The following is a 49,481-nucleotide window of genomic DNA, read 5'->3' as shown; positions in this document are numbered from 1 at the left end:
GGGGGAGGTACGGGGGGGGAGGTACGGGGGGGGAGGTACGGGGGGGGAGGTACGGGGGGGAGGTACGGGGGGGGAGGTACGGGGGGGGAGGTACGGGCGGGTGCTCCGGGGGCGGGGTCTCAGCCACCCGCGAACGGGGGCAGTACTTCGACCGTGCCCCCTCGGGCCAGCGGTACGGCGGAGTGATCCCGGCCGCCGACCGGGTGACCGTCCACCAGAAACGCGCAGTGGCCGAGGAGCCGGGCGAAGTGCGGCCGGTCGGTGCGGCGGGCGCGGGCCTGTGCCAGCGCCTCGGCGAGGGTCCTGGCGCGATAGGGCTCCTCCGCCGTACCTGCCTCGGCCTTCGCCGCCGCCCAGTAGCGGATGGTTCCGGCGGGTGTCGTCGACGACGTCACCGGCGTGTCTCCTCGGGTGGGTTCGTCATGGGTGCCGGTCAGCGTGCGGGGCACGGCCCGGGGACGGGGACGGGGAGGACCTCGACGTCGCCCCCGGCGGCCACGCCGCCTGGAGGCACCACCGCGAGCCCGTCGGCGACGGCGAGGCCGCGCAGCATGGCCGGCCCGTCGAAGGGCAGCGGCGCCACCTCGCCCGCGATGCGGCGTACCGGCAGCAGCCGGGTGTCCTTGGGGTGCCCTGGCAGGGCGGCGGCGCAGGTCGTACGGAGCGGCTCGGCGTCCGCGTGTCCGCCGAGCCGGCGCAGCAGCGGTACGGCGAGGGTCACCGCGCCGGCGACGGCGGCCAGCGGATTGCCGGGCAGGCCCACCAGCCGGCGGGGCCCGCCGTCGGCGCGCGGGGGCAGTTCGGCGAGCAGCATCGGGTGGCCGGGCCGTACGGCGACGGAGTCGACGAGGAGTCGGGCGCCCAGCTCCGCGAGGGCGTCGTGGAGGAAGTCCACGGGCCCGGCGGCGGTGCTTCCGGTGGTCACGACGACATCGGCGGTGGAGTCGCGCAGAGCCTCGTACAGCGGCCGGAATTCGTCGGAGACCAGGCGGCGACCGGTGACGTCCGCGCCGCCCTGCCCGCTCAGCCAGTGCGGCAGGAGGGGGCCGAGCGCGTCGCGCACGCGGCTGTCGCGGGGCAGCCCGGACTCCAGCAACTCGTCTCCGAGGACGAGGAGTTCGACGACGGGCCGGCGGTGCACGGCGAGCCGGTCGTACCCGGCCGCCGCGGCGAGGCCGAGGACGGCGGGGGTCACGGTCGTACCGGCGGGGAGAAGGATGTCGCCCGCACGGCACTCCTGGCCCCGGGGGCGGATGTCGCGTCCGGGCGCCGGGGAGCCGGGGCCGGCGGTTCGGTCGAGCAGCATCCCGTTCCGGGAGTCGACCTCCCCGTGCTCACGGCGGAGCACGGCGCCGGCCCCCGAGGGCAGCCTGGCCCCCGTGGCGATGGGGACGGCGGTGCCCTGGCCCAGCGGTGGCGACTGCGCACCGGCCGGCACGCCCCGTCCCCGCAGCCGCCACGGCCCGGCTCCTGCCACGGCCCACCCGTCCATCGCGGAGCTGTCGAACGGCGGCAGGTCGGTGAGCGCGGCCAACGGCCGGGCGATCACCTGCCCGAGCGCTTCGCCGAGCGGGCTGCCGACGACGGCCAGGGGCGAGACCTCACGGGCGAGACACCGAGCCCGCCCCCAGTCGACGGCGTGCGCCCGCGACGCGGGCCGGCCGGAGGAGGGGACTGCGGGGTTGTCCCGCTGCACGCCCGCCCGGAAGGTCCCGACCCCCGTGCCGCCGCTCATGGGTGCCGCAGTCATGCGTCGTTTCCTCGCTTCGTCTCGTACGCCGTCCATGGCCTCGCGTCCGCCGCCCCGGGCGGCGCCCGCCTCACCCCCCGATCGCCGACATCGGCCGCTCCGGGCGCCGGAACTCCGGGCTGTCGATCGCGTGGCCCGGGCCCTTGCCGCCGATCGAGGTGCGCCAGGCCGCCTCGATCGCCGTGTCGTCCGCGCCGCCCCTCAGCAGGGCCCGCAGGTCCGACTCCTGCGTCGCGAAGAGGCAGTTGCGCAGCTGTCCGTCGGCCGTGAGCCGCACCCGGTCGCAGCTGCCGCAGAACGGGCGGGTCACGCTCGCGATGACGCCCACCAGCGTGTCCGTGCCGGCGATCCGCCACTCCTCGGCCGGTGCGTTGTCCCGTCGTCCGACCGGTATCAGCTCGAAGCGCTCGCCGAGGCGGTCCAGGATCTCCTCGGCGGTGACCATCCGGTCCCGGTCCCAGGCGCCCTGCGCGTCCAGGGGCATGGACTCGATGAACCGCGCCCGGTAGCCGTGCTCGACGGCGAACGAGGCGAGGTCGGCGATCTCGTCGTCGTTGACCCCGCGCACCGGAACGGTGTTGATCTTGACCGGGGCGAGGCCCGCGTCCCGGGCGGCCCGCAGGCCGGCCAGGACGTCGGGGAGCCGGTCGCGCCGGGTGATCGCGGCGAACCGCTCGGGGCGCAGGGTGTCCAGGCTGACGTTGACGCGGCCGAGACCGGCCGCCCGCAGGGCCTCGGCGCCGCGCGCCAGGCCGATGCCGTTGGTGGTGAGGGACAGCGCGGGGGCGTCGGGCAGGGCGTGCAGCCGGGCGACGAGGCCGGGCAGGCCGCGGCGCAGCAACGGTTCGCCGCCGGTCAGCCGTACCTCGGTGATGCCGAGTCGCCGCGCCGCGACCCGGACGAGCCGGACGACCTCGTCGTCGGTGAGCAGCTCGGGCCGGGGCAGCCAGTCGAGGCCCTCGGCGGGCATGCAGTACGTGCAGCGCAGATTGCAGCGGTCGGTGAGCGACACCCGGAGGTCCGTGTGGACCCGGCCGAAGCGGTCCGTCAGCGGAGCCGGGGCGGTCCTGTCGAGGAGCGGTCGGGACACGGGGCTGCCTTCTTCCTCTGCCCGGGGGCAGTCGCGCGTTTTTCACCCGCCGACCACTTTCGAGGGATACCGGGATGAAGTCAAAGAGGGTTTCTCTATTACGTGATCGGTGGCGCCGATCCGATCGAATACAACCCCTCTGACCTGCGACATTGAAGTAATAGGCCACACTTGTCAGCTCATCGAATTCACCTCTTTGACTTCGCGCGGAGAATAGGCGGATATTCGGCGCACGATCCCCCTGAACGCAGGGCCCGAAACGAAGGCCCCGATACAGAAGAAGACGAGGCGCAACCGGCATGAGCAGCCGCATCGAGGACGATCCGAGCGACGACCTGAAGGTCACCCCGCCGAAGACCTGGGCGACGGGTCTGCCCGCGGTGACGCACGCGCTGGAGTACTCCCTGAGCCAGACGTCCCCGCGCCGTACCGCGCTGACGCTGCTGAACATCAACCAGCCCAAGGGCATCGACTGCCCGGGCTGCGCCTGGCCCGAGCCCGCGCCGGGCAAGCGGCACATGAACGAGTACTGCGAGAACGGGGCCAAGCACATCAACGACGAGGCGACCTCGCGCCGCGTCACCCGGGAGTTCTTCCGCGAGCACTCGATCGCCGAGCTCGACGGCATGTCCGACTACTGGCTGAACCAGCAGGGCCGGCTGACCGAGCCGATGGTGAAGCGCCCCGGCGGGACGCACTACGAGCCGATCGGCTGGGACGAGGCGCTCGGGCTGCTCGCCGATGAGCTGCGGGGCCTTGACTCCCCCGACGAGGCCCTCTTCTACGTGTCGGGCCGGCTGAACAACGAGGCCGCCTTCCTGCTGCAGCTCTTCGCCCGCGCGTACGGCACGAACAACCTCCCCGACTGCTCCAACATGTGTCACGAGTCCAGCGGATCCGCCATGTCGGAGACGCTCGGCATCGGCAAGGGCAGTGTCTCCCTGGACGACATCCACCACGCGGACCTGATCTTCGTCGTGGGGCAGAACCCCGGCACCAACCACCCCCGGATGCTGTCGGCGCTCGAGGAGACCAAGCGCAACGGCGGCCGGGTCGTGGCGGTCAACACGCTGCCCGAGGCCGGTCTGATGCGCTTCAAGCACCCGCAGAAGGCACGCGGCGTCATCGGCCGCGGCACACCGCTCGCCGACCAGTTCCTGCACATCCGCGCCGGCGGCGACCTCGCCCTGTTCCAGGCCCTGAACCGGCTGCTCCTGGAGGCCGAGGACGCCGCGCCCGGGACCGTACTCGACCACGAGTTCATCCGTACGTACACGACCGGCTTCGAGGAGTTCGCCGAGCACGCGCGGAAGATCGCCTGGGAGGACGTCCTGGCCGCAACGGGACTGTCCCGCGAGGAGATCCAGGAGGTGTTCGAGCGGGTCCTGAGCAGCGAGAGGATCATCGTGTGCTGGGCGATGGGGCTGACCCAGCACAAGCACGGGGTGCCGACCATCCGTGAGGTGGTGAACTTCCTCCTCGCCCGGGGCAACATCGGCAGGCCCGGCGCGGGCGTGTGCCCGGTGCGCGGCCACAGCAACGTCCAGGGCGACCGCACCATGGGCGTGTGGGAGCGGATGCCGCAGGAGTTCCTCGACGCCCTGGAGACCGAGTTCGGCTTCACCCCGCCGGCCCACCACGGTCTGGACGCGGTGAACAGCATCCGGGCCATGGACGAGGGCCGTGCCAAGGTCTTCCTGGGGGTCGCGGGGAACTTCGTCCGGGCCACGCCCGACAGCGAGGTCACCGAGGGCGCGATGCGGAAGTGCCGGCTCACCGCGCACGTCTCCACCAAGCTCAACCGCTCCCACACGGTCTGCGGCGACACCGCCCTCATCCTGCCCACGCTCGGCCGCAGCGACCGGGACGTGCAGGCGACCGGCGAACAGTTCGTCACCGTGGAGGACTCGATGAGCGACGTCCACGCCTCCCGGGGGAAGCTGCCGCCGGCCTCCCCGCACCTGCTCAGCGAGGTCGCGATCATCGCCCGGCTGGCCCGCCGGACGCTGGTCGACGAGCCGGCCGTCCCCTGGGAGCTGTTCGAGGCGGACTACGGCACCATCCGCGACCGGATCTCCCGCGTCGTCCCCGGCTTCGAGGACTTCAACGCCCGGGTGGCCGTGCCGGGCGGCTTCACGCTGCCCAACCCGGTGAACCGGGGGGTCTTCCCGACCCGGAGCGGCAAGGCCGTCTTCACCCGCAACGACTTCACGATGCCGCACATACCCGAGGGCCATCTGCTGCTGCAGACCCTGCGCTCGCACGACCAGTGGAACACCGTCTGGTACGCGCCGAACGACCGCTACCGGGGGATCCACGACGCCCGCCGGGTCGTCCTCGTGAACCCCGCCGACCTGGCGGACCTCGGCCTCGCCGACCGTGACACCGTGGACCTGGTGAGTGTCTGGCACGACGGGCGGGAGCGCCGGGCGGCGGACTTCCGGGTCGTGGCGTACCCGGCGAGCCGTGGCTCGGCGGCGGCGTACTACCCGGAGACCAACGTCCTGGTGCCGCTGGACAGCGTCGCCGACATCAGCAACTGCCCGACCTCGAAGGGAGTCGTCGTGCGCCTCGAACGGTCGCCCGGGGAGATGCCGGCGCCGGCCCCGTGACAGAGTCGTAGACAGCCCCCGAACAGGCACGACCGGACGACCGGACGACCGGGCCACACATCGAGCAGCGTCGGAGCGGCGCTCCGAGGAGAGGAACGAACCATGGGACGAGTGACCGTGCGGCGGCGCGTCCTGCGCGTGCGCGAGGGGGACTCCTCCTACCGCCCGGACACCCTGGCCGCCGAGGAGCCGATGGAGATCAGGGTCGGCGGGCGCCCGCTGACGGTGACCATGCGGACCCCGGGCGACGACTTCGACCTCGCGGTCGGCTTCCTGGTCAGCGAGGGCGTGGTGCACTCCGCCGAGGACGTGGCCGGTATCCGCTACTGCGCGGGGGCCACGGCGGACGGCGGCAACACGTACAACGTGGTCGACGTGGGTCTGGCGCCCGGCGTCGCCGCCCCCGACGCGTCCCTGGAGCGGAACTTCTACACGACCTCCTCGTGCGGTCTGTGCGGCAAGGCCAGCCTGGACGCGGTGCGCACGACGGCCGCCTGGTCGGTCGCCGAGGATCCGCTGCGCATCGGCACGGACGTCCTCGCGGCCCTGCCGGACCGGCTGCGGGCGGCCCAGCGGGTCTTCGACACCACGGGCGGGCTGCACGCCGCCGGGCTCTTCACCGCCGAGGGCGAGCTGGTGTGCCTGCGGGAGGACGTCGGCCGGCACAACGCCGTCGACAAGGTCGTGGGCCACGCGCTGCGCGAGGGACTCCTGCCGCTGCGCGAGTCGGTCCTGATGGTGAGCGGCCGTGCCTCGTTCGAGCTGGTGCAGAAGGCGGTCATGGCCGGGATCCCGCTGCTCGCGGCGGTCTCGGCGCCTTCCTCGCTCGCGGTGGACCTCGCGGCGGAGAGCGGGCTGACCCTGGTCGGCTTCCTGCGCGGGTCCTCGATGAACGTGTACACGGGCGACGAGCGGCTGAGCTCCGTGCCCGTGGCCTGATCCTTACGCGCCGGGAGCCGGCGGGCCACGGTGGGGCGATTGGTGTTGCGCCGACCCGTCGGGTACACCCATGGGGTGCTGTTCCGTCAACTCGAGTACCTGGTGGCCCTCTCCCGCGAGCGCCATTTCGCCCGCGCCGCCCAGGCCTGCCACGTCTCCCAGCCCGCGCTCTCGGAGGCGATCCGCAAGCTGGAGGAGGAGCTCGACGTCCCGCTGGTGCTGCGCGGCCGCAAGTACGAGGGCCTCACGCCCGAGGGCGAGCGCATCGTGGTGTGGGCGCAGCGGATCCTGGCCGACCGTGACGCCCTCAAGAGCGAGGTCGGCCATCTCCGTACCGGACTGAGCGGCCGGATGCGGATCGGCTCGGTGCCGACGGCGTCCGGCGCCGTCGCCCTGCTGACCGCGCCGTTCTGTCTGGCGCATCCGCTGGTCACGGTGGAGGTGATAGGGGACCTCCAGTCGGAGGACGTGCTCCGGCAGCTGCGGAACTTCGAGATCGACGCCGGGATCACGTACCTCCACGAGGGCGTCGGGGAGCAGTTCCGGACGGTTCCGCTGTACGAGGAGCGGTACGTGCTCCTCACCGGGGCCGCCGACACCCCCGTCCATCGGGCGACGGCGACCTGGGCGGAGGCCGCGCGGCTGCCGCTGTGTCTGCTGACGGAGGCGATGCAGGGGCGCCGGGTCCTGGACCAGCTGTTCGCGGAGGCCGGTGTGCGGCCGTCGCCCCGGGTCGAGACGGACTCGGTGGCCGTGCTCTTCGCCCATGTCAGGACCGGCCGATGGGCCGGTGTCGTGCCGCACACGTGGCTGCATGTGTTCGGCGTACCGCACGGCATGCGGGCGGTGCCGCTGGTCGAGCCGGCCCGGTCGGTGCCGATGGGCCTGGTGACGATCGCACGGGAGCCGGGGTCGGTGATGGCCCGCGCCCTCCGTGAGATCGCGGGCCACACCGATGTGGCCGCCGCCCTGGAGCGGCTGCCTGCGGACTAGGGCCTGTCCGGCGGCCGGACCCGACAGTGGGACCGGGGACCGCTGCCGCGGTGAGCCTGTCCCACAGCAGCAGTCCCTGGCCCGGTTCACGGGTGGTCATGTCCCTCACCATCCGGTCGGCAGGCTGCTGAGGAACGGGGCAAGCCGGTCGGCGATCACCCGGTCGTCGTGAGCCGAGGTGTGCCGGTCACATCCGAGGAAGTCCAGGCCCGACTGGTCGAGGAACCAGTAGTGGACCCCGCTGTCGCCGGCGTCGTTGCACGCCTCGACCACCTGCCGCACATGCTCGGCGTTTCCGTCGAAGCCGACGGCCACGAGGGTGGTGCCGGCACCGTAGCGCGTCCGCAGTTTGCGGAGGAACTCGCCGTAGGCGGTGCGGTAGGCGGCCGCGAGGCTGTCGGGCGTCCACGGTTCACCGGGGGTGAGATCGGAGAAGTCGTTGGCGCCGAGGTTGACCACCACGATCTGGGGGCGCCACGTCCCCGGGTTCTGCCAGACGTCGCCGTCCACGTTCAGCAGGGCGCGGTCGTAGTAGGTCCGGTACGTGACGTCCGGGGAGATGCCGGCGACGTTGCGCACCATGCCGAGGCCGGAGAAGCCGTTGATCTGGTAATCGGCGTCCAGCTGCTGGGCGGTGAGGGCGCCGTGGCTCACGTCGGTGTTGGTGTTCCGCTTGAGCTGCTCCGGATTGCAGTCGCGGGTGCCCGAGACATTGCCGTAGCCCACCGTGAGGGAGTCCCCGATGAACTCGATCTGGCGGTCCCGGGGCGCCGGCTTGCTCAGTACGGCGCCCCCGGGCGCGGCGACGAAGCCTCCGAACGTGCTGGTGTCCCCCGGGGTGTCGTTGCGTTTGACGACCCGGACCGTGTGCTCGCCGTTCCGGAGGCCGTTGATCCAGTGCGTGGTGTCACCGGGTGTGACCAGGGTGGCGACGGTGGCCCCGTCGACCTGGACGTCGTAGTCGGCGGCCGCGCAGTCGAGCACCACCCCGAGGCCGGTCCCGCGGAAGCGGCCCTCGAAGTACACCCCGGGCCAGCTGAACTGCACCGTTTCCCCCAGGTCCTTGACCCGCCCTACGGTGTGCACCTGCTCCGAGACGCTCTTCACGGGGACCGGTTGCCACTGCTGGTTGGCGCCGCCCCGGTCGGTGAACCGCACAACCTCGGCACCGTCCGTGGTGGCGGCGTTCCGGACCTCGACAGCCTTGCCGCTGTACCACGAGCCCGCGTCCACCGCGGCAAGCGCCGCCGGGCGACTCCCGCGCCCCAGCTTCGGGTTCCTGTCTCTGAAAGTCATCTGCGTGCCCATCTCTCCGGCCCTGTGGTGCATCGGTGGGTCACGGCCGAACCTCCGACATTCCACTCCCGAATGTCAACCGATTTGAACGGAGGAAAGAGAGCAACAGGCACCCGATTTGCGCGACTTGATAGATCATGCACTCATCGGCACACGTCAAACATCGCATGTCTCACGCAGTTTGAAGCCTGGGCAGGCGCCCAACGGCGCAGCGATGAACTTCCCCTCACCAGCACGCACCACCGACCGACGGATGTCATCGAGCCGCGACATCGGGCCGTGCCGCCCCCACCCTCAGTGATCGACGTGCATCGTGAAGTTGCAGGTCCTGGGCCGGGGGTGTCCTGCTCGACCGGCAGGACACCCCATCCAGACCGGACTAGTCGGCCTGCCGCTCGCCGGCCGGGGGAAGGCCGGCCTCCTCGCGGTCCTCCTCCAGGCGCGCTTCGAGTTCGTCCTCGTCCGGGCGGCGGGGCATGCCGCGGCTGTGCCCGGTGCCGGGGTCGCCCTCGACCTGTTCGTTCGACTTGTGGTGCGGGGCCATCGGTCTCACTCCTTGCCGTCGGTGGCGGCGGCCGTCGCGGAGGCCTCGGGGGTCGTCCCGGCTCCGGCGCCGTCGCCCTTCTGGATCGTGCAGTGGAGGGAGTCGTCGATCACGTCGGCGACGATCGTGTCCCCCGGCTCCGCCTCTCCGCCGAGCAGCAGGGAGGCGATGCGGTTGTCGAGTTCCGTCTGGATCGTCCGGCGCAGCGGGCGGGCGCCGAACTCCGGCTGGTAGCCGTGGGCCACGAGCAGCTTCTTCGCCGACTCGGTGACCTCGAGGGTCATGCCCTGGGCGTGCACCCGGTGCTTGCTGCGGTCCAGGAGGTGGTCGACGATCTCCGACAGGTCCTTCTCGGTGAGGCTGTGGAAGACGATGATGTCGTCGATGCGGTTGAGGAACTCGGGCAGGAACCGGCCCCGCAGATCCTCCATCAGCTCGCCCTTGAGCTCGGCCGCGTCGCCCTCGTGGGCGAGGATCCGGTGGGCGCCGATGTTGGACGTCATGATGATGACGCAGTGCCGGAAGTCGACCGTGCGGCCCTGTCCGTCGGTGAGCCGCCCGTCGTCGAGGATCTGGAGCAGCGTGTTGAAGACGTCGGGGTGCGCCTTCTCCACCTCGTCGAAGAGGACCACGCTGTACGGGTTGCGGCGCACCTTCTCGGTGAGCTGGCCGGCCTCCTCGTAACCGACGTATCCGGGAGGCGCTCCGACGAGCCGGGCGACGGTGTGCTTCTCCTGGAACTCGCTCATGTCGAACCGGATCATGCGGTCGTCCTCGCCGAAGAGCAGTTCGGCGAGGGTCTTGGCGAGTTCGGTCTTGCCGACGCCCGTGGGGCCGAGGAAGAGGAACGAGCCGACGGGGCGGTTCGGGTCGCCCATGCCGGCGCGGTTGCGGCGTACGGCCTCGGAGACCGCGGTGACCGCCTCGTCCTGGCCGACGATCCGGGCGTGCATCTCCTCCTCCAGCTTGAGGAGCTTCTCCTTCTCGCTGGCGGTGAGCTGGGAGACGGGGATGCCGGTGCGGCGCGAGACGATGTCGGCGATGTCGGCGGCCGTGACCGAGACGACACCCTCGCGGCGCTCCTCGATGCCCGCGAGTTCGCCCTCCACGTCGGCCATCTGCCGCTTCAGGTCCGAGGCCTTCTCGAACTGCTCGGAGGCCACGGCCTGGTCCTTCTCCCGCTGGAGCTTGGCGAGCCGGTCCTCCCGGCTGACGACCTCGGTGGAGCGGCCGGCGCTGCGCAGCCGTACGCGCGCGCCCGCCTGGTCCATCAGGTCGATGGCCTTGTCGGGCAGGAAGCGGTCGCTGATGTACCGGTCGGAGAGCTCCGCCGCCGCCGCGAGGGCGCCGTCGGCGAACCGGACCTGGTGGTGGGCCTCGTACGCGTCCCGCAGGCCTTCGAGGATCTGCACGGTCTCCTCGACCGTCGGTTCCGGAATGAGGACGGGCTGGAAGCGCCGTTCGAGTGCGGCGTCCTTCTCGATGTGCTTGCGGTACTCGTCGATCGTCGTCGCGCCGACGACGTGCAGCTCACCGCGCGCGAGGGCGGGCTTGAGCATGTTGCCCGCGTCCATCGCTCCCTCGCCCGACGCGCCCGCGCCGACGACCGTGTGGAGTTCGTCGATGAAGAGGATGATGTCGCCGCCGGCCTGCTGGACGTCCTCGATGACCTTCTTGAGGCGCTCCTCGAACTGGCCGCGGTACTGCGCTCCGGCCACCAGGCCGGACAGGTCCAGGGAGACGACCCGCTTGCCCTTCAGGGTGTCGGGCACCTCGCCCGCCACGATCCGCTGGGCGAGGCCCTCGACGATGGCGGTCTTGCCGACGCCGGGCTCGCCGATGAGCACGGGGTTGTTCTTGGAGCGCCGCGAGAGGATCTCGATGGTCTGCTCGATCTCCTCGGCGCGGCCGACCACCGGGTCGAGCCTGCCCGCCTTCGCCTCGTCCGTGAGGTCCCTGCCGAACTCGTCCAGGGTGGTGGCGGGCTGCCTCTGCTGCTTTCCGGCGGCCGGGGCACCGCCGTCGGAGCGGGCCGCCTGGTCCGTGAGGCCGCGCAGCTTCTTCACGTCGTGGTCGTCCGCGCCCAGGAGCCGGGTCGCCCCCGAGTCGGAGTCGTCGAGGAGCGCCGCGAGGATGTGCTCGGGGCCGATGTACGACACGCCCGCCTCCTGCGAGCGGCCGTAGGCGGCGGCGAGCGTGCGCTTGGCCGCCGGGGTGAGTCCGGGCTCCGACGAGGGCTCGCCGGACTCCCGGGGCAGTACCCGGTCGAGCTGGGCGGCGAGCGCCTCGGGGTCGACGCCGACCTGGGACAGCAGCCTGCGCGAGGGGTCGACCTGGGTCGCCGCCCACAGCAGGTGTTCCGTGTCGAGGTCGGACGTGCCGTCCTCGACGGCCTTCCGGGCGGCCAGATTGAGGAGTTCGTGCGAGGACTCGGTCAGGAGACGGCCGATCGGTACGCGCTGCACGGCCGGGGGCGACGACCCCGGCGACATTCCGAAGAACCGGTTCAGCATGTCGCTGAACGGATCGGACGAACCGAAGGGTGAACCGAACGCCATCGACATGTCAGCTCCAGAGACGCATGAGGGGTCATTCCCACTCAAACGTGGTGTATAGGGCGACGCAACCGGAATGAGGCCCTGCGGAAAGCACGCGCCGAAGCCAGTACGCCAACGGGCCGAAGCCGGTGCGCGAACGCGCCGGTACGCCCGCCGAAGCCGGTACGCGAACGCGCCGGTACGCCCGCCGGGGCCGACACGCCCGCCCCACCCGTACGGGCCGCAATCCCCGCCACGACGGCGCGCGCGTCGACGATGACACCATGACGTCCGCGATCCCCCCGCACACCCCCGGCCCGCAGGTCCGCGCCCGGACCCTCGTCCGGAACCCCAAACTGTGGCTCGTACCGACCGTCCTGAGCGCACTGGTCGCCGTGGGCCTCTCGCTCCTCTACATGGGCGGCATCCTCAACCCGAACGAGAACCTGCACCAGCTGCCCGTCGCCCTCGTCGACGAGGACCGGGGCACCCCGCTGCCCGGACAGCGGGAGACCTTGGGGAAGCAGATCACCGACGGGATCGTCGCCGCCGGTTCCTCGAAGACCAGCGTCGACTGGCGGCGGCTCGACCGCGCACAGGCGCAGGACGCGCTGGCGTCCGGCGAGATCTTCGGCGCCCTCGTCGTCCCGGAGAACTTCACCGCGTCCGTCGCCGCCCTGACCACGAACCGGGCGACGGTACGGCCGACGATCACCGTGCTCACCAATCCCGGCCTCGGCAGTCTGGGTTCGTCGATCACGGCCCAGATCAACCAGAACGCCGCCCATCAGGCCTCGCTGACCATCGGCAAGCAGCTCACCGCCTCCACCGACGTCCCGACGACCCGGCTGCTCCTGACCGACCCGGTCGCCGTCTCCACCCAGGTCGGCCATCCGATCGGCCGGCACAGCGGTCTGGGCCTCACCGCCTTCTACTTCACCCTGCTGCTCGTCCTCGGCGGCTTCATCGGCGGCAACCTCGTCAACAGCGGCGTCGACACCGCGCTCGGCTACGCCGACAGCGAGATCGGCCCCTGGCACTCCCGGCACCCGACGGTCCCGATCGACCGCACGCAGACGCTGGTCCTGAAGATGCTGATGACGGCGGGCATCTCGGTCCTCACCACGACGCTCGTCATGGTGGCCACGATCACGGTCCTGGGCATGGACGCCTCGCACCTGCCGATGCTGTGGCTGTTCTCCTACTGCGCGACGGTCGCCGTCGGTCTGGGCGTGCAGGCCATCAACGCCGCGTTCGGCGGCATCGGCCAGCTCGTCTCCATGTTCGTCTTCATCGCCCTCGCCCTCCCCTCATCCGGCGCGACCGTCCCCCTGGAGGCCACCCCGGGCTTCTTCCGCTTCCTGGGCATCTTCGAGCCTATGCACCAGCTCAGCGCGGGTGTCCGCTCCATCCTGTACTTCGACGCCCGCGCCGACGCGGGTCTGGCCCGCGGGTGGATCATGATCGCCGTCGGCACGGTTCTGGCCCTGGCGTTCGGCTTCGCCATGACCCTGTACTACGACCGCCGGGGCCTGCGCCGCCTCACCCCGCAGCCCGCCTGAGGGATACGGAGGCGAGGGGTACGGGGTGAGGAGTACGGGGGCGAGGTCGGTGGGGGCGGGGTCCGTGGGCGGGGGGCCGTCGCCGGTCGCCTACCGCCAGTCGTCGTAGGGCGGAGGCGGCTCCTCCATCCCGTCCATGTCGAAGGGCGGCTCCTCGTCGAACGGAGCCTCGTGCTCCGGCGCGGAAGGCGCGGAAGGAGCAGAAGGAGCGGCAGGCACCGACCGCGCGGACCGCGCGACGGGGACGGCCGGGGCAGCAGCCACCCCGACGGGCGCGGCAGCGGAAGCCGCACCAGGAGCGGTTCCCGACCCGGCGGCCGCGGCGTCGGCGCCGCTCTCCGCCAGCGCCTCCAGCACACCCTCGGCGTACTTCGCCAGCTTGGCCTCGCCGACACCGCCGATGGTGCCGAGCTCCTCGACCGTCACGGGGAGCCGCGTCGCGATCTCCCGCAGCGTGGCGTCGTGGAAGACGACGTACGCCGGGACGCCCTGCTCACGTGCCGTCGCGGCCCGCCAGGCGCGCAGCGCCTCGAAGACCGGGACCGCGGCCGCCGGCAGGTCGACGGGCACACGGGCGCCCTTCCCGGACCGCCCACCGGACTCCTTGCGGGAGGCGGCGGCCGGGGCCTTCTCCTTGCGCATGGTGACGGTGCGGCGCCCACCGAGCACCTCACCGCTCTCCTCCGTGAGCACGAGCGTGCCGTAGTCGCCCTCCACCGCGATGAGCCCCAGCGCGAGGAGCTGCCGCACGACCCCGCGCCACTCGGCGGTGCCCAGGTCGGAGCCGACGCCGAACACCGAGAGGCCGTCGTGGTCGAACTGGATGACCTTGGCCGTCTTCTTGCCCTGGAGGATGTCGATGATCTGTCCGGCGCCGAACTTCTGGCGCCGCTCCTTGGACAGCCGCCACACGGTGGACAGCAGCTTCTGCGCGGCTACGGTGCCGTCCCAGGACTCGGCCGGGGTCAGGCAGGTGTCGCAGTTGCCGCAGGGCTGACCGGCCTGGCCGAAGTAGGCGAGGAGACGCACGCGGCGGCAGTCGACCGTCTCGCAGAGCGCGAGCATGGCCTCCAGGTGCATGGCGAGGGCGCGCCGGTGCTGCTCGTCGCCCTCGGAGCCGTCGATCATCTTGCGCTGCTGGACGACGTCCTGGAGGCCGTACGCCAGCCAGGCGGTGGCGGGCTCGCCGTCGCGGCCTGCGCGGCCGGTCTCCTGGTAGTAGCCCTCGACGGACTTGGGCAGGTCGAGGTGGGCCACGAAGCGCACGTCGGGCTTGTCGATGCCCATGCCGAAGGCGATGGTCGCCACCACGACGACCCCGTCCTCCCGGAGGAAGCGGGCCTGGTTCGCCGCACGCGCACGGGCGTCCATGCCGGCGTGGTACGGGACGGCGTCGATGCCGTTCTCCACGAGGAGGGCCGCGGTCTTCTCCACCGAGGCGCGGGAGAGGCAGTAGACGACTCCGGCGTCCCCGTCGTGCTCGGCCCTGATCAGTTCGAGCAGCTGCTTGTGCGGGCTGTTCTTCGGGACGATGCGGTACTGGATGTTCGGCCGGTCGAAGCCGGCGACGAAGTGCCGGGCCTCCTCCAGACCGAGCCGCGCGGCGATCTCCTTGTGGGTGGCCTCGGTGGCCGTGGCGGTCAGCGCGATCCGCGGCACCTTGGGCCAGCGCTCGTGGAGCATGGACAGCGCGAGGTAGTCGGGCCGGAAGTCGTGGCCCCACTGGGCGACACAGTGTGCCTCGTCGATGGCGAAGAGCGACACCTTGCCCCGGTCGAGGAGCCGCTGGGTGCCCTCGGTGCGGAGACGCTCGGGAGCCAGATAGAGCAGATCGAGCTCGTCGGCGAGGAAGGCCTGCTCGACGGCCTGCCGCTCGTACGGATCCTGGGTCGAGTTCAGGAAGCCGGCCCGCACCCCGAGGGCCCGGAGCGCGTCCACCTGGTCCTGCATGAGGGCGATCAGCGGCGAGATCACGACGCCGGTGCCGTCTCTGACCAGGGCGGGGATCTGGTAGCAGAGGGACTTTCCGCCGCCGGTCGGCATCAGTACGAGGGCGTCGCCGCCGTCGACGACCTGCTCGATGATCTCCTGCTGCTCGCCTCGGAAGGAGCTGTAACCGAAGACGCGGTGGAGCACCTGCGCTGCCTCGGAGATCACGGCGGAACCGTCGGAAAGGACCATTCACCCACCCTATCGGCCGTCACGGACACCCCGGCCGCACCGCCGAAACCTGTGGACAACCTCTCGCCCGGTCTTTCGCACACCGGCCCGCGCCACGCGAGACCGAAACCCCGAGCCCGGCACGACCGGCAAGACACCTTCTAGGCTCGATGACGAGCCCCGAGGCAACGCGGGGGGCGAACCCTGCGTCCTTCTGCACAGGGACGCATCGGCCGATGCACCAGCCACGGCCAGGGAAGCAGGACACATCATGAGCGACAAGGCCCGTACTCTCTTCGACGCGCTCGACCTCGACCATGACGGCAGCCTGACGCGCATCGAGGTCATCAACGCGCTGCGGGCCAAGGGCCCGACCCTGGCCGCGCAGGGCGTGATCCCCGCGTGGGGCGTGGGGACCGACGACGACGCCTCGGCCCTGTTCGACCAGGCCGACCAGAACGGCGACCGCGTCCTGTCGTTCGAGGAGTTCGCCGCGCTGGTCGACCGCCGCTTCGGCTGGTGACACCGGACCGCACCCGCGCAACAGAGAACCGGCACCGCGCTCTCCGCGCGATGCCGGTTCTTCCGTCCGGAGGACCGGTCAGGAGACCTCGGGCAGCAGCCCGGTGGCCGGCGCGGCCAGGTCGGTGAGCTGGTGGAGCTGGTTCACCTGGTGCACCTGGCTGAGCCCGCCGAGCTGACCCGCGATGCCGGGGAACTGCGCCTTGGACTCCTCGGGAATCCCGGTCGTGGCGAGCGCGTCGAGCTCGCTGACCGGGTTGATCGGCGGGCCGAGCGGGCTGGTGGTGGCGACGGCCTGCGCCGCGGACGCGCCGAGGCACGAGAAGGCGGCGGCGACGGCGAGAACTGAGGAAATGCGTCGGGTAGAGATCACACCCTCACAACGCCCCGCCCCCGCCGACGGACACGGCCGCACCCCTCCCACACCGCCCGACGGCACCACCGACGGGATGCGGGCCGCGACACGGTGCGCGGACCGCTCCGGCGTGGCGACGCACGCGATCGGGAGTGAATCGGTGTACGTCACAGGAGGGCTTCGGAACCTGGCCGCGGACCCCGTCGCGGAAGGAGTGTCCGAGGGATGCGCAAGCTGCTGGTCGACGTCGCTCACACGCTGGTGCCGCCCAAGGGGGACCGGCACGGGCCGCTGCCGCCGCTCATGCTGACGCTGACCATGGTCACCGGACTCGTGGACGCGGTGAGCTTTCTGGGGCTCGGGCAGGTCTTCGTGGCCAACATGACCGGCAACGTGGCGCTCCTGGGCTTCGCCCTCGCGGGCGCCGAGGGCCTGTCCGCGCCCGCCTCCCTCGTGTCCCTGGCCTCGTTCCTCGTCGGCGCGGTGGCGGGTGGCCGGTTCGGCACCCGGTTCGCCGCACACCGCGGGCGGCTGCTCGCCTCGGCGCTCGCCCTGCAGGCGGTGCTCGTCGCGGCGGCGCTCGTCATCGCCCTCGTGGCGCACGACAGCGTGGGCGCGCCGGGCCGGTACGCCCTGATCGTCGCCCTCGGCCTCGCCATGGGGATGCAGACGGCGGTGGCCCGCCGCATCGGCGTGCCGGACCTGACCACGACCGTGCTGACCCAGACGCTGACCGGACTGGCATCGGACTCCGCCCCGGCCGGTGGCGACGACCCCCGGCCCGGTCGGCGGATCCTGTCCGTCCTGGCGATGGTTCTCGGCGCCCTCTTCGGTGCCCTGCTCCTCGACGCCGGGCTCGCGGTGGTCCTGGGGGTGGCCCTCGCCCTGCTGGTGGTGGCCGCCGCCGTCACGAGACGTCTGGCGGCCACCGACGCGCCGTGGGTCAGGCCGTAGCGTCCACCGAGAGCGGGGCGGAGACGGGGACGGGGGCGGCGTCGCGTACGGGATGACGGCTCAGGATCGACACGCGGTTGAACGCGTTGATGGTGATCGCCACCCAGATCACCGCCGAGATCTCCTCGTCGTCCAGGACCGCGCGCGCCGCGCCGTACGCCCGGTCCTGCGCGAGGCCGTCCGCCGGGTCGGTCGTGGCCTCCGCCAGGGCGAGGGCCGCGCGTTCCCGTGCGGTGAAGAGCTCGGTGTCCCGCCAGGCGGGGAGCACGCCGAGGCGGCGGGTCGTCTCGCCGGCCCGGAGCGCGGCCCTGGTGTGGACGTCGAGGCAGTAGGCGCAGCCGTTGATCTGCGACACGCGGAGGTTGACCAGCTCGACCAGAATCCGGTCGAGCCCCGCCTCGGCGGCGGTCGCGCGGACGGCGTCGGCGGTGTGGACCAGCGCCCGGTAGGCCGCGGGACTCTGCTTGTCGAGGTAGACCCGTCGACCGTCCGTCATGCCGTTCACGTCGGTCACGTCGTTGTTCGCGTCGTTCACCATGCGCTCCTTCGAGGAATCCGTGCGCGTCACGGGTTCTGGGGCTATGATCATCCATAGTTGTTGAAAGTAAAACTATATCGCTGGACGAGAACGGATGGAGAGGGGTCGGGCATGAGCGACACGGAGGTCGAGATCCTCTCCGCGCGGGACGTCCCGCTGGGCGGGCCGCGCGCCATGACCGTACGGCGCACCCTGCCCCAGCGGTCCCGGACACTGATCGGCGCCTGGTGCTTCGCCGACCACTACGGCCCCGACCGGGTCGCCGAGTCCGGCGGCATGGACGTCGCCCCCCACCCGCACACCGGTCTGCAGACCGTGAGCTGGCTCTTCAGCGGGGAGATCGAGCACCGCGACAGCCTGGGCAGCCACGCGTTCGTGCGGCCCGGGGAACTGAACCTCATGACCGGCGGTCACGGCATCAGCCACACCGAGGTCTCCACCCCCGGGACCACCGTCCTGCACGGGGTGCAGCTGTGGGTGGCGCTGCCCGGCGAACACCGCCACGCCGACCGCGACTTCCAGCACCACGCCCCGAAGCCGGTGCGGCTCGACGGCGCGGAACTCCGGGTGTTCCTCGGCTCGCTCGCCGGCGAGACCTCCCCCGTGCGCACCTTCACCCCGCTCCTCGGCGCCGAGCTCCTCATCGACCCCGGCGCCACGGTCGCCCTCCCCGTCGACCCGGCCCACGAGCACGGTCTGCTCGTCGACGAAGGAGACGTCCGGCTCGCCGGGACCCTCCTCCGCCCGGCCGAACTCGGCTACGCCGGCACCGGACACGACACCCTGACCCTGACGAACGAGTCCGACCGCCGCGCGCGGGCGGTCCTCATCGGCGGTACGCCGTTCGGCGAGGAGATCGTCATGTGGTGGAACTTCATCGGCCGCAGCAACCAGGACATCGTCGAGGCCAGGGAGGAGTGGGAGCGCGCCTCCGACCGCTTCGGACACGTCGACGGCTACCCCGGCGACCGCCTCCCGGCACCGGTCCTGCCGAACGCCGCCCTCACTCCCCGCGGAAACCCGCCCCGCGCCTGAGCCACGCACCACAGCACCTCACAGACCCCACGGACCCCACGGACCCCATGGACCCCATGGACCCCATGGACCCCACGGACCCCACGGACCCCACGGACCCCACGGACCGTACGCACCCTTCGCACCCTTCGCACCCGAAAGGCACGTCATGACCGACCAGGCAGCAACCACCCCCGTCGTCCGCCGCGTCGACCCCCGCCACCGCTACGAGATCCTGGTCGACGACCAGCGCGCCGGCCTCACGTCGTATCGCGACCGCGACGACCGGCGCGTCTTCTTCCACACCGAGATCGACGACGCCTACGCGGGCCAGGGCCTCGCCGCGATCCTGGTCGAGCAGGCCCTGACCGACGTGCGCGCCTCCGGGATGCGGATCGTGCCGGTCTGCCCGTACGTGGCCAAGTTCCTGAAGAAGCACGAGGAGTTCGCGGACATCACCGACCCGGTGACGCCGGAGGTCCTGCAGTGGCTGGAAGGCCGGTTGGCCCGCTGACCCTGCGGCCCCGGCCCCACCGGCCCCCGGCCCCGGCCCCGGCCCCCGCCGTTCAGCCGGCGGGCGGGGCCAGGACGACGAAGTCGGCCTTCGACGGGTCGAGGCAGACGGCGAGCCGTCCGACGCCCTCCGCGTCGTCCGGCCCCATCTGCACGTTGCCGCCGTTCCCGGTGACCCTGGCGACCGCGGCGTCGCAGTCGGCGACGGCGAAGACGGGGTGCCAGTACGGCCGCCCGTGCGCGAGGGCGAGGTCCGCCTCGCTCACCTGCATGAGGCCGCCGTGCATGCGCTCCTCGGGCAGTCCGGCGGGGGTGATGATCGTGTACGTGCCCTCCCCGCCGGGCATCGGCATGTCGCTGTACTGCCAGCCGAAGACGCCGGCGTAGAACTGCTTCGCCGCCGCGGCGTCGCTCGTGTACAGCTCGACCCAGGACAGCGAGCCCGGCGTGTCGACCTGCTCGACGCCCTTGTTCGAACCCGGCTGCCAGACGGCGAACTGGCCTCCCAGCGGGTCGCTGTACTGCGCCATCCGACCCCACTCGTCGAGGTCCATCGGCGCGACGCGCACGGTGCCGCCGGCCTCCTCCACGGCCCGGGTCGTGGCGTCCGCGTCGGCGACGCTGTAGTAGATCATCCAGGCCGAACGCGCGCCCGCCTCGGTGAGCCTGCCGAGACCGGCGACGATCTTTCCGTCGTTCCGGAACATCCCGCCTTCCATGTCCTCCCCCTCCCCCATGGACTCGTAGTCCCACCCGAGCACACCGCCGTAGAAGGCCGCGGCGGCCGGGACGTCGGGGGCGCCGAGGTCGAGCCAGCAGGGGGAGCCGGGGACGAAGTCGGTGGTGATCATGGCGAAGGCCTTTCACGGTTCCGGGGTACGCCGGGCACGCCCTCAGCCTCGCACCGCACACGACCCCTCGCGCGCCGACCGATCCGCGTCGGCGGCGCCCACCGTCCCCCCGCTCAGCCGTCCGGCCGTCTCCGAGCACCTCGCCGTGCTGAAGAGGGCCGGGCTGGTACGCGAGCAGCCACCGGTCCCTCCCGCCCCCGCGGAACCCGCTCCCCGGGACCCGCGGCCGGACCGGCCCCGCCGGCCGAGTGGTCGCGGCGGGCCGGGACCCGCGGCCGGACCGGCCCCGCCGGCCGAGTGGTCGCGGCGGAGGGGAAGGAGGACGCTGGAACTGAGCGCGTCCGGGCGTCAGGGGCGTAGCCAGCGGAGCGCCCGCCCGGCCGGGAGAGGCAGCGACATCATGCGCATGCTCCTGAAGGTCCAGATGGACACCCCGGCCTCGAACGAGGCCATCCGAGAAGGCACGCTGCGAAAGATCATCGAGGAGACCCTCCGGGAGCTCCGTCCCGAAGCGGCGTACTTCACCGTCGAGAACGGCTGCCGGACGGGGTACCTCTTCTTCGACATGGCCGATCCGTCGCTGATGCCGAAGATCTCGGAGCCCTTCTTCCTCAAGCTCAACGCCAAGGTCCACTACTCGCCGGTGATGAACCCCGAAGACCTGGCCAAGGGCCTGGACGCGATCACCCCCGGCGGCTGAGCGCCCCGCCGCCCGCGCGGCGGCCACGACTCGCTCCGATGCGGAGGTCTCTGTCATCACCGGCGGGTCGTCCGGAGGCTCACCGAACCCGGAAGGTGATCCGCAGCGACCGCGGGCCCGGCTGCCCGGCCGTCCGCAGCACCGCCTCGCCCGGTCCGACCGCGCGGATGTCCCAGGCGCGGAACCCCGGATCGGACTCGAAGTCGACCGGCACGAGGACGATCGCCGTGCCGTCGACGGTGGGGGTGGCCGTACGCCAACGGCCGGAGAGGCGCAGTCGGGTGGTGTCGCCGAGGGGGAGGGTGACCGTGCGCCCGGAGTCGTCCTGGGTGAGGACGGCCGGAGCGGGCGGTGCGGGGACCACGGTTGTCGTCGCAGGGCCGGGAGTCGACGTCGAAGTCGAGCCCGGGGCGGGGGTGGGCGTGGGCGTGGGATTCGGGGCCGATGTACGGACGGGCGGGGTCGGCCGCTCCGTCGGGGCGTCGTCGGCGCACGCGACCGCCGCCGCCCCGAGGAGCAGGGCGACGGCGGCGCGCGGCAGAAGTGCCGTCCTCGGCATACGAGCGGTCATACCAGCGGGACGTTGATGCAGGTGAGGATGGCCGCCTGGGCGGAGAGCCGCTGCTTGGTGGCCTGGGGGTCGAGGCGTACCCTCTCGGCGTTCTGGACGGCTTCCAGGAACGGGGTGTCCGCCTGCAAATCGCCGTCCGTGTCGACGAGTTCGTTCGCTTCGAACGCACCGTTGGCGAAGTTCAGCCAGGCGGCGAGCAGTTGGCGGTCGAGGGAGCGCTTCGGATCCAGGAGCAGGTTGAGGAAGAGGACGCCGGCCGCCTTGTCCTGGGTGGACACGTCGACCTTCTCGGAGAACACCGTGCTCGCGTGCCGGACGATCTTCAGGTAGCAGTCGAGCGTCTCCTTGCCCAGCCCGGTGAGGTCGCCGGTCAGGTATGTGACGTACCAGATGTCGGCGAGCAGCGACAGCGGGGCGTTGCCCTGGACGATGACGGGCATCCCGTCGGTCCCCGCGCCTCCGTCGTCGTCGCGCGCCGCGAGGGACAGGTCGTACAGGCACGGCTTGGTGTACGTGTGGAGTTGAATGTCCGTCAGGTCGCGCGGCTGGACGCTGGGGCTGCGGGCCGGGTCGGTGTCCGGCGGGTTGACGAGCGAGGTGGTCGTGGTGGGCGGCGTCCCGTCGCCCCAGGTCCAGCTCATGGTCTCGTCGTCGCTGCCGGGGTCGGTGATCCGGGCGGTGTACCGCTTCTCCTCGCCCTTGTGGACGACGAGTGTCCGGCCGCCGGCGAGCGGCACGGTGCCGGTCTTGTCGAGGGCGACGGCCGGGTCGACGTCGGCGACGGTGATCTCGGACTCGCGGCAGGTGCTCGTGTCGTCGTCGCTGCCGCAGATCTTCACGGTGAAGGTGCCGTTGTCACCGAAGGCGATCCGGTGGCTGAAGGTGAGGGTGGCGTCGGGGCGGTCGTTCTCCGACCGGCCTGTCAGGGGAACGGGCTTGCCGTCGCCGGGGTCGATGGTGGCGGTGAGCGGGTCGAGCCAGCCCGGGTCGGTGACCGTGCCGGAGACGGTGAGTCGGCCGCCCTCCTCGCGCGGGCCCTGGACGGTGAGGTTCACCGAGGGAGCCACGTTGGTGACGGTCACGGTCGCCGTGTCGGTGTCGGCCCCGGCGGCGTTGCCGACGCGCAGGCCGACCGTGTACGTGCCGTCCCGGCCGACCCGGTCGAAGAGCGGGGCGGCGCCGGTCGCGTCGTCGTAGGCGCCGTCGCCGTCGAAGTCCCAGCTGTAACCGCCGCCGCCACCGGGCACGGTGGAACCGCTCGCGTCGAGCCGTACGTCGGCGCCCTCCGCGGTGGTGTACGGCCCGCCCGCGTCGGCGGTGGGCCGGCAGCTCGCCGGGAAGTCGGTCGCCGGCTCGGCCTGGTCCTGGCTCGGCGAGCCGGCGCTCGCGCCCATGCCCCGCCGGGCGAACACGCCCCACAGCAGGCACTGGTCGGCGCCGCCGTGGTTCGCGCGGTCGGCGGCGAGGATGCCGTCGCGGGCGTCCAGGAAGTCGGGCGAGGACGGGGTCATCTTCATGCCGTCGACCATCAGCTGCTCGTGCCGCTGCTTGCCGGCGGGGTAGCCGTACGCGCCGACGAGCGCGGTCCGCATGTCCCACATCGTGGTCGCCCATATCTCACCGTCGGAGTGCACGCTGCAACTTCCGTCGTCGCAGAGGTCGCCGTAGGTGAGGGTGCTGTTGTCGTAGGCGACGCGACGTATGCCGGTGGCCCGGCCGTTGTTGTACTCGCCGTACACCGGGTCGTTCCAGAGCGAGGTGGCCACGGCGTCGCTCCAGCCCTCGCCGAGCGCGCCGGTCTGGACGCCGTCGCCCATGTCGCCGCCGCCAACGAGGCGGTGGGACAGGCCGTGACTGTACTCGTGGGCGACGGTGTCGCCGTTCATGGCGCGGTGGATGTTGTGGTTGTCGCAGGTAGCGCGTCCGACGAAGAGCCGCATGGTCGGGTTCTGGCCGTCGGCGGGGGTGGCGAAGTCGGCGTTGCAGGCGGAGTCCCCGTTGGCGTCGAAGTCGACGAAGACCTGGACGCGGTCGCCGCCGGCGCCTCCGTTGCCGAGGTTGTCCTCCTGGAAGTTGCCCGAGGCCTCGTCGAAGCCGAGGGCGTAGAGGTGGTCGTGCATGCGGTTGGCGTAGTAGAAGGCCTGGGTGACGACCGCGTCCCGGTCGGTGGTGAGGTCGGTGCCGCCGCTGGTACGGAAGGCGTCCGTGAAGGTGTAGGTGAAGTGCTGGTACGCCGGGTCTCCGGCGGCCGGGGTCTGCGGCTGGTGGCCCAGCGCCTCCTGGCCGTCGGGGTCGTGGGAGACCTCGCCGTTGTTGCCGGTGGTGACCCGGCCGGTGACCCAGGAGCGGCCGAGGCCGCTGAAGGGGACGGTCGTCGCGCTGCCCAGGGTGGGGTTCTGGTCGGTGTGGACGCGACCCTCGGGACCCTCGTCGCTGGTCAGGTCGGTGCGCTGGAGGACCCTGCCGGTCTCGGCGTCGACGACGATGTCGTACAGGTGGCCGTTGTTGGCGGTGAGGGTGGTCCGCCAGGCGGGGCGGGCGGTGCCGTCGGCGAGCGGGAAGGTGACGCGGGTCGCAGTGGCGATGGTGGCGGCCGTGGCGGGGGTGCCGGTCCGGGAGTCGGACCGGGCGCCGGAGACGCTGTCGGTGCCGACGGAGGCCGCGGCCCGGTCGAGCGCGGCGGCCTTGCCGAGCACGGCCTTCCCGGTGGCGCGGGCGCCCGGGACCAGGCTTCCGGTGGCGGTGAGGATACGGCCGGCCTTGTCGACGGCGACCGAGAGGCGGGCGCCGTGGACGGGGACCCCACGGTCGCTCTGGCCGATGAAGACGTGCCGTACGCCGTTGTGCTCCGTGCGGTACGACCTGACGACGGTGAGGGCGTCCAACTCGGCGGCGGAGAGCCCGTAGAGGGCCGCGTGGTCACGTATGTGGTCCAGCGCGAGCGTGCGCGGGTCGACGGTGGTGCCGGCGGCGGTGAGGGTGGTACGTCCCTGCGGGGTGAGCAGCCTGGGTGTGCCGAACCGGCCCCAGCGGACGGCCGTGCCGTCGAGCTCCTGCGCGGCGCGCAGCTGTCCGGCGGTGGGTGCGAGGCGCTTGTTCCCGCGTACGTCGATGTTCGGGTAGGGCCGATCCGGCTGCTCCTGGGCGACGGCTGCTTCTTCTCGGGCCCTGGGGCGTTCGTCGGCGGCGGCGACCGACGGTGTGACCGTGACCGCCGGCAGTGCGAGCAGAACGGCTCCGATGACCAGTGATCGTGCGCGTGTCGACAGGCGTGTGGGTGGCATCGATCTCCCCCGTCCGATGGCTTCCTGACTGCGGACCGGGGACAAGCTACGTGCCCATGACAAGAGGGCGGAAGGACGCATACCGCCGCGCGGGGGCGCGCCACGACACCCTCACCACATCCGGCGGAGATCATTCCTCCTGGTCGACGCCGTTGAGGGGACGGTCCGCCGGAGGGAGGCGGTGCCGGGGGCCGGAGGAGCGCCTCGCATGGAGAGGTGGTGAACGTTCTGACGGCCGGAGCACCCGACGGCCCGAGTGATCCGCATCGGGGCCTCGGCGACACCGCTTCGACCGCGACCGTCGCGATCCACGTGCCTTTCTCTCAGGGGGCGTTCGCCCTCCGGGCGCAGCCGGCCGCGGTGGATCGACGGTTACGGGCTCTCCCCCGGTTTCCGGCCCCAGGCCGTGAGCATGCCTGCCGACAGCGCGGCGCATTCGTCGGATCCCAGGTAACGGATCGCCGCGTCGACGGCCGCGTCGTCGACCAGACCCGTCGCCAGCATCGGAACCCTGCTCCGCTCCCAGGTGTCCGCCCAGAAGCGGCTGATCGGGCTCCCTACCAGTAGCGGCGGTACATGGATCTCGGCGGCGACGGACCCGAGGCCCGCGCCACGGAGCAGCTGCGGATACGACGGCACCCAGGAGACGTCGGTGCCGATGGTCTCCCTCAGCGCCTGCCACATCGCCCGCATCACCGTGGTGTACGGAGTGCCGGGCGCCCGGTCGCTCGTCAGGTCCACCGCGTCACTCAGCACCAACACACCGCCGGGTTCGACGAGTTCGGCCAGCCGACTGATCACACGGTCACGCTCGGGAAGGTGCATGAGCACGAAACGCGCATGGACGAGCCGGAACCGTCCGGGGTCGAAGTCCGGGTCGGTGACGTCCGCCTCGATGACATCGAGGCCGGTCACAGGGCGCTCGACGAGAAAGCGTACGTCGCGGTCCACGGCGAGCACGCCCGTCACCCCGGTCTCGTCGAGCAGCCGACGGGAGACGGTGCCCGTGCCCGCACCCACATCGAGGCACCGCCACCCCGGACCGACCCCGAGCGCACGGAATCGCGCCATGGTGATGTCGTCGTAGGCGAGCGCGCCGAAGTCGATGCGCTCACCCTCGCCCGCCCGTTCGGGAGGGAACACGGCCTCGCCGTAGCGGCCTTCATCCGGCGCGTCCCCGCGCGGGGCGGCGGTCACGCCGTCACCGGAGTGACGGGGCGGGAGCCGGCCTCGCCGCGCTCCGGAGCCCGGTCGGCAAGGCACGGGAACAGCGGGTCCTCGAACAGTGTCATGACGGGATCTCTTCAGGTGGTGGGGCGGTTCCGGGCGGCCGGGGAGCACCGCCGACATCTGGACACCGGCACACCGCGGCCGCCTCCCGTCGATCCTCCACGGACCACCACTCCCACGGCCGAGGCGCGCCGCGCCTGCGCCGATCGGGCGCTCCGAACTCGCCCCGCACCCGACCCGCACCCACCGCCGGCCCGCACCGCCCCACCCACAACCATTGACAGGTCCATCTCACTCTCACCATTCTTGAGAGCGCTCTCAATCTGCTCAGGACTCAAAGCCCCACTCACCCCTCAAGACCCAAAGCCCCACCCACCCACGGATTCCCCCCACACGGAGTCCCCACCTCCGAGGAGCCCCACGTGTCCGCACACCGCAGGCGCAGGCACAGCCGCGTCGCACTCGTGACCCTGGCCGCCGCCGCGTCGATCGGCACCGTCGTCACCATCGCCGGCCCGTCCGAGACCGTCCAGGCCGCCGTCCCCGCGACCATTCCGCTCACCTTCACGAACAACTCCGGCCGCGGCGAACAGGTCTACGTCTACAACCTCGGCACCGAGCTCTCGACGGGCCGGCAGGGCTGGGCCGACGCGAACGGCACCTTCCACCCCTGGCCGGCCGGGGGCTCCGTCCCCGTTCCCGCGCCGGACGCCGCCATCGCCGGTCCCGCCAACGGCGGGTCGATGACGGTCCGGCTGCCGAAGTTCTCGGGCCGGATCTACTTCAGCTACGGACAGAAGCTGGTGTTCAAGCTGGCGACGGGCGGCCTCGTACAGCCCGCGGTCCAGAACCCGAGCGACCCCAACAGGAACATCCTCTTCAACTGGTCCGAGTACACGCTCAACGACGCGGGCCTCTGGATCAACAGCACCCAGGTCGACATGGTCTCGGCGCCCTACGCCGTCGGCGTGAAGCGCCCCGACGGCACCGTCGCGAACACCGGCCGCCTCAAGCCCGGCGGCTACCGGGGCTTCTACGACGCCCTGCGCGGCCAGCCCGGCGGCTGGGCCGACCTCATCCAGACCCGCGCCGACGGCACCGTGCTGCGCGCCCTGGCCCCGGGCCACGGCGTCGAGGCCGGCGCCTTGCCCTCGGGGGTGATGAACGACTACATCAACCGCGTCTGGACCAAGTACGCCTCGTCGACCCTGACCGTGACGCCGTTCGCGAACCAGCCCTCCGTGAAGTACTTCGGCCGGGTCTCCGGAAACGTCATGAACTTCACCAACACGTCCGGGGCCGTCGTCACCTCGTTCCAGAAGCCCGACTCGGACAGCGTCTTCGGCTGCTACAAGCACCTCGACGCCCCCAACGACCAGGTGCGAGGCCCCATCTCCCGTACGCTCTGCGCGGGTTACAACCGCTCCACCCTGCTGACGAACCCGAACCAGCCGGACACGTCCTCGGCCGACTTCTACAAGGACGCGGTGACCAACCACTACTCCCGCAAGATCCATGCCCAGATGGCCGACGGCAAGGCGTACGGCTTCGCCTTCGACGACGTCGGCGCGCACGAGTCGCTGGTGCACGACGGCAACCCGCAGCAGGCGTACGTCACGCTCGACCCGTTCAACTAGGGCGGCCCGGGCCGAACCGCCGGCCCACCGAACCGCCGCCCCCGACGGCGAGGACGAGAGCGATCAGCCGGCCAGCGAGGCGCTCAGCCAGTCGCGGTAGTGGGTGGGGGCCAGACGCGCACCCGGCCCCGGGGTGAGGACGTCGCCGCGGACGGCGGCGAACATGCCCGCCTGGTCGTCGGCGACGACGGGGCGGTCGTCACCGCGGGCGGCCAGGGTGATCCGGCCGATCTCGTCCAGCGCGAGGGCGTCGGGTCCGGCGACGTCGAGCGTGCCGTTCAGCGGCTCCCCGACGGCGACGTCGGCGAGGGCGGCGGCCACGTCCGCGGACGCGATCGGCTGCAGCGGGGTGGCGGGGAGCCGGACTTCGCCGTCGGTCGCCGTCCAGGACATCACGGCGTCCATGAACTCGAAGAACTGCGTGGCGCGGACGATCGAGTACGGCGTGGGGCCGTCGCGCAGCAGGTCCTCCTGGAGCACCTTGGCCCGGTAGTAGTCCAGGTCGGGGACCTGGTCCACGCCGACGATCGACAGCGCGACCTGGTGGCGCACGCCCGCGCGCTCGCCCGCGCCGAGCAGGTTGGTCACGGTGGTGCGGAAGAAGTCGAGCGACTGGTCGTCGAAGGTCGGGGAGTTGCTGACGTTGATGACCGTGTGGGCGCCGGCGAGCGCCTCGTCCAGGCCTGCGCCGGTGAGCAGGTCGACCCCCGAGGAGAGGGAGGCCGCGACCACGTCGTGGCCGGCCTTCTGGAGCAGGGCGACGACCTGGGAGCCGATGAGGCCGGTGCCGCCGATGACGGTGATCTTCATGGTGTGCCTTCCTTCGCGGACCCGGCGGGGCCCCTGGGACGCAAACTCGGATACCCGATGTCCGAGATGATACTCGGATAGTATGTGTCCGAGTCAAATGGGGAGGCGACATGAAACTGTCCGGTGGTGTGGAGTGGGCGCTCCACTGCTGTGTGGTGCTCACGGCCGCGAGCCGACCGGTGCCGGCGGCCCGCCTCGCGGAGCTGCACGACGTGTCGCCGAGCTACCTGGCCAAGCAGATGCAGGCACTGTCACGGGCCGGTCTTGTGCGCTCCGTCCAGGGGAAGACCGGCGGATACGTGCTGACCAGAGAGGCCGCCGAGATCACCCTGCTCGACGTCGTACAGGCCGTCGACGGGCCCGAGCCGGCGTTCGTCTGCACCGAGATCCGGCAGCGGGGACCGCTGGCGACCCCACCGGAGAAGTGCACGAGGGCCTGCCCCGTCGCCCGCGCGATGGGAGCCGCGGAAGCCGCGTGGAGGGCCTCGCTCGCGGGCACCACGATCGCTGATCTCGTCGCGACGGTGGAGGGCGAGAGCGGGCCGGAGGCGCTCCCTGGAATCGGCTCCTGGCTGACGGCCGGCGCGGACGCGGCCACGGGCACGGACGCGCCCGCGGGCCCCGACACCCCCCGGAGCTGAGGCGGAGAGGGAGACGGGGACCACGATCCCACCGTCCTCGGGGCAGGCCCGCGCGGGCGGGCCTGACGGGTGACATCAGCGCGGGTCGGCGGCGCCTCCACCGGCGGGCGGGTAGACCGCGGCCAATACTCCCGCCATGAGATCAGCCCGTTCCCCCTTCCGGTCCCGCGTCGCCGCGGTCACCGCGCTCGCCGCACTCCTCGCGCTCGGCTCCCCGGTCACGGCCGTCGGCGGCCCCACCGGCGGCGACGGCCACGACCGCCGACCCTGCGTCGCCTCCCGGCTTCCCGACCGCGGACCGGCCCGCGACGTCCTCCGGATCGCCGAGCGGGCCACGGCGGAGATGGACCTCAAGTCCGTGATCGTGCGGGTCACGGCCGGCGACCGCGAGGTCGTCACCACCGCGCTCGGCGAGTCGATGACGGGCGTGCCGGCCACCCCCGCCATGCACTTCCGGAACGGCAACATCGCGATCAGCTACCTGGGCACCGCGCTGCTGCGCCTGGTCGACCAGGGCAGGGTCCGTCTCGACGACCCCGTGTCGCGCTGGCTGCCGGACCTCAAGGACGGCGACAGGATCACCCTGCGGATGCTGGCCGCCTCCACCACCGGGCTCGTCGACTACGTCACCGCCGCCGGGTTCGGCGAGAGCGTCTACGCGAACCCGTTCCGCCGGTGGACGGCCAAGGAACTGGTCGCCATCTCGACGAGCAAGCCGCGGTGGTACGAGCCGGGCACCAACTGGAGTTACTCGCACGCGAACTTCGTCCTGCTCGGCGCCGCCCTGGAGAAGATCACCGGGACCCGCCTCGACGTCCTGCTCCGGCACGAGGTCCTGCGCCCGCTCGGACTGCGCGAGACCCGCAACAGCTTCACGCCCGAGATCCCCGAGCCCGTTCTGCACGCCTTCACCGCCGAGCGGGGGACGTACGAGGAGTCCACCTTCTGGAACCCCTCGTGGACCACGGCCCCCGGCGCGGTGCAGACCACCGACATCTGCGACCTGGCCCGCTCGGCCGCAGGCATCGGCTCGGGAGAGCTGGTGTCCCCGGCCTCGTACCAGGAACTCCTGAACCCGGGAACGGTCGGCCTGGGCCACGCGACCAAGACGTGCCCCGCGACGGTCTGCCTCCCGAACACCGAAGCCACCCACTACGGCATGGGCGTGCTGATCCTGGGCGACTGGATCGCACAACACCCGCTGTTCTTCGGCTACTCCGCCTCCCAGGCCTACCTTCCGTCGAAGCGCCTGGCCATCGCCGTCTCGACCACGAACGGCCCCACCGCCCAGGCCGGCCACAGCGCCCACACCATCGCCCAGCGCATCGCCGCGGCCCTCGCCCCGAACCACCCGATCCCCGACTTCGGCTGACCCGCGCCGCACCGCGGCGACAGCCCCTCCCGGCGACCGCGCGCCGCCGGGTCGGTTCCCGTGCCCCGAGGGAAGGCCCTTCCCTCGGGGTGCGGATACGGCCAAGGGGAGGGACCCGCTCCGACCGCGCCTGCGGCAGCCCCGGAAGGTCGGCGGGGACTGCGATGCGGGGGGTTCGGGGGCACCGGTGTCGCACAAGGATCGCCCGGTCGTCACAGTGCCGTCACGGAGCCGTCGTGGCCCCATCGAACTCGGGGCCCTCCGGATGGCCGGAAACCACGCAGCTCAATGCCCCACGCCCGCCCCGCCGTTGATCAGCTCACATACTGCGCTGACCGGTCGGCGGGCGTCGTTGCGTCCCGGCCGGAACCGACCACTCGACCTCATCCCAAGCTCCTGGGGGAGACTTGCGCGCACACGTGAAGAGAACACGCGCCTTCACCATCGCAGCGGCCACGTCCGTGGCCCTGGTAGCAGGCATGACCGGCCCCGCGACGGCCACGTCCGACACCCCGCGCCCCGGCGGCGACCAGCGGATCCCGCTCGTCACCGGCGACCGCGTGGTGGTGAACGCCAAGGGCCGGATGGTGGGCTTCGAGGCCGCCCGAGGCCGTGAGCACATACCCGTACAGGTGCAGCGCATCAAGGACCGCACGCTGGTCGTGCCCAGCGACGCGCAGCCCCTGATAGCCGCCGGCCGACTCGACCAGCGGCTCTTCGACCTCGATGTGCTCACCGACGCGCGGCTGCGCGAGAGCCACCGGGACGGGCTCAATCTGATCGTGCAGTACGAGGGGGGTGCCGGTGCCGCACGGGCCGAGGTGCGTGCGGCCGGCGACACCCAGCTGCGGCGGACGTTCCCGACCCTCAACGCCGACGCCATCCGTACCTCCCCGGACGACGTCGCCAAGGTGTGGGACGCGCTGACCGACCGGCGGAGCAGCGGCCTGCGGGCCACCGCCTCCGGCATCGGCACGGTGTGGCTGGACGGGGTGCGGGCCGCGAGCCTGGACCGCAGTGTCCGGCAGATCGGCGCCGACAAGGCGTGGGAGTCCGGGTACGACGGCACGGGCGTCAAGATCGCCGTCCTCGACACCGGCGTCGACAAGACCCATGACGACCTCAGCACCCAGGTCGTCGGCGAGAAGAACTTCTCCGCCTCCCCCGACGCCGTGGACCGCGTCGGACACGGCACCCACGTCGCCTCGATCGCCGCGGGTACGGGCGCCAAGTCCGGCGGCCGGTTCAAGGGCGTCGCCCCCGGCGCCAAGGTGATCAGCGGCAAGGTCCTCGACGACAACGGCTTCGGCGACGACTCCGCCGTCCTCGCCGGCATGGAGTGGGCCGCCGCCGAGGGCGCGGACGTGGTCAACCTCAGCCTCGGCGGCCCCGACAGCCCCGGCGTCGACCCGCTGGAGGCGGCGGTCGACCGGCTGTCCGCCGAGAAGGGGATCCTGTTCGCGATAGCCGCGGGCAACGAGGGCGAGGGCGGCGCCTCGACGGTGGGCTCGCCGGGCAGCGCTGACGCCGCGCTGACCGTCGGCGCCGTCGACAAGGACGACCGCCTCGCGGCCTTCTCCAGCACCGGCCCGCGCGTAGGTGACGGCGCCGTCAAGCCGGACGTGACCGCGCCCGGCGTGGCCATCGCCGCGGCCGCAGCGTCCGGCAGCGAGATCGACACGCGCCCCGGCACCCCGCACCCCGCTCCGGGGTATCTGCAGATCGACGGCACCTCCATGGCCACCCCGCACGTCGCGGGCGCGGCGGCGATCCTGAAGCAGCGTCATCCGGACTGGAAGTCCACCGAGCTCAAGGGCGCGCTGACCGCGTCCGCCAAGGGCGGCGACTACACCGCCTTCCAGCAGGGCTCCGGCCGCGTCCAGGTCGACAAGGCGCTGGCCCAGAGCGTCATCGCCGATCCGGTCTCGCTGAACTTCGGCACGGCGCAGTGGCCGCACGCCGACGACCGGCCCCTGACCCGGAAGGTCGCCTACCGCAACCTCGGGACCACCGACGTCACCCTCGACCTGTCGGTGGCCGCGCTCGACCCGAACGGCAAGCCGGCCCCGGCCGGATTCCTCACGCTCGGCGCCGACAAGGTGACCGTGCCCGCCGGCGGCCGGGCCGAGGTCGACCTGACCGCCGACACCCGGATCGGAGACGCCGACGGCAGCTACTCGGGCTACGTCACCGCCACCGCCGCGGGCCAGTCCGTCCGCACGGCCGCGGTGGCCGTCCGCGAGGCGGAGTCGTACGACATCACGCTCCGGGCCGTCGGCCGCGACGGCGCCGACGCCCAGAACTTCGACAGCACCCTGATCGGCGTCGCCGGGGCCGGGGCCGGCCTCGTGACCCGTATCGGCAACGAACCGGGCAGCCACACCATCCGGGTCCCCAAGGGCACGTACACCCTCAACACGGCCGTCTACCAGGACCCGTCGGACTACACCAAGGGCACCGACTGGATCGCCCAGCCGAAGCTGGAGATCTCCGGCGACACCACCGTCACCGCCGACGCACGCACCACCAAGCCGGTGGACCTCACCGTGCCCGGCATCGACTCGGTGGACCTCGGAGGCACGTACTACGAGCTCGGCGGCACCGACATCGGCCGCGTCGGCAACGGCTGGGTCCTCAGGAGCTTCGCCGGATTCCGTACCGCCCACATGGGTCCGGCCGTCACCGACGGCTCGCTGCTGCAGACCTGGGACGCGCACTTCCTCAAGGACGCCACCAGCCAGTACTCGGTGGCCTTCGGCGGCAGGACGAACAAGGTCTCGACCGGCTACACCAAGCACGTGAAGGCGAACGAGCTGGCCACGCTCAAGGTCGGCCTCGGTGCGTCCGCACCCGGGAAGTCCGCCAACGTCTCCCCCTTCGCCCGCATCCCGGGCGCGCCGGAGGGCAACGGCTTCTTCGACCCGCAGCCGGCGCCGGGCACGCGCACCTTCTACGTCTCCACCGCCGACGACGTCGAGTGGCTCACCAGGTTCGACCAGGCGGGCGAGCCCGACAAGTGGGGCTACCCGGCCTTCGAGGGCAGCTGGGAGATGGCCGAGCCGAAGCGTTACGAAGCCGGCCGGACGTACCGGGAGATGTTCAACACGGGTGTCTTCGGCCCGCTCCTGGGCGGGAGCGCGGGCGTGTTCCGCACCGCTCCCGACCCGGCGACGGGCGAGCAGCAGCTCGTCGGCTCGCTGCCGCTGTTCGCCGACGGCAAGGGTCACCCGGGGTACTCCCCGTCCACCTCGGCCACGTCGACGCTGTACCGCGACGGCGTCAAGGTCGCCGAGAACGACGACCCGCTGACCGGTTCGCAGCCCTTCACGGTCGACGGCTCCGACGCCGAGTACCGGCTGGTGACCTCCGTGGAGCGCTCGACACAGCTCGCCGCAGCCTCCACCCGGGTCGACACCAGCTTCACGTTCCGCTCGAAGCAGGTCACGGCCACCACCGCGCTGCCGGTGTCCACGGTCCGCTTCTCCGCCCCCGTCGACCTCACCTCCCGCGCCCCGGAGCACGCTCCGGTCGTCGTCCCGGTGACCGTGCAGGGCTCCGCGGCCGGCAAGAACCTCAAGTCCCTTGCGATCTCCGTGAGTTATGACAACGGGAAGACCTGGCAGCGCGTGCAGGTCCGGAACGGCGCGATCTCCGTGAAGAGTCCTGCGAAGGACAGCGGGATCTCGCTCTCCGCCGTGGTCAAGGACAAGCAGGGCAACACGTCGACGCTGACCCTCCACAACGCGTGGCTCGGCAAGTGACGCCGCCCCGCTAGACGTTCCACCGTTCACACCCCGCACGGCGTCACCACCCTCGGGCGGTGACGCCGTGCGGCCGTGACGGCCCCGTACCCGTAGTACTCCAGAGCTACGCGGCAGGTGTCCCCCCTGGCGGGACGTCGATTACCGCGCGTGATCCATAGGTTCGGCACCGGATTCGAGAAACACCCCGGTACGGAAGGACCACGCCATGGCGTCCCACCCGCGCAGCCGCCGCCTGCGCCGCCCCCTGCTCGCCGCCCTCGTCGCCGCCTCGGTGGCGGTGCCCACCGTCGGTGCGGCCGGCCCGGCCGCCGTGCCCGCGCCCGTCCCCGCCCCGCTCGCTCCCCTGTCGCTCGCCGCGCCCGGCGAACTCGCCGCGCGGTACGCCGCCAACCGCTCCGCCGTCCGGGCCGCCGAGGCCATGGCCGAGGCCCACGGCGACCACGGACGCGCCGCCACCCTGCGGGCCATGGCCGGGGAGGACCACCGACTCCTCTCCTTCGACGGCCGAGACGGCGGCCGCAGCGCCGAGGTGTTCGGCGACCTCGTGGGCGCCACCCGGATAGCCGTCCTCGTGCCCGGCTCGGACACCCGGCTCGACAGCCACCGCTTCCGGTCCGGAGCCGCCGCGCTGCAGCGCGAACTGGGCCGCGGGACGGCCGTCCTCGCCTGGCTCGGCTACCGCACCCCCGCCACCCTCAGCGCCGCCGCGACGACCTCCGGTCGCGCCGAGGAGGCCGCCCCGCTCCTCGCCTCCTTCGTGCGTGAACTGGCCACCGCCGCACCGCGGGCGCGCCTGACGCTGCTGTGCCACTCGTACGGCTCCGTCGTCTGCGCCGAGGCCGCCGACCGCCTCCCCGTCGCCGACCTCGTGCTCTACGGCAGCCCCGGCACCGGCGCCGACCGTGCCGCCGACCTCGACACCACCGCCACCGTCTGGGCCGGCCGCGGCACCGACGACTGGATCGCGCATGTCCCCCACGTCCGCGCCTCCCTGGCCTTCGGCGAACTCGGCTTCGGCACCGACCCCGTCGCCCCGGAATTCGGCGCCCGGGTCTTCGACGCCGGCACGGGCGGCCACAGCGACTATCTCCGCCCCGGCTCCGTACCCCTGCGGAACATGGCCCGGATCGTCGCGGGACGGGATCCGGCCGATGCGTGACCTCGCCCGGCGGATCGACGCCGCCACCCCGCCCGGCCGCGACCGCGCCCTCGACGCCCTGCGCGCCCTCGCCATCCTCGGCGTGGTCCTCGGACACTGGCTCGTCACCGCCCTGACCACCGACAGCGGCACCCTACGGGCCGTCAGCCCTCTGAACCGACTGCCCGAGTTCACCCCGGTCTCCTGGGCGTTCCAGACGCTCGCCGTCTTCTTCCTGGTCGGCGGGCGGGCCGCCGCCGGAAGCCACACCGCCGCCCTCGCCCGAGGCACGTCCTACCGCGACTGGCTGACCGCGCGCCTCGGCCGGCTGTTCCGGCCCCTGGCCGTCGTCCTCGCCGTGTGGGCCGCCACCGCGCTCGCGATGATCCTGGGCGGGGTGCCCTGGCAGACCGTGCACACGCTCGGCAGGCTCGTCCTCTCCCCGCTCTGGTTCCTGCTGGTCTTCGCCGCCCTCACGGCGGCGACCCCGCTGGTCGCCAAGGTGCACCCGCTGTGGCCGCTCGCCGTCGTCCTGCACGTCGACGTGGTCCGCTTCGGCCTCGGCGGACCCGACTGGCTCGGCTGGACGAACGTGGCGGCCGGCTGGCTCGTTCCGTACTGCCTCGGCGCCCTGTGGGCCCGGCACGGCATCAGGGAACGGCCCGCCGGATGGACCCTGCTGATCACGGGCGCGCCGGCCACCGTCCTCCTCGTCGCCCTCGCCGGCTATCCGGCGTCCATGGTCGGCGTGCCCGGCGCTGCCGTCTCCAACCTCAACCCGCCCACGCTCGCCGCCGTCACCTTCGGCATCGCCCAGTGCGGCGCGGCGTTCCTGCTCGTCGGCCCGCTGCGCCGGACCCTGAGCCGGCCCGCCGCCTGGGCGCCCGTGGCCCTCCTCAACCTCGGTGCCATGACGGTCTTCCTGTGGCACCAGACCGCGATGATGGCCGTCACCGTGCTGGGCCTCCTCGTCGCCGGGCCGACCGGGCACGGCCCGCTGACCGGCCTGCACACCCTCCCCGACGGATACGGCTGGGTCCTCGCACGGCTCGCCTGGCTGCCCGTGTTCGGGCTCGCGCTGCTCGCGTGCGTCGCCGTCTTCCGTACGTACGAAACGGGCGGCCGCCGTCCGTCCCGGGCGGGGCGACCCGCCGCGAGGAAGCAGGTACAGCGTGCATAGGGTGGACCTGACCGACAAGGGGGAACGGGTGGGGGACGGTTACGGGCGGGCGCTGGGCGCCGCCCTGCGCAGGGTGCCGAGCACACTGCGCCGCGGCTTGTGGACGACGGCCCGCGACCCATTGCCCCGTCAGACCTGGTTCGGCTGGCTTCCGCACGGACACCTCGTGCTGCTCGCCGTCTTCGCTGGCTTCGCCAAGATGGCCGAGTACGGCGAGGCGATGACCGTCCTCACCGCCCCGGTCGAACTCCTCGTGGTCCTCCAGGCCGCCGCCCTCGTCCTCGCCCTGAGCCGACCGGTGCCGGCCTGGTGGCTGTCCACGCTCAGCCTGGTCCTGACCGCCGAGATCGCCGACGCGACCGTCGGGCCCGACCTGCTCTGGCCCTGGAGCATCTGGGGCATCGTCGTGCACACCTTCGTGGTGTTGCTCCTCGCGCTGCGGGTCCCCCCACTCGTCACCGCCGCCACGCTCCTGCTCACCGTGCTCTCCGGCCTCGGCAGCGTGGCCGCGCCCTCGGGCATCGTCCACAACGAGGAGCTGGCCGCCGGCACGCTCGCCTTCTCGATCGCGGCGGTCGTCGGCGCCTCCCTGCGGTTGAGCCGGGTGGCCCGGAACAGACTGGTCGAACAAGAGGTCCTCACCGCCGAGGAGCGGGCCATGCGCACCGTCCTGGAGGAGCGCGGACGGATCGCCCGTGAACTCCACGACGTCGTCGCCCACCACATGTCCGTGATCTCCATCCAGGCACAGGTGGCCCCGCACCTCGTCGAGAACCCCTCCGCGGAACTGCGGGAGAACCTGGCGGGCATCCGCCAGAACGCCGTCGAGGCGCTGACCGAACTGCGCCGCGTCCTCGGCGTCCTGCGTGCGGAGGACCCGGCGGCCGACTCCCTGCGGCACGCCCCGCAACCCACCCTGGACCGGCTCGACGAGCTGCTCGACAACGTCCGGGCCGCCGGCCTGTCCGTCGACACCGCCACCAGCGGAGAACGCCGCCGGCTCTCGCCGGGCGTCGAGCTGTCCGCGTACCGCATCGTCCAGGAGGCGCTCAGCAACGCGATGCGGCACGCGCCCGGAGCCCCGGTGCGGGTGGAGACCGGCTACCTGACCACCGGACTCACCCTCCGGATCGCCAACGCCCCGGCCCCGCGCCCCGTCGACCCCACCACCCTCCCGCTGTCGCCGGGACTCGGCCACGGCCTGCTCGGCATGCGGGAACGCACCGCCATGCTGGGCGGCGAGCTGGTCGCCGGGCCGACCACGGACGGCGGCTACGAGGTGACCGCCACCCTGCCCCTCGACACCCCCAAGGACGGCACATGACCGGCGGCACCATCCGCGTCCTCATCGCGGACGACCAGATGATGGTCAGACAGGGGTTCACGGTGCTGCTCAACGCCGAACCCGGCATCGAGGTCGTCGGTCAGGCCGTGGACGGCGCCGACGCGGTGGCCAAGGTCGCGGAACTCTCGCCCGACGTCGTCCTGATGGACATCCGCATGCCCGGAACCGGCGGCATCGAGGCCACCCGCATCCTCACCGCGGCCGCCGGCTCGACCGTGAAGGTCCTCGTCCTGACCACCTTCGACCTCGACGAGTACGTCTACGAGGCCCTGCGGGCCGGCGCCTCGGGGTTCCTGCTGAAGGACGCCTCCGCCGACGAACTCGCCGAGGCCGTGAGAGTGGTGGCGCGGGGTGACGCCCTGCTCGCCCCTGACCTCACCAAACGCCTGATCGCGGAGTTCTCCCGGCTCAGTGTCACGCCGCGCAGCCCCCTCAAGGAACGCGTGGGGGCGCTGACGGAGCGGGAGACCGAGGTCCTGACCCTCGTCGCCCAGGGCCTGTCGAACGCGGAGATAGCGACCCGTCTCGTCGTGGCCGAACAGACCGTCAAGACCCATGTGAGCCGCATCCTCGTCAAGCTGGGGCTGCGCGACCGCACCCAGGCGGCCGTCTTCGCGTTCGACATCGGCCTCGTCCGCCCGGCAGGCCGCTGAACACGCCCTGCCCCGAACGGCGAACGCCTCGGGGGGCGACACACATGCGGGCCCGCACACGACCGGACGACGAGCCGGGAGGTGGGAAGTCCCCTGCTCGCGGGGGTCCTTGTCAGTACGAGGGTTCGATTCCCCATGCGGCGGCCCGGGCGGCGGCGGCCGCGCGATTGGGGAGATCGAGCTTGGCGAGAATGTGCTCGATGTGCGTACCCACGGTGCGCGGGGTGATGTACAGCCGTTCGGCGATCTCCCGGTTGGTGCGGCCGGCGGTCAGCTCGGCGAGCACCTGGAGCTCCCGCGGCGAGAGCCCGCCCGGCCGCCGGGCGCCCCTGGCGGGGTCGGGGGCGGTGGCGACCTCCTCGGGCGGCGGGCACGCGCGGGGGTCGACGGCCGCGGACAGGGCCTCGGTGAGCAGGGTGACCACGGCGCGCGCCGGGTCGGTGGTGCGCAGCGGCGCGCGGGTGCTGACGTTCAGCATGCCGACGTACCGGCCGTCGGCGGCGAAGAGGCACTGGGCCACGCCGTCCTCGATCCCGAGGGGGCTCAGCACCTCCTGGAACCCCGGCGACGCCGCGAGGAGCTGCCGGGGGACGTCCTTGAGCCAGAGCCCGCCCCGGTCCGGGCCGCGGAGCACGGGGAACACCGGGTCGTGGTGGAGGCGGGTCTCGATGTAGGCCGTGGCGTCGTCGGGGTAGCTCCCGGCCAGGGTGGTGTGGCAGCCGCGCAGCGGATCCCACCGGGCCAGGGAGGCGTGGTCGTACGCCATCACCTCGGACAGCGCCGCCAGGACCCCGTCGACGCCGGTAGCACCGGTCGTGGCGCGCCTGGCGGCCTCACGGACGTGGACGGCCGCGTCCAGGATGTCCGCCGTGCTCCGCTCCGCTGCCATCCCCCCAGGATGATCACCTGCCCGGAATACGTCAATCGCGCAGCGTGTCGTGCACGACGCGCCCGTCCATGACGGTGAGGAGGACGGGCAACTCCGGGATGTCGTGGGGGTCGGCGGTGAGCAGGTCACCGTCGAGCACGCACAGGTCGGCGACCTTGCCCGGCTCCAGGGAGCCCTTCCAGTCGTCGGCGAAGTCCTGCCAGGCCGCGTCGATCGTGTACGTACGGATCGCCTCGGCCAGGCCGATGCACTGCTCGGGACCACTGACGCGGCCGGTGGCCTTCGACTCGCGCAGCATCATGGTGGCGACGCCCTGGCGCCAGTCCGGGTACGTGACGGGGGCGTCGGACCCGCTCGCGACCCGTACACCGGCGTCGAGGGCGTCGCGGTAGGGCCAGGCGTACGCGGCACGTCCGGTGCCGACGAACTCCTCCTCCATGTCGGCCACGGTCCACTTGATGGTGGGGTTCATGTTGACGCCGAAGTCGTGCGCGGCGAGGAGCTTCATGCTGTGCGCGGTGAGGAAGTCGCCGTGGATGACGTAGTGGCGGGCGTCGGCCCGCGGGTGCTCGGTCACGGCCGCCGCGAAGGCTTCCGCGACGGTGTCGCCGGCCCGGTCGCCGGTGACGTGGACGCCCAGCTGGTACCCGGCGGCGTGGGCGTGCCGGATCATCGCCCCGATCTCGGCGGTCCGCTCGTCGTCCGTCTCGCCGCCGACGCAGAGGGAGCCGCAGCCGCCGCCGACGTACGGCTCGTGCATCCAGGCCGTCTTGTTGGGGACGATGCCGTCGCCGAAGATCTTGACGCCGTGCACCGCGAGGAGCCGCGGATCGGCGTCACCGGAGGCTCCGGTGTCGGCGAGGGCGGTGAGAGTGCGGACGAACTCCTCTGCGGTGCCGGCCATTCCGGTGGGCAGGAGGAGGACGCCGACGCGGGCGGTCAGTTCGCCGTCGGCGTGCAGGCGCCGGTAGACGTCGAGGGTCTCCCCGCCGAGCGCGCCCCGCATGATGCCGTCGCCGCCGGGGCCGAGGCCGGGCTCGGTGTAGCTGGTCACGCCGAGCCGGGCGAGTGTGGCGAGGGTCGACCTGATCGCGTCGGTCCGCTCCTGCCGGTCGAGTGCGGGCAGCGCGTTCTGGACGAGGGCCTGGGCGCCCTCGTGGAGCAGTCCGGTCGGCTCGCCGGCCTCGTCCACGACGATGGCCCCGCCGGGCGGCGCCACGGTGTGCCGGTCGATCCCCATGAGCTCCAGTGCCTTGGAGTTGACCCAGGTGGCGTGGCCGGAGAAGGAGTACAGGACGACGGGGTGGTCCGGGCTCACGGCGTCGAGGTCGTGGAGCGAGGGCTGCCGCGACGGATCGGCGACGCACTCGTCGAGGTAGCCGGTGTCCCAGCCGTGCCCCGTGATCCACTGCCCGCCCGGCACCCGCCCGACGGTCTCCCGGACCACGTCGGCCACGTCGGTGAGGGAGGAGACGGCGGGGTGGGCGACATCGAGGGAGAGCGGCGGCGTCGCCATGCCGAAGGCGCATCCGTGCAGATGGGAATCGTTGATCCCGGGAAGCAGCGTCGCCCCCCGCAGGTCGACGACGCGGGTGTCGGGTCCGACGAGCGGCGCCACGTCGTCCCGCCCGCCGACGGCGCTGATGATCCCGCCGGTCACCGCCAGGGCCGAGGCGACGGAGAACTCCGCGTCGACCGTGACCACCCGGCCGTCGAGAAACACCAGGTCCGCATACGTGTCCACAGAGGGTCCTTTCACACACCGGGCGCACGGCGGCACCCGCAAACGATCTCCCGAGGACTATGTCCGCGCCCGTGCGCCCGGCACATCGGTCATCCCACCGATACGCCGTCCGGCGATCCGGAGCGATGGCCGAATGCCGGGACGGAGAGCGGGGGGTGGGGCGGACCCCACCCCGCGCCAGGGGGTTCGTCGGAGTGCCCCGGTCCGGCGCCTCGTGATCGACTGCCCGTACGGGTTCACACGGGGGAGGGCGGACGGATGAAGGTCCGGATCGGTTACGCGGCATGGATCGTCGGCGTGGTGCAGTTCTTCGTGATCCACGGGATCGCCGAGTCGGCCTGGGCGAGACCGTACAGCTGGGCACAGAACAACATCAGCGACCTGGGGAACGCCCGTTGCGCGCTGCAGGCAGCCCCCGAACCGCGGTACGTCTGCTCCCCGGAGCACGGCCTGATGAACGGCTCGTTCATCGTCCTGGGAGTGCTGCTCGTCGTCGGTGCCGTCCTGACCGGCGACGCCCTGTGGCGCAAGGGGCCGGCCGCCACCCTCGCCCGGCTGCTCCTGGCCGGCGCCGGCACGGGGTTCGTCCTGGCCGGCCTGGCTCCCGCCGACGTCGACGAGAACCTGCACGTCCTGGGCGCCCTCCTCGTCATGGCCGGGGGCAATATCGGCCTCGCCCTGGCCGGATCAGGCCTGGCGCATCGAGTCCGGCCCCCGCTGCGACGGGCCACCGCCCTGCTGGGGATCACGGCGATCACGGCTCTCGGGCTGTTCCTCTCCCGCCACTACCTGGGCCTGGGCATGGGCGGCATGGAGCGGGTCGCCGCGTTCCCGCTCCTGCTCTGGGCTCTGGCCGTCGGCGCCCTCGGCCTCGTCCCCGGCGGCCGTGGGGGCCCGGCGTCAGCACGCCCCGGGCGGGGTCGGGCGGAAGGGACGGGACGGACGAGGGAGAGTGCATCGAGTTGACGTTCATGATCTGCACTGGACCGGCCCGCCCCGGTGTTCCCGTGAGCCAGGTCACATCGAGTTGATCCCCGAGTGGCCCCCAAAAACGATCAAGGGGCCGTTTCAGATTGCTCTGAAACGGCCCCTGATCTACGACTTCGAAAAGTCGGGACGACAGGATTTGAACCTGCGACCCCTTGACCCCCAGTCAAGTGCGCTACCAAGCTGCGCCACGTCCCGCTGCCCGTCTGACCTGGGGTTTCCCCCGGCTGGACGCGCATGAGAACAATACCGCACTTTCCCTGGTGGTCACGAACCCTTTCCCGGCCCCCGGAGACGCCGCACACGAGAAGCGCACCACTCACTCTCCGTGACGCGCCTCTCCGCCGACGTCGTGACGGTCAGAGCATGCCGCCCTCGCGACGGTCGATCTGCTCCATCAGCTCCGCCGCCATCGCCTTGATCGTCTCGAGCCCGGCGCGCCCCCACGGCCGGACGTCGGTGTCGACCACGCAGATGGTGCCGAGCGCGACACCGGTGCGGTCCATCAGCGGCGCCCCCATGTAGGAGCGGATGCCGATCTCGTCCACGACCGGGTTCCCCGCGAAGCGCGGGTAGTCGCAGACGTCCTCCAGGACGAGCGCCTTGCGGCGCACCACGACGTGCGGGCAGTAGCCGTGGTCGCGGGCCATGAAGCGGCCGACGCCGGCGGCGCCCGCGACGGCAGCGCCCAGGCCGCCGCCCGAGTGGGTGCCCCAGTGGGTGCCCTCGGGGGTGTGCAGACCGGCGAAGAACTGCCGGTTCTCGTCGATGAAGTTGACCATCGAGAACGGGACTCCGGTCACGTCCGCGAGCCGGTGGGCGAACTCGTCGAACGCCGGCTCCGGCCGCTCCCCTAGACCGAGTTCGCGCAGCCGCCGCACACGGGCCGGCGCGTCCTTGTCGATGGGGGTCAGCAGGAGGTGACCGGTGGGGTCGTACGTCAAGACGTGGCTCCGTAGCTCGGCACGGCGGCCGGGGTATGGGTGAGCAGATGCTGGACGAGGGTCAGCAGAGTGCGGATGCCCGAGCTGGAGATCCGGGCGTCGCAGAGGACGACCGGCACCTCCGGCTTGAGGTCGAGCGCGGTCCGTACCTCGTCCGGCTCGTAGCGGAAGGAGCCGTCGAACTCGTTGACCGCCACGACGAACCGGAGGCCCCGCCGTTCGAAGAAGTCCACGGCGGCGAAGCACTCCTGGAGCCGACGGGTGTCGGCCAGGACGACCGCCCCGAGCGCACCCTCGGAGAGTTCGTCCCACATGAACCAGAAGCGTTCCTGGCCTGGGGTGCCGAAGAGGTAGAGGACATGACGGTCGTCGAGGGTGATGCGGCCGAAGTCCAGGGCCACGGTGGTCGTGGTCTTGGACTCCACGCCCTCCAGGCTGTCGGTCGCGACGCTGACCGCGGTCAGCAGTTCTTCGGTGCTCAGCGGTTCGATCTCGCTGACCGCGCCCACGAGCGTCGTCTTGCCCACTCCGAAGCCGCCCGCCACCAGGATCTTGAGCGCGGTGGGGAACGCGGTGGTCGCGAAACTGTCGTGGCGCTCAGAGCCGTTGTCGTAGGCCATCGAGCACTGCCTCCAGCAAGGAACGGTCGGTCGGGTTGGCGTGGAACCGGGGAGCGCGGGCGGTGAGCGCCCCGCAGTCCACGAGGTCGGAGAGCAGGACCTTGGTGACCACGGCGGGAAGCCGTAGGTGCGCCGCGATCTCGGCCACCGAGGTGGGCCCGTCGCACAGCCCGAGGGCCACGCTGTGCTCCGGACCCATGTGAGCCTGGGGTGACGAGCCGGTCGCCATCACCATGGACAGCAGGTCCAGTGCGGTGGTCGGCCTGGTCCGGCCACCGCTGACGGCGTACGGACGGATCAGCCGGCCGGCCGCGTCGTCGAGCCAGGGCCCTTCCTGGGAGGTCGTCCCGTTCACTGGCCGATGCCGCCCACCGCTCCGGCTGCCTGCCGGGCGGGGGTGACCAGGTACGGCCGGACGCTCTTGACGAGCATCGCCATCTCGTACCCGAGGACCGCGGCGTCCGCCTCGCGGCCGGCCAGCACCGCCAGGCAGGTGCCGGAACCCGCCGTGGACACGAACAGGAGGGTGGAGTCGAGCTCCACGACCACCTGCCGCACCTCGCCGCCGTCGCCGAACCGGGCGCCGGCGCTGCGGCCGAGGGAGTACAGGCCGGAGGCGAGGGCCGCCATGTGGTCGGCGGCGTCGGGGTCGAGGCCGTGGACGGATTTCACGAGGCCGTCGGAGGAGAGCAGAACGGCGTTGCGGGTGTACGGGACCCGCTGGACAAGGCCGCTCAGCAGCCAGTCGAGGTCCGAGGAATGGCCGGTCGGCACACTGCTCGCCATGGTGTCTACTCCTTGTGCGCGTCGCCTGGACGCGGCGATTCGTGGGGGGCGGGCTGGGACTCGGCGAGACCGATGCCGCGCTGGAACGCGGCCATCAGGCCGGGGTCGTGCAGGACGTGCTCCTCGGGCTTGCGGGCCACCGGTTCGTCGCGCAGCTGCGGGACGATGTGCTCCTGGGCGCGCCGCTTGGGGAGCGCGGGCCGTCCATGGGCCTCGGGCGCCGGGGGGAGCGGCGAGAAGAAGGAGGCCGGCGGGCCCGGGGGTTCCGCTCCGGCCGACTGCGCCGGTGTCGCGGACGTCCGGCCGGAGTCCGCGTAGCCGTGGGACCGCTCGGTGGTACGGGGGTGGCTGAGCGGGTCGTGGGCCGGTGCCGGGGCGGTCATGGGAGCCGTCATGGGAGCCGGGGCCGTCGCCGGGGCGGTGACCGCGGGCGTGGGCTGCGACGGCACGTGCGACTGCGCCGTCGGCTGGGGCTGCGCCGTCGGCTGGGGCTGCGTCAGCACCTGGTCCGGCGGGACCGCGGAGGATCCGGCGGTCGCGGCGGTCTGGCGCTCGTGCTGGGCGAGACCCTCGGGGTCGGCTCCGAGGAGGCCCTGCGGGAGCACCAGGACGGCCTGGACGCCGCCGTAGATGTTGGACTGGAGTCGTACGGCGATGCCGTGGCGGCGGGCGAGGGCCGAGACGACGAAGAGTCCGATGCGGCCGTCCTGGAGCAGATGCGCGACGTTGACCTGGTCGGGGTCGGCGAGCAGGGCGTTCATCTTGTCCTGTTCGGTGACGGGCATGCCGAGGCCGCGGTCCTCGACCTCGATCGCGAGGCCGGCCGTGACGTACTGCGCGCGGAGCAGCACGGTGGTGTGCGGCGCGGAGAACAGCGTGGCGTTCTCGACGAGTTCGGCGAGGAGGTGGATGACGTCGGCCACGGCATGGCCCCGGAGCGCACCGTCGATCGGGGGGACGAGCTTGACCCGCGGGTACTGCTCGACCTCGGCGATGGAGGAGCGCAGCACCTCGGTGATGGTGACCGGGTTCGACCACTGGCGGCGGGAGATGGCGCCACCGAGCACGGCGAGGTTCTCGGCGTGCCGGCGGATGCGGGTGGCCAGGTGGTCGACGTGGAACAGGCCCTTGAGCAGCTCCGGGTCCTCGACCTCGTTCTCCAGCTCGTCGAGGAGCTGGATCTCGCGGTGGACCAGGGATTGCAGGCGCCGGGCGAGGTTGACGAAGACCTCGACCTTCTGTTCGTCTCCGACGCTGCTGGAGAGCCTGGACGCCTGCACGACGGCTGCCACGGCGGCCTCGTGAGAGCGCGTCAGCTCCTGGGAGAGCAGGTCGAATTCGTCGCCGGAGGCGGTGCCGGGCGGCAGCTCGGGGCGGGGCGGAATCCCCTCTCCCCTGCGCAACTGTTCGATGATCGTCTGCAGTTCGCTCTGGCCGCGGGCGCTGGTGCGGCGCAGGAGGTTGCAGCGGTCGAGGACCGCCTTGGCGGCACGGTCGGCGCCGAGCGCGGCGGCCGTCACGGAGGCCACCGTGATCGCGGCGGCGCCGGTGAGCGCGGCCCAGAGGCCGGGCGTCGGGGTGGCGCCGGTGGAGCGGATGGTGAAGAGCACGGCCGCGGCCCCGCCCAGTGCCACCGCGACGGCGGGAAGCACGGAGGTGCGGAGGAGCTGGGGGCGTAACCGGGCTTCCATGGTGTGCGAGGCGCGGGGCTGCGTCGGGGGGGTGCTACCGGTACCGGGGGCGGGGCGGGCGCCTGACCGGCCGTGCCGGCCGCCCTCGCGTCGATCGGACCGCGAGGCGGGTGCGCGAACTTGCGACATGAGTGTCCTTGGTACGTACGTGCCCAGGAATCGGCGTACTGCGGGTGAGTTACGGGAGTGGACTACGGGGGTACTGCGAGGGGCGCTTCAGGGGGTGTGCGACGTGTGCACTGAGAGCCTACCGATGATCACCAGCCACACACTGTAGTCGTCAACCGTTCATGTGCGGTGCGCAGTTGGCAAACCTACCCGCAGACCGGCCCGCTCTGGTATCACCTCCGACCCGACAGGCCGAGAAGCTTCGGCCGAAACGCGACGTCGCGGCGTGGAGGAGGCGTCGAGCACCGGCAACGGCAGAGGGCGGAGGCGTCCTGCGCCTCCGCCCTCTGCGGAAATGCCCCCGACCGGACTCCCGGGAGGGGTGTGGACCATCCGGCCCGCTCGCGGCCTCAGGGGGTCCGTGCCGCCTCGGGCGCACCCCGCCCGGCGTCCGTACCGGGTTCGCCGGAGCTCCGCCCCGCGTCCGCGCCGGTGTTCGCACCCGCGTTTGCTTCCGCGTTCGCATCCGCTTTCCCGTGCGACACGCCGGCGAGCGAACCGTCACCGTCGGTGAGAGCGGGCGCCGCCCAGCCGCCGGAGGGGACGCGGGCGACCGGACGCCACCAGGGGCTGTCGGGCACCTGTTCGGCGCCCGGCTCGAAGGGCTCGCCCGGGATGGGCAGGGCGATCCGCTGGGCGGCTCCGGCGGCGGCCTCGACGGTGCCCTCCCCCGGTTCGGCCCAGGGGTGCGGGGCGAGGTTGAAGGTGCCCCAGTGGATCGGCAGCATCACCCCGGCGGGCCCGCCGCCCTGGAGGTCCAGATGCGCCCGCATGCCCTCGGCGGGGGTCATGTGGATGTCGGTCCAGAACTCCGAGTAGGCACCGATCTGGATCATGGTGGCGTCGAAGGGGCCGTGGGCCGCGCCGATGTCCTTGAACCCGGAGAAGTACCCGGTGTCCCCGCTGTGGAAGATGCGGTGGGAGGGGCCCGTCACGACCCAGGAGGCCCAGAGCGTCATCTGCCGGTTGCGCAGTCCGCGGCCGCAGAAGTGCCGGGCCGGGGTGGCCGTGAGCCGCAGCTCGCCGATCTCGGTGGACTCGTTCCAGTCCAGCTCGCGCAGCCGGGAGGCGGGCACCCCCCAGCGCTCCAGGTGGGCGCCGACGCCCAGCGGCACCGCGAAGACGGTGTCGGTGGTGGCGAGCGCCTTGATCGTCGGCAGGTCGAGGTGGTCGTAGTGGTCGTGGGAGATCACGACGACGTCGACCGGGCCGAGGGCGGCGAGCGGCGCGGGCACCGGGTGGAGCCGCTTGGGGCCGGCGAAGGGGAAGGGGGAGCAGCGCTCGCCCCAGACGGGGTCGAAGAGCACCCGGTGGCCGTCGATCTCGGCGAGTACGCCGGAGTGCCCCATCCAGGTCAGGCGCAGCCCGGTGGCCGGGGGCCTGGCCAGGTCGGCGACGGTGGTGGGGTGGACCGGGATCGTGCCGGTGGGGGCGCGGCGCGAACGGCCTTCCTTGTCGAAGTAGATCTTGGCGAACTCGACGCCGGAACCCGAGGGGCCGCGTCGGGCGGCTTCGGGGTTCTGGAAGATCCCGTCCGCGAAGTTCGGCGAGCGGTGGATACGGGCGAGGCGCTCGCCCGTGGGGTCCGCGCCGAAGGACTCGGGGCGCAGCGCGCGCAGCCGGGCCCGTGGCGAGCGGTCGGAGCCGGTACCGGTCACAGGACCTCCTGATCTCTGGGGGTCGTTCCATTATGGGCGGACCGCGCCGCGAACGGTCTGCGCGGTCAGCCATACTGAACCGTCATTCAGTACATCCGGCCGGTCGTACCGGCTTTCCGGCCCGCCCTCACCTGGCCCGTCCGCCCCTCCCGAGGAGATGTCCGATGAGTTCCGCCCCGCTGCTTTCCGTCGGCTGGACCGACCACGTGACCGGTCGCCGGGGCCATCTGGTGGTCGACCGGCTGGTACGCGGGGTGGCCAGCGGCGGCCTGCGGATGAGGGAGGGCTGCACGGTCGAGGAGGTCACCGGGCTCGCCCGCGGGATGACCATGAAGGAGGCCCTGCACTACGACCCCGAGGCCCGGTACGTGCCGCTGGGCGGCGCCAAGGGCGGCATCGACTGCGACCCCCGCTCCCCCGAGGCGTACGGCGTCCTCGTGCGCTACCTGCGGGCGATGCGGCCGTACGTCGAGCGGTTCTGGACCACCGGGGAGGACCTGGGACTCACCCAGGACCTGGTGGACCGCGCCGTGGCCGAGGCGGGCCTGGTCTCCTCGGTGCAGGCCGTGTACCCGCTCCTGGACGACGAGAGGACGGCCCGGGAGCGGCTCGCCGACGCCTTCGCGATCGAGGTCGACGGCATCGGACTCGACGAGCTGGTCGGCGGTCTGGGGGTCGCCGAGTCGGTCCTCACCGCCCTCGACCGGGCCGACCGGGCGTACGCCGGGACCCGGGTGTCGGTGCAGGGGCTCGGCACGATGGGCGGGGCGACCGCCCGGTTCCTGGTGCGCGCCGGACTGCGGGTGGTGGCCGTGGCCGACGTCCGGGGCACGATCGTGAATCCGGACGGCCTCGACGTCGAGGCGCTGCTCGCGGCCCGGGACGCCCACGGCGCCGTCGACCGCTCGGCCCTGCGGCCCGGAGACCGGGAGGAGCCCGGGGACGCCTGGCTCGCGGCCGAGGCGGAGGTGCTGGTCCCGGCGGCCGTCTCGTACGCGATCGACGCCGGGAACCAGGGACGGATCACGGCCCGCTGGATCGCCGAGGCGGCGAACATGCCGGTGCTGCCCGAGGCCGAGGAGGCCCTCGCCGCGCGCGGGGTCACGGTGCTGCCCGACGTGGTCGTGAACTCGTGCACGAACGCCTGGTGGTGGTGGACGCTCTTCGGCGACATCGAGGCCGACGCCGACCAGGCCTTCGCCCGGGTGCGCGGGGCCATGCGGACGCTCGTCGACGGGATGCTCGACCGGGCGGAGGCGGACGGCACGAGTCCACGCGCCGCGGCGCACGCGCTGGTGGACGAGCGGCTGCCGCAGATCGCCGAACGCTACGGCTGGTACTGAACCCCCCGCCGCCCCAGGCCGCTGGCGATCATGCCCGCGTCACGTGCTGTGTAAGGTGCGTGACGTGGCAAGAGTGCGGTTGAGCGTGGCCGAGCG

Annotated in this window: 41 protein-coding genes, 1 tRNA gene and 2 pseudogenes (1 of these 44 cut by a window edge); 21 read left to right on the top strand and 23 right to left on the bottom strand. The window is 72.3% G+C overall.

The window, feature by feature from the left end:
• Positions 1-119: 119 nt before the first annotated feature.
• The 3 genes from E0F75_RS27765 to moaA all read right to left on the bottom strand — a co-directional run bounded on the left by E0F75_RS27765 (position 120) and on the right by moaA (position 2,840).
• Positions 120-395 (bottom strand): MoaD/ThiS family protein, encoded by a 276-nt coding sequence (locus E0F75_RS27765; RefSeq protein WP_229313679.1) that lies wholly within the window; start codon positions 393-395, stop codon positions 120-122.
• A 38-nt stretch (positions 396-433) separates the two neighbouring features.
• The gene (locus E0F75_RS27760) at positions 434-1,750 is read right to left on the bottom strand and encodes a molybdopterin molybdotransferase MoeA (protein WP_229313678.1); all 1,317 of its coding nucleotides are present in this window, start codon (positions 1,748-1,750) and stop codon (positions 434-436) included.
• 70 nt (positions 1,751-1,820) lie between these two features.
• Positions 1,821-2,840, bottom strand: a complete 1,020-nt coding sequence (moaA, locus tag E0F75_RS27755) for a GTP 3',8-cyclase MoaA (protein ID WP_229313677.1) — start codon at positions 2,838-2,840, stop codon at positions 1,821-1,823.
• Positions 2,841-3,139: 299 nt separating this feature from the next.
• Here moaA and E0F75_RS27750 point away from each other — a divergent pair, with 299 nt between their 5' ends.
• The 3 genes from E0F75_RS27750 (at position 3,140) to E0F75_RS27740 (ending at position 7,384) form a co-directional block, all read left to right on the top strand.
• On the top strand, positions 3,140-5,452 hold the full coding sequence (locus E0F75_RS27750) for an FdhF/YdeP family oxidoreductase (protein WP_229313676.1): 2,313 nt from the start codon (positions 3,140-3,142) through the stop codon (positions 5,450-5,452).
• A gap of 102 nt (positions 5,453-5,554) precedes the next feature.
• Entirely contained in the window at positions 5,555-6,391 is an 837-nt protein-coding gene (gene fdhD / locus E0F75_RS27745) for a formate dehydrogenase accessory sulfurtransferase FdhD (protein ID WP_229313675.1), read from the top strand.
• A 75-nt stretch (positions 6,392-6,466) separates the two neighbouring features.
• Positions 6,467-7,384 (top strand): LysR family transcriptional regulator, encoded by a 918-nt coding sequence (locus tag E0F75_RS27740; protein WP_229313674.1) that lies wholly within the window; start codon positions 6,467-6,469, stop codon positions 7,382-7,384.
• A gap of 105 nt (positions 7,385-7,489) precedes the next feature.
• On the opposite strand, the gene E0F75_RS27735 is transcribed toward E0F75_RS27740, so the two are convergent.
• The 3 genes from E0F75_RS27735 to E0F75_RS27725 form a co-directional block, all read right to left on the bottom strand.
• Entirely contained in the window at positions 7,490-8,680 is a 1,191-nt protein-coding gene (locus E0F75_RS27735) for a GDSL-type esterase/lipase family protein (RefSeq protein ID WP_229313673.1), read from the bottom strand.
• A 379-nt stretch (positions 8,681-9,059) separates the two neighbouring features.
• The gene (locus E0F75_RS27730; protein ID WP_229313672.1) at positions 9,060-9,224 is read right to left on the bottom strand and encodes a hypothetical protein; all 165 of its coding nucleotides are present in this window, start codon (positions 9,222-9,224) and stop codon (positions 9,060-9,062) included.
• Positions 9,225-9,229: 5 nt separating this feature from the next.
• Positions 9,230-11,788 (bottom strand): ATP-dependent Clp protease ATP-binding subunit, encoded by a 2,559-nt coding sequence (locus E0F75_RS27725; protein WP_229313671.1) that lies wholly within the window; start codon positions 11,786-11,788, stop codon positions 9,230-9,232.
• 257 nt (positions 11,789-12,045) lie between these two features.
• Between E0F75_RS27725 and E0F75_RS27720 the strand changes: the two genes are divergently transcribed.
• The gene (locus tag E0F75_RS27720) at positions 12,046-13,323 is read left to right on the top strand and encodes a YhgE/Pip domain-containing protein (protein WP_229313670.1); all 1,278 of its coding nucleotides are present in this window, start codon (positions 12,046-12,048) and stop codon (positions 13,321-13,323) included.
• A gap of 90 nt (positions 13,324-13,413) precedes the next feature.
• On the opposite strand, the gene recQ is transcribed toward E0F75_RS27720, so the two are convergent.
• Positions 13,414-15,504: a DNA helicase RecQ gene (gene recQ, locus E0F75_RS27715; protein WP_229313669.1), complete on the bottom strand. Its 2,091-nt coding sequence runs from the start codon at positions 15,502-15,504 to the stop codon at positions 13,414-13,416.
• A gap of 250 nt (positions 15,505-15,754) precedes the next feature.
• On the opposite strand from recQ, the gene E0F75_RS27710 reads away from it, so the two are divergent.
• Positions 15,755-16,006 (top strand): EF-hand domain-containing protein, encoded by a 252-nt coding sequence (locus E0F75_RS27710; protein ID WP_073904417.1) that lies wholly within the window; start codon positions 15,755-15,757, stop codon positions 16,004-16,006.
• Between the two features lie 78 nt (positions 16,007-16,084).
• On the opposite strand, the gene E0F75_RS27705 is transcribed toward E0F75_RS27710, so the two are convergent.
• Positions 16,085-16,378 (bottom strand): hypothetical protein, encoded by a 294-nt coding sequence (locus E0F75_RS27705; RefSeq protein ID WP_055603749.1) that lies wholly within the window; start codon positions 16,376-16,378, stop codon positions 16,085-16,087.
• Positions 16,379-16,585: 207 nt separating this feature from the next.
• On the opposite strand from E0F75_RS27705, the gene E0F75_RS27700 reads away from it, so the two are divergent.
• Positions 16,586-17,314, top strand: a complete 729-nt coding sequence (locus E0F75_RS27700; protein ID WP_229313668.1) for a YoaK family protein — start codon at positions 16,586-16,588, stop codon at positions 17,312-17,314.
• Here the strand turns inward: E0F75_RS27700 and E0F75_RS27695 are convergent.
• Positions 17,304-17,852 carry a carboxymuconolactone decarboxylase family protein gene (locus E0F75_RS27695; protein ID WP_229313667.1) on the bottom strand — a complete coding sequence of 183 codons (549 nt, stop codon included), beginning with the start codon at positions 17,850-17,852 and terminating at the stop codon, positions 17,304-17,306. The two genes, E0F75_RS27700 and E0F75_RS27695, sit on opposite strands and share 11 nt — an antisense overlap.
• A 111-nt stretch (positions 17,853-17,963) precedes the next feature.
• Here E0F75_RS27695 and E0F75_RS27690 point away from each other — a divergent pair, with 111 nt between their 5' ends.
• Complete coding sequence (locus E0F75_RS27690; protein WP_229313666.1) at positions 17,964-18,887, top strand: pirin family protein; 924 nt, start codon at positions 17,964-17,966, stop codon at positions 18,885-18,887.
• A 148-nt stretch (positions 18,888-19,035) separates the two neighbouring features.
• The gene (locus E0F75_RS27685; protein WP_229313665.1) at positions 19,036-19,380 is read left to right on the top strand and encodes a GNAT family N-acetyltransferase; all 345 of its coding nucleotides are present in this window, start codon (positions 19,036-19,038) and stop codon (positions 19,378-19,380) included.
• A gap of 52 nt (positions 19,381-19,432) precedes the next feature.
• Here the strand turns inward: E0F75_RS27685 and E0F75_RS27680 are convergent, their stop codons facing one another.
• Entirely contained in the window at positions 19,433-20,230 is a 798-nt protein-coding gene (locus E0F75_RS27680; RefSeq protein ID WP_229313664.1) for a VOC family protein, read from the bottom strand.
• Here E0F75_RS27680 and E0F75_RS40760 point away from each other — a divergent pair.
• Positions 20,229-20,399 (top strand): annotated as a pseudogene (locus E0F75_RS40760) (winged helix-turn-helix domain-containing protein); the annotation flags it as partial. The gene E0F75_RS27680 and the pseudogene E0F75_RS40760 overlap by 2 nt on opposite strands.
• 231 nt (positions 20,400-20,630) lie before the next feature.
• Positions 20,631-20,930 carry a hypothetical protein gene (locus E0F75_RS27675; protein ID WP_229313663.1) on the top strand — a complete coding sequence of 100 codons (300 nt, stop codon included), beginning with the start codon at positions 20,631-20,633 and terminating at the stop codon, positions 20,928-20,930.
• A gap of 79 nt (positions 20,931-21,009) precedes the next feature.
• Here E0F75_RS27675 and E0F75_RS27670 read toward each other — a convergent pair whose 3' ends face one another.
• From E0F75_RS27670 to E0F75_RS27660, 3 genes are all read right to left on the bottom strand, one after another.
• Positions 21,010-21,489, bottom strand: a complete 480-nt coding sequence (locus tag E0F75_RS27670) for a hypothetical protein (protein WP_229313662.1) — start codon at positions 21,487-21,489, stop codon at positions 21,010-21,012.
• An 8-nt stretch (positions 21,490-21,497) separates the two neighbouring features.
• Positions 21,498-24,785: a M36 family metallopeptidase gene (locus E0F75_RS27665; RefSeq protein WP_229313661.1), complete on the bottom strand. Its 3,288-nt coding sequence runs from the start codon at positions 24,783-24,785 to the stop codon at positions 21,498-21,500.
• Positions 24,786-25,157: 372 nt separating this feature from the next.
• Positions 25,158-25,982: a class I SAM-dependent methyltransferase gene (locus E0F75_RS27660; protein ID WP_229313660.1), complete on the bottom strand. Its 825-nt coding sequence runs from the start codon at positions 25,980-25,982 to the stop codon at positions 25,158-25,160.
• Between the two features lie 497 nt (positions 25,983-26,479).
• Between E0F75_RS27660 and E0F75_RS27655 the strand changes: the two genes are divergently transcribed.
• Positions 26,480-27,652: a glycoside hydrolase family 64 protein gene (locus E0F75_RS27655; RefSeq protein WP_374115440.1), complete on the top strand. Its 1,173-nt coding sequence runs from the start codon at positions 26,480-26,482 to the stop codon at positions 27,650-27,652.
• Between the two features lie 63 nt (positions 27,653-27,715).
• Here E0F75_RS27655 and E0F75_RS27650 read toward each other — a convergent pair whose 3' ends face one another.
• Positions 27,716-28,462: an SDR family oxidoreductase gene (locus tag E0F75_RS27650; RefSeq protein ID WP_229313659.1), complete on the bottom strand. Its 747-nt coding sequence runs from the start codon at positions 28,460-28,462 to the stop codon at positions 27,716-27,718.
• Positions 28,463-28,572: 110 nt separating this feature from the next.
• Here E0F75_RS27650 and E0F75_RS27645 point away from each other — a divergent pair, with 110 nt between their 5' ends.
• From E0F75_RS27645 to E0F75_RS27615, 7 genes are all read left to right on the top strand, one after another.
• Positions 28,573-29,103, top strand: coding sequence for an Rrf2 family transcriptional regulator (locus tag E0F75_RS27645; RefSeq protein WP_229313658.1), 531 nt, complete (start codon positions 28,573-28,575; stop codon positions 29,101-29,103).
• A 136-nt stretch (positions 29,104-29,239) separates the two neighbouring features.
• Positions 29,240-30,475, top strand: a complete 1,236-nt coding sequence (locus E0F75_RS27640) for a serine hydrolase (protein WP_229313657.1) — start codon at positions 29,240-29,242, stop codon at positions 30,473-30,475.
• Between the two features lie 419 nt (positions 30,476-30,894).
• Positions 30,895-34,236 carry a S8 family serine peptidase gene (locus tag E0F75_RS27635; RefSeq protein ID WP_374115438.1) on the top strand — a complete coding sequence of 1,114 codons (3,342 nt, stop codon included), beginning with the start codon at positions 30,895-30,897 and terminating at the stop codon, positions 34,234-34,236.
• A 208-nt stretch (positions 34,237-34,444) separates the two neighbouring features.
• Complete coding sequence (locus E0F75_RS27630) at positions 34,445-35,398, top strand: alpha/beta hydrolase (RefSeq protein ID WP_229313656.1); 954 nt, start codon at positions 34,445-34,447, stop codon at positions 35,396-35,398.
• Entirely contained in the window at positions 35,391-36,557 is a 1,167-nt protein-coding gene (locus tag E0F75_RS27625) for an acyltransferase (protein WP_229313655.1), read from the top strand. Before E0F75_RS27630 ends, E0F75_RS27625 begins: the two co-directional genes overlap by 8 nt.
• Position 36,558: 1 nt before the next feature.
• Positions 36,559-37,881, top strand: a complete 1,323-nt coding sequence (locus E0F75_RS27620) for a sensor histidine kinase (protein ID WP_308189613.1) — start codon at positions 36,559-36,561, stop codon at positions 37,879-37,881.
• The gene (locus tag E0F75_RS27615) at positions 37,878-38,555 is read left to right on the top strand and encodes a response regulator transcription factor (protein WP_229313654.1); all 678 of its coding nucleotides are present in this window, start codon (positions 37,878-37,880) and stop codon (positions 38,553-38,555) included. The genes E0F75_RS27620 and E0F75_RS27615 overlap by 4 nt, the downstream gene beginning before the upstream one ends.
• A gap of 112 nt (positions 38,556-38,667) precedes the next feature.
• Here E0F75_RS27615 and E0F75_RS27610 read toward each other — a convergent pair whose 3' ends face one another.
• Together E0F75_RS27610 and E0F75_RS27605 are read right to left on the bottom strand one after the other, a co-directional pair.
• Positions 38,668-39,444, bottom strand: a complete 777-nt coding sequence (locus tag E0F75_RS27610) for a LuxR family transcriptional regulator (RefSeq protein WP_229313653.1) — start codon at positions 39,442-39,444, stop codon at positions 38,668-38,670.
• Positions 39,445-39,475: 31 nt separating this feature from the next.
• Entirely contained in the window at positions 39,476-41,188 is a 1,713-nt protein-coding gene (locus tag E0F75_RS27605) for an amidohydrolase (protein ID WP_229313652.1), read from the bottom strand.
• Positions 41,189-41,446: 258 nt separating this feature from the next.
• Between E0F75_RS27605 and E0F75_RS27600 the strand changes: the two genes are divergently transcribed.
• Positions 41,447-42,154, top strand: a complete 708-nt coding sequence (locus E0F75_RS27600; protein WP_229313651.1) for a DUF998 domain-containing protein — start codon at positions 41,447-41,449, stop codon at positions 42,152-42,154.
• Positions 42,155-42,299: 145 nt separating this feature from the next.
• Here E0F75_RS27600 and E0F75_RS27595 read toward each other — a convergent pair.
• The 7 genes from E0F75_RS27595 to E0F75_RS27565 form a co-directional block, all read right to left on the bottom strand.
• A tRNA-Pro gene (locus E0F75_RS27595) sits at positions 42,300-42,373 on the bottom strand.
• A gap of 161 nt (positions 42,374-42,534) precedes the next feature.
• Positions 42,535-43,119, bottom strand: a complete 585-nt coding sequence (locus E0F75_RS27590) for a GAF domain-containing protein (RefSeq protein WP_229313650.1) — start codon at positions 43,117-43,119, stop codon at positions 42,535-42,537.
• The gene (locus E0F75_RS27585) at positions 43,116-43,739 is read right to left on the bottom strand and encodes an ATP/GTP-binding protein (protein ID WP_229313649.1); all 624 of its coding nucleotides are present in this window, start codon (positions 43,737-43,739) and stop codon (positions 43,116-43,118) included. The genes E0F75_RS27590 and E0F75_RS27585 overlap by 4 nt, the downstream gene beginning before the upstream one ends.
• Positions 43,717-44,094: a DUF742 domain-containing protein gene (locus E0F75_RS27580; protein ID WP_229313648.1), complete on the bottom strand. Its 378-nt coding sequence runs from the start codon at positions 44,092-44,094 to the stop codon at positions 43,717-43,719. The genes E0F75_RS27585 and E0F75_RS27580 overlap by 23 nt, the downstream gene beginning before the upstream one ends.
• The gene (locus E0F75_RS27575) at positions 44,091-44,525 is read right to left on the bottom strand and encodes a roadblock/LC7 domain-containing protein (protein WP_229313647.1); all 435 of its coding nucleotides are present in this window, start codon (positions 44,523-44,525) and stop codon (positions 44,091-44,093) included. Before E0F75_RS27575 ends, E0F75_RS27580 begins: the two co-directional genes overlap by 4 nt.
• 5 nt (positions 44,526-44,530) lie before the next feature.
• On the bottom strand, positions 44,531-46,345 hold the full coding sequence (locus E0F75_RS27570) for a sensor histidine kinase KdpD (RefSeq protein ID WP_229313646.1): 1,815 nt from the start codon (positions 46,343-46,345) through the stop codon (positions 44,531-44,533).
• Positions 46,346-46,734: 389 nt separating this feature from the next.
• Positions 46,735-48,042: an MBL fold metallo-hydrolase gene (locus E0F75_RS27565; protein WP_229313645.1), complete on the bottom strand. Its 1,308-nt coding sequence runs from the start codon at positions 48,040-48,042 to the stop codon at positions 46,735-46,737.
• Positions 48,043-48,206: 164 nt separating this feature from the next.
• Here E0F75_RS27565 and E0F75_RS27560 point away from each other — a divergent pair, with 164 nt between their 5' ends.
• Entirely contained in the window at positions 48,207-49,385 is a 1,179-nt protein-coding gene (locus E0F75_RS27560) for a Glu/Leu/Phe/Val dehydrogenase dimerization domain-containing protein (RefSeq protein ID WP_229313644.1), read from the top strand.
• A 64-nt stretch (positions 49,386-49,449) separates the two neighbouring features.
• A pseudogene (locus tag E0F75_RS27555) lies at positions 49,450-49,481 on the top strand (TetR/AcrR family transcriptional regulator) (its annotated part continues 556 nt past the right edge of the window); the annotation flags it as partial.

The sequence above is a fragment of the Streptomyces sp. CB02980 genome, from assembly GCF_014451325.2.
In the GTDB taxonomy this organism is placed as follows: domain Bacteria; phylum Actinomycetota; class Actinomycetes; order Streptomycetales; family Streptomycetaceae; genus Streptomyces.
This window is presented reverse-complemented; position numbering and strand designations above follow the sequence as displayed.

Excerpts from the sequence above, each read along its gene's own strand:
- E0F75_RS27730 (WP_229313672.1), bottom strand. The coding sequence starts at position 9,224 with ATGGCCCCGCACCACAAGTCGAACGAACAGGTCGAGGGCGACCCCGGC.
- recQ (WP_229313669.1), bottom strand. The coding sequence starts at position 15,504 with ATGGTCCTTTCCGACGGTTCCGCCGTGATCTCCGAGGCAGCGCAGGTG.
- E0F75_RS27720 (WP_229313670.1), top strand. The coding sequence starts at position 12,046 with ATGACGTCCGCGATCCCCCCGCACACCCCCGGCCCGCAGGTCCGCGCC.
- E0F75_RS27685 (WP_229313665.1), top strand. The coding sequence starts at position 19,036 with ATGACCGACCAGGCAGCAACCACCCCCGTCGTCCGCCGCGTCGACCCC.
- E0F75_RS27700 (WP_229313668.1), top strand. The coding sequence starts at position 16,586 with ATGCGCAAGCTGCTGGTCGACGTCGCTCACACGCTGGTGCCGCCCAAG.
- E0F75_RS27645 (WP_229313658.1), top strand. The coding sequence starts at position 28,573 with ATGAAACTGTCCGGTGGTGTGGAGTGGGCGCTCCACTGCTGTGTGGTG.
- E0F75_RS27670 (WP_229313662.1), bottom strand. The coding sequence starts at position 21,489 with ATGCCGAGGACGGCACTTCTGCCGCGCGCCGCCGTCGCCCTGCTCCTC.
- E0F75_RS27600 (WP_229313651.1), top strand. The coding sequence starts at position 41,447 with ATGAAGGTCCGGATCGGTTACGCGGCATGGATCGTCGGCGTGGTGCAG.
- E0F75_RS27570 (WP_229313646.1), bottom strand. The coding sequence starts at position 46,345 with ATGTCGCAAGTTCGCGCACCCGCCTCGCGGTCCGATCGACGCGAGGGC.
- E0F75_RS27760 (WP_229313678.1), bottom strand. The coding sequence starts at position 1,750 with ATGACTGCGGCACCCATGAGCGGCGGCACGGGGGTCGGGACCTTCCGG.
- E0F75_RS27690 (WP_229313666.1), top strand. The coding sequence starts at position 17,964 with ATGAGCGACACGGAGGTCGAGATCCTCTCCGCGCGGGACGTCCCGCTG.
- E0F75_RS27585 (WP_229313649.1), bottom strand. The coding sequence starts at position 43,739 with ATGGCCTACGACAACGGCTCTGAGCGCCACGACAGTTTCGCGACCACC.
- E0F75_RS27680 (WP_229313664.1), bottom strand. The coding sequence starts at position 20,230 with ATGATCACCACCGACTTCGTCCCCGGCTCCCCCTGCTGGCTCGACCTC.
- E0F75_RS27750 (WP_229313676.1), top strand. The coding sequence starts at position 3,140 with ATGAGCAGCCGCATCGAGGACGATCCGAGCGACGACCTGAAGGTCACC.
- E0F75_RS27650 (WP_229313659.1), bottom strand. The coding sequence starts at position 28,462 with ATGAAGATCACCGTCATCGGCGGCACCGGCCTCATCGGCTCCCAGGTC.
- E0F75_RS27735 (WP_229313673.1), bottom strand. The coding sequence starts at position 8,680 with ATGACTTTCAGAGACAGGAACCCGAAGCTGGGGCGCGGGAGTCGCCCG.
- E0F75_RS27560 (WP_229313644.1), top strand. The coding sequence starts at position 48,207 with ATGAGTTCCGCCCCGCTGCTTTCCGTCGGCTGGACCGACCACGTGACC.
- E0F75_RS27640 (WP_229313657.1), top strand. The coding sequence starts at position 29,240 with ATGAGATCAGCCCGTTCCCCCTTCCGGTCCCGCGTCGCCGCGGTCACC.
- E0F75_RS27575 (WP_229313647.1), bottom strand. The coding sequence starts at position 44,525 with ATGGCGAGCAGTGTGCCGACCGGCCATTCCTCGGACCTCGACTGGCTG.
- E0F75_RS27665 (WP_229313661.1), bottom strand. The coding sequence starts at position 24,785 with ATGCCACCCACACGCCTGTCGACACGCGCACGATCACTGGTCATCGGA.
- E0F75_RS27695 (WP_229313667.1), bottom strand. The coding sequence starts at position 17,852 with ATGGTGAACGACGCGAACAACGACGTGACCGACGTGAACGGCATGACG.
- E0F75_RS27625 (WP_229313655.1), top strand. The coding sequence starts at position 35,391 with ATGCGTGACCTCGCCCGGCGGATCGACGCCGCCACCCCGCCCGGCCGC.
- E0F75_RS27725 (WP_229313671.1), bottom strand. The coding sequence starts at position 11,788 with ATGTCGATGGCGTTCGGTTCACCCTTCGGTTCGTCCGATCCGTTCAGC.
- E0F75_RS27710 (WP_073904417.1), top strand. The coding sequence starts at position 15,755 with ATGAGCGACAAGGCCCGTACTCTCTTCGACGCGCTCGACCTCGACCAT.
- E0F75_RS27630 (WP_229313656.1), top strand. The coding sequence starts at position 34,445 with ATGGCGTCCCACCCGCGCAGCCGCCGCCTGCGCCGCCCCCTGCTCGCC.
- fdhD (WP_229313675.1), top strand. The coding sequence starts at position 5,555 with ATGGGACGAGTGACCGTGCGGCGGCGCGTCCTGCGCGTGCGCGAGGGG.
- E0F75_RS27610 (WP_229313653.1), bottom strand. The coding sequence starts at position 39,444 with ATGGCAGCGGAGCGGAGCACGGCGGACATCCTGGACGCGGCCGTCCAC.
- E0F75_RS27675 (WP_229313663.1), top strand. The coding sequence starts at position 20,631 with ATGCGCATGCTCCTGAAGGTCCAGATGGACACCCCGGCCTCGAACGAG.
- E0F75_RS27615 (WP_229313654.1), top strand. The coding sequence starts at position 37,878 with ATGACCGGCGGCACCATCCGCGTCCTCATCGCGGACGACCAGATGATG.